This is a genomic window from Pseudomonas sp. GD03858, from assembly GCF_029840925.1.
GTDB lineage: Bacteria > Pseudomonadota > Gammaproteobacteria > Pseudomonadales > Pseudomonadaceae > Aquipseudomonas.
In genome coordinates this window covers 1-56,623 of sequence record NZ_JAOCDM010000013.1, presented here as the reverse complement: position 1 = coordinate 56,623, position 56,623 = coordinate 1, and the positions used below count along the sequence as shown (strand labels likewise).

General features: G+C 66.9%; 53 protein-coding genes (1 of these 53 cut by a window edge). 20 read left to right on the top strand and 33 right to left on the bottom strand.

From position 1 onward, the window contains the following. On the bottom strand, positions 1-439 hold the beginning of the coding sequence (locus N5D48_RS06135; RefSeq protein WP_279882274.1) for a sulfatase-like hydrolase/transferase. Its footprint begins 1,271 nt before the window's first position; 439 of the gene's 1,710 nt are visible here — the first part of the coding sequence; its start codon is at positions 437-439; the stop codon falls past the left edge of the window. A gap of 385 nt (positions 440-824) precedes the next feature. On the opposite strand from N5D48_RS06135, the gene N5D48_RS06130 reads away from it, so the two are divergent. From N5D48_RS06130 to N5D48_RS06055, 16 genes are all read left to right on the top strand, one after another. Continuing rightward, a complete protein-coding gene (locus N5D48_RS06130; RefSeq protein WP_279882237.1) occupies positions 825-2,174 on the top strand; it encodes a UDP-glucose/GDP-mannose dehydrogenase family protein in 1,350 nt (449 codons plus the stop codon). Further along, entirely contained in the window at positions 2,171-3,235 is a 1,065-nt protein-coding gene (locus N5D48_RS06125; protein WP_279882235.1) for an NAD-dependent epimerase, read from the top strand. Before N5D48_RS06130 ends, N5D48_RS06125 begins: the two co-directional genes overlap by 4 nt. Next, entirely contained in the window at positions 3,232-3,978 is a 747-nt protein-coding gene (locus N5D48_RS06120) for a sugar transferase (RefSeq protein WP_279882234.1), read from the top strand. Before N5D48_RS06125 ends, N5D48_RS06120 begins: the two co-directional genes overlap by 4 nt. Before the next feature lies 1 nt (position 3,979). Next, the gene (locus tag N5D48_RS06115) at positions 3,980-4,627 is read left to right on the top strand and encodes a CpsD/CapB family tyrosine-protein kinase (RefSeq protein ID WP_279882233.1); all 648 of its coding nucleotides are present in this window, start codon (positions 3,980-3,982) and stop codon (positions 4,625-4,627) included. Between the two features lie 22 nt (positions 4,628-4,649). Then, positions 4,650-5,669 carry a polysaccharide biosynthesis/export family protein gene (locus N5D48_RS06110; protein ID WP_279882232.1) on the top strand — a complete coding sequence of 340 codons (1,020 nt, stop codon included), beginning with the start codon at positions 4,650-4,652 and terminating at the stop codon, positions 5,667-5,669. A 14-nt stretch (positions 5,670-5,683) separates the two neighbouring features. Continuing rightward, positions 5,684-7,258 carry a lipopolysaccharide biosynthesis protein gene (locus N5D48_RS06105; RefSeq protein ID WP_279882231.1) on the top strand — a complete coding sequence of 525 codons (1,575 nt, stop codon included), beginning with the start codon at positions 5,684-5,686 and terminating at the stop codon, positions 7,256-7,258. 74 nt (positions 7,259-7,332) lie between these two features. Then, entirely contained in the window at positions 7,333-8,490 is a 1,158-nt protein-coding gene (locus N5D48_RS06100) for a glycosyltransferase family 4 protein (protein WP_279882272.1), read from the top strand. Next, complete coding sequence (locus N5D48_RS06095) at positions 8,487-9,857, top strand: O-antigen ligase family protein (protein ID WP_279882230.1); 1,371 nt, start codon at positions 8,487-8,489, stop codon at positions 9,855-9,857. The genes N5D48_RS06100 and N5D48_RS06095 overlap by 4 nt, the downstream gene beginning before the upstream one ends. After that, a complete protein-coding gene (locus N5D48_RS06090; protein ID WP_279882229.1) occupies positions 9,854-10,819 on the top strand; it encodes a glycosyltransferase in 966 nt (321 codons plus the stop codon). The genes N5D48_RS06095 and N5D48_RS06090 overlap by 4 nt, the downstream gene beginning before the upstream one ends. Continuing rightward, entirely contained in the window at positions 10,812-11,948 is a 1,137-nt protein-coding gene (locus N5D48_RS06085) for a glycosyltransferase (RefSeq protein WP_279882228.1), read from the top strand. Before N5D48_RS06090 ends, N5D48_RS06085 begins: the two co-directional genes overlap by 8 nt. Before the next feature lie 9 nt (positions 11,949-11,957). After that, positions 11,958-12,968, top strand: a complete 1,011-nt coding sequence (locus tag N5D48_RS06080) for a polysaccharide deacetylase family protein (RefSeq protein ID WP_279882227.1) — start codon at positions 11,958-11,960, stop codon at positions 12,966-12,968. Then, positions 12,965-14,269, top strand: coding sequence for an oligosaccharide flippase family protein (locus N5D48_RS06075; RefSeq protein ID WP_279882226.1), 1,305 nt, complete (start codon positions 12,965-12,967; stop codon positions 14,267-14,269). Before N5D48_RS06080 ends, N5D48_RS06075 begins: the two co-directional genes overlap by 4 nt. After that, positions 14,266-16,176, top strand: a complete 1,911-nt coding sequence (locus N5D48_RS06070) for a hypothetical protein (protein ID WP_279882225.1) — start codon at positions 14,266-14,268, stop codon at positions 16,174-16,176. The genes N5D48_RS06075 and N5D48_RS06070 overlap by 4 nt, the downstream gene beginning before the upstream one ends. A gap of 34 nt (positions 16,177-16,210) precedes the next feature. Next, on the top strand, positions 16,211-16,900 hold the full coding sequence (locus tag N5D48_RS06065; RefSeq protein ID WP_279882224.1) for an N-acetyltransferase: 690 nt from the start codon (positions 16,211-16,213) through the stop codon (positions 16,898-16,900). A 4-nt stretch (positions 16,901-16,904) separates the two neighbouring features. Beyond that, positions 16,905-18,071: a GNAT family N-acetyltransferase gene (locus N5D48_RS06060; RefSeq protein ID WP_279882223.1), complete on the top strand. Its 1,167-nt coding sequence runs from the start codon at positions 16,905-16,907 to the stop codon at positions 18,069-18,071. Next, positions 18,043-18,837 (top strand): ChbG/HpnK family deacetylase, encoded by a 795-nt coding sequence (locus tag N5D48_RS06055; RefSeq protein ID WP_279882222.1) that lies wholly within the window; start codon positions 18,043-18,045, stop codon positions 18,835-18,837. The genes N5D48_RS06060 and N5D48_RS06055 overlap by 29 nt, the downstream gene beginning before the upstream one ends. Positions 18,838-18,954: 117 nt before the next feature. Here N5D48_RS06055 and N5D48_RS06050 read toward each other — a convergent pair whose 3' ends face one another. After that, positions 18,955-21,180, bottom strand: a complete 2,226-nt coding sequence (locus tag N5D48_RS06050) for an EAL domain-containing protein (RefSeq protein ID WP_279882221.1) — start codon at positions 21,178-21,180, stop codon at positions 18,955-18,957. A 199-nt stretch (positions 21,181-21,379) separates the two neighbouring features. Here N5D48_RS06050 and N5D48_RS06045 point away from each other — a divergent pair, with 199 nt between their 5' ends. The 3 genes from N5D48_RS06045 (at position 21,380) to N5D48_RS06035 (ending at position 25,089) form a co-directional block, all read left to right on the top strand. Beyond that, positions 21,380-22,999, top strand: a complete 1,620-nt coding sequence (locus tag N5D48_RS06045) for an NADP-dependent glyceraldehyde-3-phosphate dehydrogenase (RefSeq protein ID WP_279882220.1) — start codon at positions 21,380-21,382, stop codon at positions 22,997-22,999. Between the two features lie 271 nt (positions 23,000-23,270). Next, positions 23,271-23,738, top strand: coding sequence for a VOC family protein (locus N5D48_RS06040; protein ID WP_279882219.1), 468 nt, complete (start codon positions 23,271-23,273; stop codon positions 23,736-23,738). 157 nt (positions 23,739-23,895) lie between these two features. After that, positions 23,896-25,089: a hypothetical protein gene (locus N5D48_RS06035; protein WP_279882218.1), complete on the top strand. Its 1,194-nt coding sequence runs from the start codon at positions 23,896-23,898 to the stop codon at positions 25,087-25,089. Between the two features lie 130 nt (positions 25,090-25,219). On the opposite strand, the gene yiaY is transcribed toward N5D48_RS06035, so the two are convergent. Together yiaY and ilvA are read right to left on the bottom strand one after the other, a co-directional pair. Beyond that, positions 25,220-26,368 carry an L-threonine dehydrogenase gene (gene yiaY, locus N5D48_RS06030; protein ID WP_279882216.1) on the bottom strand — a complete coding sequence of 383 codons (1,149 nt, stop codon included), beginning with the start codon at positions 26,366-26,368 and terminating at the stop codon, positions 25,220-25,222. A gap of 77 nt (positions 26,369-26,445) precedes the next feature. Further along, entirely contained in the window at positions 26,446-27,996 is a 1,551-nt protein-coding gene (ilvA, locus tag N5D48_RS06025; protein WP_279882214.1) for a threonine ammonia-lyase, biosynthetic, read from the bottom strand. 254 nt (positions 27,997-28,250) lie between these two features. On the opposite strand from ilvA, the gene alkB reads away from it, so the two are divergent. Beyond that, positions 28,251-28,895: a DNA oxidative demethylase AlkB gene (gene alkB / locus N5D48_RS06020; RefSeq protein ID WP_279882212.1), complete on the top strand. Its 645-nt coding sequence runs from the start codon at positions 28,251-28,253 to the stop codon at positions 28,893-28,895. Positions 28,896-29,051: 156 nt separating this feature from the next. Here the strand turns inward: alkB and N5D48_RS06015 are convergent, their stop codons facing one another. The 29 genes from N5D48_RS06015 to N5D48_RS05875 all read right to left on the bottom strand — a co-directional run bounded on the left by N5D48_RS06015 (position 29,052) and on the right by N5D48_RS05875 (position 56,129). Next, positions 29,052-30,011, bottom strand: coding sequence for a LysR family transcriptional regulator (locus tag N5D48_RS06015; protein WP_279882210.1), 960 nt, complete (start codon positions 30,009-30,011; stop codon positions 29,052-29,054). A gap of 57 nt (positions 30,012-30,068) precedes the next feature. Further along, on the bottom strand, positions 30,069-31,022 hold the full coding sequence (locus tag N5D48_RS06010; protein WP_279882208.1) for a peptidylprolyl isomerase: 954 nt from the start codon (positions 31,020-31,022) through the stop codon (positions 30,069-30,071). Then, positions 31,019-31,492 carry a YbjN domain-containing protein gene (locus tag N5D48_RS06005; RefSeq protein WP_279882206.1) on the bottom strand — a complete coding sequence of 158 codons (474 nt, stop codon included), beginning with the start codon at positions 31,490-31,492 and terminating at the stop codon, positions 31,019-31,021. The genes N5D48_RS06010 and N5D48_RS06005 overlap by 4 nt, the downstream gene beginning before the upstream one ends. A gap of 28 nt (positions 31,493-31,520) precedes the next feature. Beyond that, on the bottom strand, positions 31,521-32,168 hold the full coding sequence (locus N5D48_RS06000; protein ID WP_279882204.1) for a DNA repair protein: 648 nt from the start codon (positions 32,166-32,168) through the stop codon (positions 31,521-31,523). A 15-nt stretch (positions 32,169-32,183) separates the two neighbouring features. Continuing rightward, positions 32,184-33,884, bottom strand: a complete 1,701-nt coding sequence (locus N5D48_RS05995) for a putative porin (RefSeq protein WP_279882202.1) — start codon at positions 33,882-33,884, stop codon at positions 32,184-32,186. A 38-nt stretch (positions 33,885-33,922) separates the two neighbouring features. Further along, positions 33,923-34,594 carry an energy transducer TonB gene (locus tag N5D48_RS05990; RefSeq protein WP_279882201.1) on the bottom strand — a complete coding sequence of 224 codons (672 nt, stop codon included), beginning with the start codon at positions 34,592-34,594 and terminating at the stop codon, positions 33,923-33,925. 8 nt (positions 34,595-34,602) lie between these two features. Further along, the gene (locus tag N5D48_RS05985; RefSeq protein WP_279882198.1) at positions 34,603-35,028 is read right to left on the bottom strand and encodes a biopolymer transporter ExbD; all 426 of its coding nucleotides are present in this window, start codon (positions 35,026-35,028) and stop codon (positions 34,603-34,605) included. Between the two features lie 10 nt (positions 35,029-35,038). Then, positions 35,039-36,844, bottom strand: a complete 1,806-nt coding sequence (locus tag N5D48_RS05980; protein WP_279882197.1) for a MotA/TolQ/ExbB proton channel family protein — start codon at positions 36,842-36,844, stop codon at positions 35,039-35,041. A gap of 32 nt (positions 36,845-36,876) precedes the next feature. After that, entirely contained in the window at positions 36,877-38,412 is a 1,536-nt protein-coding gene (locus tag N5D48_RS05975) for a ShlB/FhaC/HecB family hemolysin secretion/activation protein (protein ID WP_279882270.1), read from the bottom strand. Between the two features lie 81 nt (positions 38,413-38,493). After that, a complete protein-coding gene (locus tag N5D48_RS05970; protein WP_279882195.1) occupies positions 38,494-39,102 on the bottom strand; it encodes a transposase in 609 nt (202 codons plus the stop codon). Between the two features lie 241 nt (positions 39,103-39,343). After that, positions 39,344-40,699 carry a hypothetical protein gene (locus N5D48_RS05965; RefSeq protein WP_279882193.1) on the bottom strand — a complete coding sequence of 452 codons (1,356 nt, stop codon included), beginning with the start codon at positions 40,697-40,699 and terminating at the stop codon, positions 39,344-39,346. Between the two features lie 112 nt (positions 40,700-40,811). Further along, positions 40,812-41,654 carry a CsgG/HfaB family protein gene (locus N5D48_RS05960; protein WP_279882191.1) on the bottom strand — a complete coding sequence of 281 codons (843 nt, stop codon included), beginning with the start codon at positions 41,652-41,654 and terminating at the stop codon, positions 40,812-40,814. A gap of 32 nt (positions 41,655-41,686) precedes the next feature. Continuing rightward, positions 41,687-42,106: a curli assembly protein CsgF gene (locus N5D48_RS05955; protein ID WP_279882189.1), complete on the bottom strand. Its 420-nt coding sequence runs from the start codon at positions 42,104-42,106 to the stop codon at positions 41,687-41,689. Continuing rightward, complete coding sequence (gene csgE / locus N5D48_RS05950; RefSeq protein ID WP_279882187.1) at positions 42,103-42,498, bottom strand: curli production assembly/transport protein CsgE; 396 nt, start codon at positions 42,496-42,498, stop codon at positions 42,103-42,105. The genes N5D48_RS05955 and csgE overlap by 4 nt, the downstream gene beginning before the upstream one ends. After that, positions 42,495-43,016: a type II secretion system protein gene (locus tag N5D48_RS05945; RefSeq protein ID WP_279882185.1), complete on the bottom strand. Its 522-nt coding sequence runs from the start codon at positions 43,014-43,016 to the stop codon at positions 42,495-42,497. The genes csgE and N5D48_RS05945 overlap by 4 nt, the downstream gene beginning before the upstream one ends. Then, positions 42,991-43,365: a type II secretion system protein gene (locus tag N5D48_RS05940; protein WP_279882183.1), complete on the bottom strand. Its 375-nt coding sequence runs from the start codon at positions 43,363-43,365 to the stop codon at positions 42,991-42,993. Before N5D48_RS05940 ends, N5D48_RS05945 begins: the two co-directional genes overlap by 26 nt. Positions 43,366-43,370: 5 nt before the next feature. Beyond that, the gene (locus tag N5D48_RS05935) at positions 43,371-43,844 is read right to left on the bottom strand and encodes a type II secretion system protein (protein ID WP_279882181.1); all 474 of its coding nucleotides are present in this window, start codon (positions 43,842-43,844) and stop codon (positions 43,371-43,373) included. Next, entirely contained in the window at positions 43,841-45,706 is a 1,866-nt protein-coding gene (locus tag N5D48_RS05930; RefSeq protein WP_279882179.1) for a secretin N-terminal domain-containing protein, read from the bottom strand. Before N5D48_RS05930 ends, N5D48_RS05935 begins: the two co-directional genes overlap by 4 nt. Further along, positions 45,703-46,209, bottom strand: a complete 507-nt coding sequence (locus N5D48_RS05925) for a hypothetical protein (protein WP_279882177.1) — start codon at positions 46,207-46,209, stop codon at positions 45,703-45,705. Before N5D48_RS05925 ends, N5D48_RS05930 begins: the two co-directional genes overlap by 4 nt. Beyond that, positions 46,209-46,760: a type 4a pilus biogenesis protein PilO gene (pilO, locus tag N5D48_RS05920; RefSeq protein WP_279882175.1), complete on the bottom strand. Its 552-nt coding sequence runs from the start codon at positions 46,758-46,760 to the stop codon at positions 46,209-46,211. The genes N5D48_RS05925 and pilO overlap by 1 nt, the downstream gene beginning before the upstream one ends. Then, positions 46,747-47,289: a pilus assembly protein gene (locus N5D48_RS05915; RefSeq protein WP_279882173.1), complete on the bottom strand. Its 543-nt coding sequence runs from the start codon at positions 47,287-47,289 to the stop codon at positions 46,747-46,749. Before N5D48_RS05915 ends, pilO begins: the two co-directional genes overlap by 14 nt. 1 nt (position 47,290) lies before the next feature. Then, the gene (locus N5D48_RS05910) at positions 47,291-48,073 is read right to left on the bottom strand and encodes a hypothetical protein (protein WP_279882171.1); all 783 of its coding nucleotides are present in this window, start codon (positions 48,071-48,073) and stop codon (positions 47,291-47,293) included. Next, positions 48,054-49,793, bottom strand: a complete 1,740-nt coding sequence (locus N5D48_RS05905) for a GspE/PulE family protein (RefSeq protein WP_279882169.1) — start codon at positions 49,791-49,793, stop codon at positions 48,054-48,056. The genes N5D48_RS05910 and N5D48_RS05905 overlap by 20 nt, the downstream gene beginning before the upstream one ends. A 53-nt stretch (positions 49,794-49,846) precedes the next feature. After that, positions 49,847-50,380, bottom strand: coding sequence for a response regulator (locus N5D48_RS05900; RefSeq protein ID WP_279882167.1), 534 nt, complete (start codon positions 50,378-50,380; stop codon positions 49,847-49,849). A gap of 235 nt (positions 50,381-50,615) precedes the next feature. Continuing rightward, on the bottom strand, positions 50,616-51,257 hold the full coding sequence (locus N5D48_RS05895; RefSeq protein WP_279882165.1) for a SurA N-terminal domain-containing protein: 642 nt from the start codon (positions 51,255-51,257) through the stop codon (positions 50,616-50,618). 45 nt (positions 51,258-51,302) lie between these two features. Next, positions 51,303-52,823, bottom strand: coding sequence for an ABC transporter substrate-binding protein (locus tag N5D48_RS05890; RefSeq protein WP_279882163.1), 1,521 nt, complete (start codon positions 52,821-52,823; stop codon positions 51,303-51,305). A gap of 23 nt (positions 52,824-52,846) precedes the next feature. After that, positions 52,847-53,503, bottom strand: coding sequence for an SCO family protein (locus N5D48_RS05885; protein WP_279882160.1), 657 nt, complete (start codon positions 53,501-53,503; stop codon positions 52,847-52,849). Continuing rightward, a complete protein-coding gene (locus N5D48_RS05880; RefSeq protein ID WP_279882158.1) occupies positions 53,500-54,153 on the bottom strand; it encodes an SCO family protein in 654 nt (217 codons plus the stop codon). The genes N5D48_RS05885 and N5D48_RS05880 overlap by 4 nt, the downstream gene beginning before the upstream one ends. Beyond that, on the bottom strand, positions 54,150-56,129 hold the full coding sequence (locus tag N5D48_RS05875) for a cytochrome D1 domain-containing protein (protein WP_279882156.1): 1,980 nt from the start codon (positions 56,127-56,129) through the stop codon (positions 54,150-54,152). The genes N5D48_RS05880 and N5D48_RS05875 overlap by 4 nt, the downstream gene beginning before the upstream one ends. Positions 56,130-56,623 lie beyond the last annotated feature (494 nt).

The window sequence follows — 56,623 nt, the reverse complement described above, 5'->3', positions numbered from 1 at the left end:
CCAACACCGGCGCCAACGGCGGCAACACGCTCGGCAGACGGGGCCTGGCGCCGGGGCGCAGGCCGAGGCCCAGCAGCAGCAACAGCGCCCGCGCCGCGGCCAGGGTGATAGCGTAGTGGTACTGCTGCAGCGCCTCCTGCACGAAGCCGCCGGCATAGACCATGGAAACGAACGCGCTATAGGTCAGGTAGGAATCGGTGATGCGGGCATAAGCATCGAGAAACACCGCACTGACCGCGAAGACCACGGCCAAGGACCAGCGCAGCCAGCCAGGGCGCGTGAAGGCCGCCAGCAGCAGGGCCCCGGCCAATACCGCGAAGACGCCCAGGTACAGCACCAGTGCCAGGCCAATACCCAAGGCTTCTATGCGCTCCAGGTAATAGGCATGAAAGCTGCCCAGATAGGCGAGCAACAGCAGAATCTTGATCCATCCGCGCATGTTTTCGGCCACTCCGGTCATGGAATTCTCCTCAAACCGTAGCAGCTGTGAAACAAACCACAACGTGAAAAAGTCAATTTTCCGACGATATCCCAGCTCTGGAATCTGGCACCTGTCGCAAGCTGCTGTTGATTATCCCTATCGTCTGCAACCCGCTTATTTAGCCGCATTGAACCGTTCATCGGTTCGTCGAACGGCCAATTGCCACTAGCTATGTTCGCTAAGACCCGGATTGGAAACGGGTTGGTGGCAGATGGCCCGTTTTGCTGGGGTCTGTAAATTCGACGAAACATGCCATTGCTTTGACGCAAATCCTCCCAGCTGAGCTATACCGAATTCACACCACTGTTTCATCTCCCTTACTCATCCATTCGAGGCACTGCGCATGGACGTGAGCGTTTTTGGCACCGGTTATGTAGGACTGGTACAGGCAGCAGCCCTGGCGGACGTTGGCCACAGGGTGCTGTGCGTGGATGTCGATACCCACAAGATCAATCAGTTGCGCCAAGGCGTCCCGCCCATCAGCGAGCCCGGCCTGTCGGACCTGCTCGAGGACAACATCAAGGAAGGCCGCCTGCTGTTCAGCACCCAGGCCAGCGATGCGGTCAGCCATGCCGAGCTGATCTTCATCGCCGTCGGCACGCCACCCGACGAAGACGGCTCGGCGGACCTGACCCATGTGCTCAACGTCACCCGGCAGATCGCCGCGCTGATGGAGACCGACCATACCCTGATCATCAAGTCCACCGTGCCGGTAGGCACCGCCGATCAGGTCATGGCCCTGGCCCGCGACGAGCTGCAGCGCCTGGGCAAGAGCCAGTTGCAGGTGCGCGTGGTGTCCAACCCCGAGTTTCTCAAGGAAGGCAGCGCCCTGGCCGACTGCATGCGCCCGGACCGGATCATCGTCGGCACCCTCGACGAAGTCGCCCATGACCAGCTGGCCGAACTGTACGCGCCGTTCTGCCGCAATCACGAAAAGCTGATGTTCATGGACAACCGCAGCGCCGAGCTGACCAAGTACGCCGCCAATGCCATGCTCGCCACCCGCATCAGCTTCATGAACGAGCTGGCCAACCTCAGCGAGCACCTGGGCGCCGATATCGAGGCGGTCCGTCGCGGCATCGGCTCCGACCCGCGCATCGGCTACCACTTCATCTATCCCGGCTGCGGTTTCGGCGGTTCGTGCTTCCCCAAGGACATCAAGGCCCTGCTGCACACCGCCGCCCACAGCGGCATGCCACTGCGCCTGCTGCAGAGCGTCAGCGAAGTCAACGACCAGCAGCGGCGCATTCTGTTCGCCAAGCTCAAGCAGCGCCTGGGCGGCCTGGCAGGCAAGGCCATCGCCCTCTGGGGGCTGGCCTTCAAGCCCAACACCGACGACATGCGCGAGGCACCCAGCCGCTACCTGATGGAAGCACTGTGGGCCGAAGGCGCCACCGTGCGCGCCTACGACCCCGAGGCCATGGACGAGTGTCGGCGCCTGTACGGCTACCGTGACGATCTGCATCTGTGCGCCACCCGCGACGACACCGTGCAGGACGCCGATGCCCTGGTGATCTGCACCGAATGGAAGAACTTTCGCGTGGTCGACTTCTCGATGCTCGCCGACAAGCTGCGCGCGCGGGTGATCGTCGATGGCCGCAACCTGTACAACCCCGAGCAGGTCGCCGCCCACGGCCTGCACTACAGCGGCATCGGCCTGCGCCAGGTCAGCCCCACGGCGGATGCGCCATGAAGGTGCTGGTCACCGGCGCGGCCGGTTTCATCGGTGCCCACACCAGCCGTCAGCTGCTGCTCGACGGCCACCAGGTGGTGGGGCTGGACAGCTTCAACGATTACTACGATCCGTCGCTCAAGCACGCCCGCGTGCACTGGGTACGACAGACGGCCGGCGACTTCACGCTGCATCGCCTGGACCTGAGCGACCGCGATGGCATGGCCAGGCTGTTCGCCAACGAGCGCCCCGAGGTGGTGGTGCACCTGGCGGCCCAGGCCGGCGTGCGCTACTCGCTGCAGAACCCGCAGGCCTACCTGGACAGCAACCTGGCGGGCTTTCTCAACATCCTCGAGGGCTGCCGCCGTCACCCGGTGCGCCATCTGCTGTACGCCTCGTCCAGTTCGGTCTATGGCGCCAACCAGCGCACGCCCTATCGGGTGGAGGACGCGGTGGACCATCCACTGTCGCTGTACGCCGCCACCAAGAAAGCCAACGAGGCCATGGCCCATAGCTACAGCCATCTGTTCGGCATCCCTTGCAGCGGCCTGCGGTTCTTCACCGTGTATGGCCCCTGGGGCCGTCCTGACATGTCGCCCATGCAGTTCGCCCGGGCCATCAGCGAAGGCCGGCCGATCCAGCTGTTCAACCATGGTCGCCACCAGCGCGACTTCACCTACATCGACGATATCGTCGAAAGCCTGGTGCGGCTGATCCCCCTGCCGCCGGTCGCCGACCCGCAGTGGGACGCCTTCGCCGCAGATGCCGCGAGCAGCCACGCGCCCTGGCGGCTGTACAACATCGGTGGGCAGCGCCCGGTAGAGCTGCTCGACTACCTGGCCCTGCTGGAAAAGCACCTGCGCCGCAAAGCGGTGATCGAGCTGATGCCGCTGCAGCCGGGCGATGTGCTGGCCACCTGCGCCGATGCCAGCGCCCTGGCCAGGGTCACCGGTTTCACCCCACAGATAGGCCTTGATGAAGGGCTCGGGCGCTTCGTCGCCTGGTTCAAGAGTTACTACTCGCCCGCCGCCAGCGAAGCGGCGCCCACGGGCGAGCAGCCAGATCAGCGGAGGGCGGTATGACAGGACAACCCAAGAGCGCGCAACTGCAGGCGCTGTACCAGGACAAACGCATGGACCCGGCGCATCGGCAGCGCATCGATGCGGCCATTCACATGCAGGGCCGCGGCTGGATCACCGGGCGCGCGGGTGGTCGACCGTGGACCCTGTCGCGGACCAACCGCGTGCTGTCGTGCCTGGCCGCGCTGACCCTGCTGCTGTTGCTGTCGCCGCTGTTCCTGGCGCTGGCGGTGCTGATCAAACGTTCGAGCCCAGGCCCGGTGTTCTTCGTGCAGAAACGCACCGGTTACCGTGGCCGCGCCTTCGGCATGTTCAAGTTCCGCACCATGGTCGCCAACGCCGAAGCGCTGAAAGACTCGCTGCGCCATCTGAACAAGCACGGCGCCGACTCGATCGACTTCAAGATCGACAAGGACCCGCGCATCACCTCGATCGGCGGCTGGCTGCGGCGCAGCAGCCTGGACGAGCTGCCCAACCTGATCAACGTGGTCACCGGCGACATGCGCCTGGTCGGTCCGCGCCCCACTTCGTTCAACGCCTACCGCTACCACGACAGCCACCTCGCGCGGCTGTCGATCTACCCGGGCATGACCGGCCTGTGGCAGATCTCCGGGCGCAGCAACATCGACTTCGACCAACGCGTAGAGCTGGACCTTAGCTACATCAACGAACAGAGCCTGATGCTGGACCTGAAGATCCTGCTCAAGACCCCGTTCAAAGTCTTCACTGGCCACGGAGCAAGCTGAGATGGACGGTTCAACTTCAAGAAGCCTGACGATCGCTACCCCAAGCGAAACCAACCTGACCGCCACCGTGCTCGACCTCGACCAGCGCACCCTGCTGCTGACCGCGGCCAACACCGGCAGTGGCACCAGCACCAGCGCCCTGGCCTTCGCCAGCCAGCTGGCACTGATGAGCGCGGGCAACGTGCTGCTGATCGATGCCAGCCTGACCCCCGGCGGCCTCAGCCAGCAGCTGGGCCTGACCAAGCTGCGCGGCTACAGCGACCTGCTGTTCGACCAGGACACCCCGCCCCTGGCCCAGGACTGCATCGTGCGCCTGTCCGACCAGCCGTTCGACGTGCTGCCGGTGGGCACCTGGAAACGCGGCCGCGACCGCCTCGACCACGAACAGTTGCGCGTACTGCTGCAACAGCTGAGCAACCAGTACCGCTTCGTGGTGATCGACGGTGAAGCCATCTACGCCAGCGCCGACAGCCTGGTAATCGGCACCCTGGTCGACGGCGTGATCCTGGTGGTCACCGCCGAGGAAACCCGCTGGGAAGTTGCCCAGGCCGCCGCCCAACGCCTGACCCAGGCCGGCGCGCGCCTGATCGGCAGCGTGTTCAACAAGCGCAAGTACTACATGCCCAAGTGGCTGTACGACAACCTCTGAGAGGCCGCACAGGATGAACGCCATGAGATACCCATCGATTGCCCTGTGCGTGCTGGCCCTGACCGGCTGCGCCAGCCAGGAAAGCCGCGAGATGCCGGTGCAGATCCTCACCGCGCCGGCGGCGGAGAGCCAGGCCACGGAGGTTGCCCGGCGCGAGCAGGTGCTGCGCCCGCAAGACGTGCTGGAAGTGATCTTCCATGTCAGCAACCGCTCCGCGGGGGTCTACCGCATCCAGTCCGGCGACACCCTGGACCTGAACTTCATGGCCGCCAGCGGCCTGAACGGCAACCAGCTGGTGCAGCCCGACGGCACCATCACCCTGCCCAGCACCAACTCGGCGGTACGCGTCGAGGGCATGACCCCGGGCCAGGCTGAAAGCGCGATCCGCCAGGCCTATCAGGACAAGCGGGTGTTCAAGCCCAACCGCGACCAGGTCACCGTGCGGGTGCTGAGCCCGATGACCGACGAAATCAACCTGAAGAACGCCCTGACCCACCCCGGCACCGGCATGAGCCGCGACATCACCGTGGGCAACGACGGTCGCGCCACCTTCCCGGAAATCGGTTCGGTGCCGCTGCAGGGCATGACCGTCAACCAGCTGCGCGACTACCTCAACGAGCGCTATGCCAGCCTGCCCGGACGCATGAGCGTGGACGTGCTGCTCAAGTCCACCGCCGCCAACGAGATCTATGTGCTCGGCGAAGTCGGCCAGCCCGGCGCCTTCCAGATCCGCCGCCCGGTCTCGGTGCTCGAGGCACTGACCCTGGCCCGAGGCCCGACCCTCAAGGCCAAGCTCGGCTCGGTGGTGATCATGCGCCGCGAAGGCAACACCGTTCACGCCGTCAACTATGACGTCGACCAGGCGCTCTCCGGCGGCAGCCAGAAACTCGCCTACCTGCAGCCCGAAGACATGCTCTATGTGCCCAAGACCAAGCTGGCCAGCGCCGCCGAGCTGTCCCGGCAACTGGCCGACGTGGTGCTGTTCCAGGGCTTCGGCTTCAGCTTCAGCTACCGCGTAGACAACAAAGAAAGCGACGACTGACCGGGGGACGGACCATGACCACGCAACCGAAAGAAAACTATGTGCATGAGTTCTTCCGCATCTTCTTCGCCAACCGCCAGTTGGTGAAGCGGGTGTTCCTGGTGTTCGCGGTGATCGCCGTGCTGTTGCCGCTGGTGCTCAAGCAAAGCTACGACATCACCGCCGAAGTCATCGTGCAGTCGAAGAAGCTCTCGCAGAGCGACACCACCTCGGCGCTGGGCCAGCAGGCCGACCAGTTCATCCCACCGTCGCTGGCCGACATGGAGACCGAGAGCAACATCCTGCGCTCGCCCACCCTGATCCGCCAGACCCTCGGCGAGCTGCGCAAGGAGGGGCACTACCCCGACGAACCCGGCCTGCTGCGCCGCGCCCTGATCGATCCGCTGCGCCATGGCGTGATCGAGCCGCTGCACCGGGTGTTCGGCAACAACGTGGCCGATGACCGCGATACCCAGCTCGACGCCCTCACCGACCAGGCGGTCAAGGATCTCAAGGTGGAAACCCTGCCTGGCTCCAACGTGATCTCGATCACCTACAGCGCCGACGATGCGAAACTGGGCACGCTGTTCGTCAGCCGCCTGCTCGATAACTTCCTGACCAACCGCCAGGACCTGCAATCCAACGAGTTGCCCGAAGCCTTCTATGAACAGAAGAAGCTGCACTACCAGGCTCGCCTGGGTGACCTGGAAAGCCAGCGCCTGGGCCTGCTGACCGCCATCGGCTCGTCGGACCCCAAGGAAGAGATCACCTTCCGCCTCAATGCCATCAACACCGAGGAACAGGCGCTCAACCTGCAACGTGATCGCCAGCTGCAGAACCAGAAGTGGCTCGATTACCTGCAGACCAGCCTGGCCGCGGCCAGCAAGGCGAAGATGGCCGACTACGCGTTCCCCTACACCTTCACCACCACGGTCGACAACGTGGCCTTCGAGGACCGCGAGATCAAGCAGCTCGGCGAGCAGCTGACCACCCTGCTGGCCCGCTACAACGGCGATGCCACGGTATTCCAGCCAGGTTCCGACCAGATGGTGCTGGCCCGCCAGCAGATCGCCCAGTTGCGCGCGCAGTTCCTCAAGATCGTCGAGAACCGCATCCGTGAGCGGCAACAGGATCTGGCCGTGACCCAGCAGGTGATCAACCAGAAGACCCAACGCATCGCCGACTACACCGATCGCATCCACCAACTGCGCGAAACCCAGAGCAAGACCCGCCAGCTGGACACCGAGATCGACGCGCTGCACAAGGCCTTCTCCACCTATGCCCAGCGCTATGAGGAAAGCCGTGGCCAGGGCCTGCTCGATGGCAGCCAATCCAACGCGCGGATCCTCAGCGCACCTTACGAACCGGCCTCGGCGAGCTTCCCGAAACCTGGCCTGATCATTCCGTTCGGCCTGGTCACCGGCCTGTTGCTGGCCATCGCCGTGGTCTACGTCAAGGAGTTCTTCGACCACCGCTTCAAGCATCCGGCGCAGATCAGCCACGAACTGGGCCTGCCGGTGCTGCTGGTGATCAACGACCAGACCCCGGCCCTGCCCAACCCGCACAAGAGCTGGTCGCTGCCACGCCTGTGGCACTGGGTGCGCAATTGAACGCCGCGCTGCATGCCGGCAGCCGGCCGATCCTGCACCTGCTCGGCAGTGGCGGGTTCTACGGCGCCGAGCGCATGCTCCTGGACCATTGCCAGGCCACGCCCGGCCGGCATCGGGTGCTGTTCCTCGATGCCCCGGCCGATCTGGTGGCGCGTTTTCGCGAGGCCGGGGTCGAGTGCGACACCTGCCACGGATTGGGGGCGGTGCTCAAGGTACTCGGCGCGCAGCGCGGCCAACGTCCGTTGATCAACAGCCACAACTTCAAGGGCCAGCTGTTCGGTTGGATCGGCGCCACACTGTGGCGCCTGCCAATGGTCAGCACCCAGCATGGCTTCACCCCGCGCAGCCGCAAGCAGCGTTTCTATACCTGGCTGAGCCTGCAACTGTGCCGCACGCCGACGGTGGACACCGTGGTGTGCGTGGCCGAGAGCATCGCCCGCATCCACCGCGATGCTGGCGTGCCCGAGGCCAAGTTGCAGGTGATTCCCAACGGTCTGCCTGAAGCCCGCACGGCTGATGAAGATCATGTAGGAGCGGCCTTGCGTCGCGATGGGCCGCAAAGCGGCCCCAAGGCCACCCACGCCGATAAGTCAGGCACATCGGATTACCTAGCGGCGGCGGCCGCTTCGCGCCCGATCGCTACACAAGGCCGCTCCTACAGGGATTGCGATCACGACCCAAAACCCTGGCTCGCCGCCTACGTCGGCCGCCTGTCCAGCGAAAAAGGCCCCGACCTGTTCCTCGATACCCTGATCCCGGTGTGCCAGCGTCACCCGCAGGTCCACGCCGTGATGCTCGGCGAAGGCCCCGAACGCGAAACCCTGCAGGCCCGCATCGACGCCGCCGGTCTTGCCGGGCGCATCACCCTGCCGGGCTTCCAGCGCGACATGCGCGCCTGGATGAAACGCCTGGACGCCCTGGTCATCAGCTCGCGCACCGAAGGCACGCCGATGATCCTGCTCGAGGCCATGCAGGACGGCGTGCCAGTGGTGGCCTTCGGAGTCGGCGGCATCCCCGATGTCATCGAACATGGCCGCAACGGCCTGCTGGCCGCGCCCCTGGCCAGCGACGAGTTGGGCACGCACCTCGAGGCCCTGCTGCAGGACCCCGAGCAAGCCGCCGAACTGGTCGCCGGCGCACGCCAGACGCAACGCGAACGCTACCACCTGCCGACCCTGGCACAACGCTGGGCCCTGGTCTATCGGGGCACGGCCGAGGAGGTTGTCGCATGATCATTCCCCTGTCACTGGTGGCCTTGGTGGCCCTGCTGAGCCTGGGACTGCTGGCCAGCCCCTACCCGTTCCTGGCCCCCGGCGGCGTGATCGGCCTGGCCGGCGTGCTGGTGCTGTACCGCAAGCCGGCCTGGGGCCTGTTGGCCATCGCCACCCTGGTGCCACTGGAAGGGCTGCTCAAGGATGGCCTGGTGTCCGGCGCCAAGCTGGTGGGCATCGGCCTGGTGCTGATCCTCAGCCTGCAACTGGCGGTACGCCAGTTGCCCGGCGAGCGCCTGCGCAGCAACCAGTGGCGACTGCTGCTACCGTTCATGGCCCTGTACCTGCTGAGCCTGTGGGCCAGTGACGACCTGGCCCTGTCGGGCGGGCACCTGCGCGAACTGCTGGTGGGCCTGGTGGTGTTCGTCATCACCCTGCTGGTCGGTCGCGACCTCAACCTGCCGATGCTGGCCCGACTGATCACCGTCAGCGTCTGCGTCACCTGCCTGTTCGCGATCTTCTCCACCAAGTACCAGGAGCAAGGCCGTGCCTCGGCCATGCTCGACCCCAACGCCTTCGCCCTGCTGATCACCATCGCCATGCCGCTGGGGCTGTGGCTGGCGATCAAGGCCCGGCAGATCCCGGTCAAGCTGTTCTGGGCCGGCTGCTGCCTGCTGCTGCTGGTGGGCATGACCAAGACCGAATCGCGCTCTGGGCTGGTGGTGCTGCTGATCAGCCTGGGCATCGTGCTGTACAACTACCGCGAACAGCTGACACGCATTCGCCCGCGCCACCTGGGCTTCGCCATGCTCGGCCTGGCCATCGTCCTGCCCCTGGGCGTGGCCCTGATGCCGGCAGGCTATGCCGAGCGCATCCAGTCGCTGATGCTGCTCAAGTCCGGGGTCAACGCCCACCAGGACGAGTCCCTGGGCCGGCGCGCCTCCTACCTGGTGGTGGGCAAGGAGATGATCAGCCACAGCCCGCTGCTCGGCACCGGACCCGGCACGTTCCCGCTGCACTACGCCGACACGGGGTTCTCCAAGGCCTTCGCCCCGGTCAACAGCAAGACCACCGACCTCTACCGCCGCGCCCACAACACCTACCTGGAGCTGTTCAGCGAGGTCGGCCTGCCGGCGGGCTTGCTGTTCGTCGGCATGATCGCCCTGGCCCTGCGCAATTTCTGGCGCGCGCGCGCCGCCTTCCGCGCCGCCGGCGATCCTGACCAGGCCGACCTGATGACCCACCTGACCATGAGCATGCTGGCCATCGGCCTGTTCCTGATGTTCCTCAGCGCACCGAGCCACAAGTACCTGTGGCTGATGCTCGCGCTCTCCAGCGTGCTGCTCGGCCAGGCACGCGATCGGCAGTCCACGGAGGTGATCCGATGAGTCGGGTGAGCATCGTCATCCCGATGTTCAACGAGGCCCGCCATATCGGCCGCACGCTGGACGCCGCGCGCCGCTCGGCCAGCGCGGCGGGGCTGGCCTGCGAGCTGATCGTGGTGGACAACGGCTCCAGCGACGACGGCCCGCGGATCGCCCGCGAGCATGGCGCCCAGGTGCTGAGCCTGCCCGGCGTGGCCATCGGCGCCCTGCGCAATGCCGGCGTGCGCGCCAGCCAGGGGGAGTGGCTGGCGTTCCTCGATGCGGATATCGAAGTGCCCGAGCACTGGCTGGACCTGCTGCTGGACCTGCAACGCCGGGGCGATGGCGATGTCTTCGCCCTGGATTGCGACACCCCGCGCCATGCCCCGTGGTTCGCCCAGGCCTGGCAGCGCCGAACCCTGCGCACCGGCCAGACCGTGCAGGACAGCACCTGGCTGCCCACCCCCAACCTGCTGATGCGCCGTAGCTGGTTCGAGCAGGTCGGCGGTTTCGACGAACACCTGCGCACCGGCGAGGACAAGGACTTCACCCTGCGCCTGCACGAGTCCGGCGCGCGCCTGCGCGTGCTGCGCCAACCGGCGGTGCTGCACTGGGGCTTCGAGGCCAACTGGCGCGAATGGCTGGGCAAGGAGATGTGGCGACAGGGTAGCCACCTGCAATTGCTCCGCAGCCATGGCGTGAGCCTGCGCCTGCTGCGCTTCCCGATGCTTTCGGTGGGAGCCTGGATACTGGATGCCATGGCCCTGTCGGCGCTGCTCGATGGTTTCCCCCATGTGGCGCTGTTCCTGCTGTTGATCAGCGCCCTGCCCGCCCTGCTCCTGAGCCTGCGCCAGAGCCGCAGGCATCGCGACCTGCTACTGACGCTGCAGCTCTGGGGCCTGCACTGGCTGCGCCTGCACCTGGCGGGCGCGGCGTTCATCCTCAGCCTGTTCAACCGCACCGCAAGGAGGCCCGCCCGTGGCTGAGTTCATCTTCTGGCTTTGCCTGCTGCTGCCACTGTACGCCTGGGTTGGCTACCCGCTGCTGCTGACCCTGGCCGCGCCATTGTGCCCTCGGCGCACGCCAGGGCCGCTTGCCGCGCAACGGGTCAGCGTGGTGATCGCCGCGCACAACGAAGAGCGCCATATCGAGGCCAAGCTTGCCAGCGTGCTCGGCCAGGACTACCAGGCCGCCGAGCTGCAGGTGGTGGTCGCCAGCGACGGCTCCAGCGACCGCACCGTGGCCCTGGCCCGCGCGCTGTGCGATCCGCGGGTACTGGTGCTCGACTTGCCGCGCCTGGGCAAGGCCGACGCGCTGAACAGCGCCGTGCAGCACTGCACGGGCGAGTTGCTGGTGTTCACCGATGCCGACAACCAATGGTCGGCCAATACCCTTGGCCTGCTGCTGGCGCCTTTCGCCGACGAGCAGGTCGGTGGCACCGCCGGGCACATGATCATTCCCGACCCAGGCAAGGGCCTGAGCATCGGCGACAGCCTGTACCGTCACTACGAGGCCTGGGTACGCAAGGTGGAGAACCGCACCGGCTGCATGGTCTCGGCCGACGGCGCGCTGCTGGCCCTGCGCCGGGCGCTGTACCAGCCGATTCCCAGGCAGGTCAACGACGATTTCTTCATCAGCACCTGCGCCCCGGCCGCCGGCATGCGCATCGTCTATGTACCCGAGGCCGTGGTGCTTGACCAGGGCGTGGACCAAGCCGACAAGCAGTTCCGCCGCCGCCAGCGTGTCACCGTCGGCGGCCTGCTGAGCCTGGCCGCGCGCCGCGAGCTGCTCAACCCGGCGCGTCACGGCCTGTATGCCATCGCCCTGATCAGCCACAAGCTGATCCGCCGCCTGGCCCCGGTGCTGCTCCTGCCGCTGCTGCTGGCCAACCTGTGGCTGGCCGCCGAACCAGGCTTCTATCGCCTGACCCTGGCCCTGCAACTGCTCGGCTACGCCGCCGCCATCGCCGGCCTGCTCGACGCCCAGCGGCGTCTGCCGCGCCCGTTTCGCCTGGCCGCCTTCGTGCTGGTCACCTTCGCCGGCATGAGCGTGGGCCTGTGGCAGTTCCTGCGCGGGCACAGCTACAGCCAATGGAACCCCGACCAGAATCGATGAGCGACGGACATGCCGATCAAGACCCACATCAAGCAGGCCAGTGGCTGGTTCTATTTCAAATCCCCGCGCGGACGTGCCGCACTGCGGGGCTCCGGGGTGATTCTCATGCTGCACCGGGTGCTGGCCGATGACGCCAGCGCCGCCCTGCCCCATCGCAACGAGCTGTGCGTCGGCCCTCGGGCCTTCGAAGGGCTGCTGCGCTGGCTGCCCCGGCATTTCGACTGCGTCAGTCTCATGGACCTGCTCAAGAGCCACGAGGAACCACGTGGCGACCACCGCCCCAAGGTCGCCCTGACCTTCGACGACGGCTGGCGCGACAACGCCGTCAACGCCTTCCCGCTGCTGCAGCGTCACCAGGTGCCGGCGAGCATCTTCCTGTCCACCGACTACATCGGCAGCCGCCAGCGCTTCTGGTGGGAAAGCGTCGGCGAGACCCTGTGGGGCTCCCATGGCGAAGATGCCCGCCGCCAACTGATCGAACGCCTGCGCAAGCTCGGCCGGCCATTGCCCGCGGCCTACTTCATGCACGACCACAGCAAGGCCCGCAGCCTGGTCCTGGCGCGCTACCTGCAGACCTTGAAGAGCCTCAGCCCCCAGGCCCTGCATGTGCTGACCGACGCCTGCCCACCGGAGTCGCTGCCCCAGGCCATGGACTGGCAGCAGGTGCGCGCCCTCGAGGACTCCGGCCTGGTGCGCTTCGGTCCGCACGGCGCCAGCCATGCCCTGCTGCCCTACCTGGACGACCACCGCCTGGACGAGGAGCTGCAACGCAGCCACGCGGCCCTCAACCAAGGTTGCCGCGAACCGTTGCCGGTCTACTGCTACCCCAACGGCGATCACGACGAGCGCGTGCGCGCCCGGGTCGCCGCGCACCGCTACCCCTACGCCCTGAGCACCCGCCCGGGGATCTGCCAGGGCCACGACGACCCGCTGGCCCTGCCGCGCATCGGCGTCAGCCAGCGCAACGCCAGCCGGCCTTCGCTGCTGGCCTGGCGCATCAGCCGTGGAGAGCGTGGATGAACCCCAACAGCTACCTGCGCCACCTGGCGCTGAGCATGGGCACGAAGCTGGCGATGATTGCCCTGCGCCTGCTGCGCAACGTGCTGCTGGCGCGCATCCTCGGGCCCAGCGAGCGCGGCCTGTTCGCCCTGCTCAGCACCCTGCCCGACCTGATCAGCGCCGCCACCAGCGGTGGCCTGAACAGCGCGGTCGGCTACCAGGCGGCCAAGCAGCGCGACATGGGCCTGCTGCTGACCCAGGTGCTGGTCTACGGCTGCCTGCTGGCCGGGATGCTGACCCTGGCTTGCGTATTGCTGGTACGCGAGTTCGGCGCCGATCTGCAAGTCACCGTGCAGCTGGGCTTGCTGGCCTGGCTGTTGCTGCTGGCGGTGCCGATGACCGTGCTCAAGAGCGGCCTGCTGACCCTGCACAATGCCAGCGGCGGCGTCGGCGCCTTCAACGCCCTGCGCCTGTGCGAATCATTGGCGCCGCTGCTGCTGTTCCTCGGGTTGTTCTGGATGTGGCGCGACGATGCGCTGGAGGCCGCGCTGATCAGCTGGCTGTGCGGCATCGCCCTGGTCCTGGTGCTCGGCCTGTGGTGGCTGCGTCGCCAGCATCCATTGGCCTTGCGCTGGGACCGCGGCGGCCAGCGCGAGCTGCTGAGCTACAGTGCCAAGAGCCATCCCGACCTGCTGTTCCAGCAATTGATCCTGCGCTCGGACTACCTGTTCATCGGCGCCATGCTTGGCAGCACCGCCCTGGGCCACTACGCCATGGCCAGCGCCGCCGCCGAGCTGCTGCTGATCGTGCCCGAGGCGGTGACCACGCCGTTGATGAAACGCCTGCTGCAACAGGATGCCGGCATGGAGAAAATCACCCCACTGGCGCTGCGCCTGACCGCCACGGTGATGCTCGGCGCCTGCCTGGGCATGGCGCTGATCGGCCACTGGCTGATCGTCACCCTGTTCGGCGCCGAGTACGCGCCGGCCTACCCGGCGCTGCTGGCCTTGCTGCCGGGCCTGCTGGGACTGTGCTACGCGAGCATCCTGCGCCTGGACCTGCTGGGCAAGAACCGGCCCGGCACGGTCTCGCTGATGATGGGGATCGGCGCTGCCCTGAACCTGTTGCTGAACATCCTGCTTATCCCCACCTGGGGCATCGTCGGCGCGGCGGCGGCCTCGTCCATCGCCTACCTGGCAGTGACCGTGGCCATGCTGGTGCTGTACTGCCGCCTCAGCGGCGTGCCGCTGGGGCAGACCCTGATCATCCTGCCCTCGGACCTGGCCCCGCTGCGGCAGATCCTGCTACGGAGGGCGGCATGAGGATCCTGTTGCTGGCCGGCGCGCTGCTGGCGCAACCCGCGCTGGCCACCCCCGTGCAATGGGGCGACATTCGCGATGGCAGCCTGTACATGCTGCCGACCCAGAGCGATGAGCTGCGCATCCAGTGGCGGCCCGCCTGGCAGGCCGATGCCAACCAGGAGCGCCTGTTCCTGCTGGACGGCCACGGGCGCCTGGCCGGCGAGCGCCTGATCCAGGCCGCGCAGGTACGCGGCGAACAACGCTGGCCCTTGCCGAGCGGCAACGGGGTCTATCGCCTGGAAGTGCCCGGCTACAGTTTCCGTGACTACCGTATCGAGCATCAGGAGAGCACCCGCGCGCTGTTCGCCCCGGCCAAGGTGCACTTCGCCGCCGAAGTGGGGCCGGGGGTCGCCCTGTACTTCCGGGTCAAGGCCGGCGAACAGGCCGTGCTGGCCGGCAAGTACCACGGCGGCGTCCACGGCCTGTTCGCCGAACGCCTCGGCGACGGGCGCCGGGTGCAGCTGGCGCTCAAGCCCTACCGCGCCTACTGGCGCTTCGACCAGCAGGCACTGCCCGCCAGCAAGCACGACGAAACCTGGCGCCTGGGCCTGCTGGGCAGCGGCAAGGCGGCGTTCTGGCTCGATGGCAGTGCCAACCTGTTCGCCCAGCGCGCCGAGGACCTTGGCGACCTGCCCCAGGCAGACGGCCAGGTACGCCTGACCCTGGGCGGCAAGGTCCTGGGGCCCACGCCACGGCTCGGCGTGGCCCTGCCCTATGTGCTGCCGCCCGCCAGCAGCTTCGCGGCGCTGGACGCCCTGCGCCCCCAGGCGGCCGGGTTCTACAGCTTCGTCGACGTGCTGCAACGCCAGCCCGATTTCGAGAACGCCTGGCGCAAGCTCTACCAGGAACGTTTCGGCATTCGCCAGGACATCACCCTGCTGGCCGGCAGCGCCCGGATCGCCGACTTGAGGAGCGACCGCACCAGCAACGACGCGCTGGGCGCCTGGCTGGAGGCGACCAAGGCCCTGGGCGGCAAGGGCACGCACTACCTGGCCTTCGCCGACGAACCCAACCTCAACTACCGCGATTACCCGAGCTATCGCGACTTCTTCCAGGCCATGGCCAAGCGCGTGCGTGACTACCCCGGTGCCCGCGAGGCCGGCGTGCGCATCGCCATGCCGGCGTCGTCGCGCTTGGTCGATGGCCCGTTCGCCGAGAACGCCAAACAGCGTCGCGGCATCGACTGGGCCCGGCGCCTGCTCGCCGAACACGGCGAGCAGATCGACGCCCTGGCCTGGCACGAGTGGATGGTGCGCGACCTGCTGGCTACCCGCAGCTACCGCGACAGCGTGCGCCAAGCCGCGAGCCTGGTGGGGCTCGACGCCGCTGGCCGACCGCGCAAGGCGCTGTTGCTGGACCAGACCAACCTCTCCAGCGGCTCGAGCCTCAGCCCCTACGACCAGAACACCCACTACGCGGGCCTGTGGTGGACCTCGGTGGTGATCAATGCGGCCAGCGACGGCCTGCTCGACATGCTCAACTGGTTCCACGTCGCCGACGAGCCCGAGTGGCCCAAGGGCATGCTGCGCGACGCCGGCAACCAGCGCTACGAGCTCAAGCCCGTGGGCCTGGCGCAGCAGTTCATCCAGCGCCACTGGCTCGACCAGGTGCTGGCCCTGGACAACGATGCCTTCGAGGTCGATGCCTTGGCCATGGCCCGGCAGCGCCAGCGCAGCCTGCTGGGGGTGAACAAGGCCGAACGCCTGCAACACGTGGCGTTGACCCTGAACGACTGTCCCGCCGGCCAGCTGGAGCTGTTCGGCCCCGACAACCAGAGCCGCCGCGCCAGCTTCAGCTGCCGCGACGGCCAGATCCGCTTTCAACTGCCGGGGCAGACCGTGTTCGCCCTGACCTGGAGCGCGTCATGAGACGCACCTCGACCTGCCATTCCCAGGAGGCACCATGACTGCATTGACCAAGATCCAGGATCGCATCAAGCGCAAGGGACTGCGCGAAACCCTCGGTAGCGCCTTCAGGCACTATGTCTTCTACCACTGGGAGCTGCTGTGGATGGAGCGCGACCTGGTGAGCCCGGTCCCACCCCACCGCTTGAAGCCCTACGGTCCGTTGCGCATCGAGACCATCACCGCGCATAACGTAAAGGCCTTCGCCCGCCACTTCGGCGACCGGGTGGAAACCATGCGCGAGCTGGCCGCCGAGGGCCACACCGGGCTGATGTTCCTCGACGACGACAACGATGCCGTGGCGTTCATCTGGGGCAGCAACCGCCACTATCACGACCGTCACTACTATGGCTGCTGGTTCCCGGTGGGGCCTGGCGAATTCTTCGAGTTCGGCGGCGAGCTGATCCGCCGCTACTGGGGCACGGAACTGTCGGTGGACCTGCAACTGGCGCTGTGGAAAGCCATGGCCGCCAAGGGCTGCACCAAGGTGGTGGACGTGTGCGAGCAGCACAACATCCCCGCGCTCAAGCTGCACCTGCGCATGGGCTACCAGGAGCAACGCCGGATCATGAACGTGTATTGCCTGTTCGGTCGCTGGAAGTTCTTCCGCGAAAGCCGCTACACCGAATCGCGCCTGGAGCCGCTGCGCAAGCCCGAGGCCGCCACCTCCACGACCACGGCGACCTGAGCCCATGGCCTTGCAGCTGAAATGGTGCGCCTCGCTGCGCACCCACGACTTCCCCGCCGCCGAGTACGAGGCGCTGCGCAAGCGCCTGCCCGGCAGCACGCCATTCAACCACCTCGGCTGGCTGCGCGCCGCCGAGGCCGTCCTGCAGCCGGGGCAGCAACTGCAGGTGCTGCTGGGCTACCAGGACGAGCGCCTGTGCCTGTGCCTGCCTCTGGTACGCGCCCGCGAACCGTTCGGGCCGCTGTTCGCCCCGGTGGTGCGTCACCTGGGCTACCCGCTGAGCGACCGTATCGCCCTGCTCATCGACCTGCCGGCGCTGTACGCCGAGCAGGTACTGCAGGCCATCCGCAAGCGGCTGCCCCACGCGCTGCTGCAGCTGAGCGAAGTGCCGGACAGCGTCGAGACCCAAGGCTGGCTGCGCCAGTGGGCCAGCGCCAGTTCCACCTGGCAGCAGCGCCTGACCTGCCGCGTGCCGGTGCATCGCGTCAACGAGGGCGATCGCCAGGAAGTCAGCGGCGATCCACGCTACAAGCTACGCCGCGCACGCAAGCGCATCGACGCCTGCGGCGCTCGGGTACGCCGGGTGATGGCCGACGCCAGCAACATGCCGGCACTGCTCGACGCCATCAGTGCCGTGGAAGCCGTCAGCTGGAAAGGCGATGACGAGGTCGGCATCTTTTCCGGCACGCAACGGCGCCAGTGGATGTACCAGGCCTTCACCGCGCTGGCCGCCGAAGGCCTGGTGTGCCTGGTGCTGCTCGAACTGGACGGACGCTGCATCAGCTACCGCCTGGGCCTGCTCGAACGGGGCCGGGTATACGACTACAACCTCGCCTTCGTGCCCGAGCATCGTGACCTGGGTAGCGGCCGCGTGCTGCTCGAAGAATGGATTCACTGGGGTCTGGACGAGGACTGGAAGTGGATCGACGCGTCACGGGTCAGCCTGGAAAACTCCAGCCATCAGCTTCTCGAACGCATGACCGGCCAGATCGAGCAGTGGCGCCTGAGCAGCTACAGCTGGCGCCTCGACGGCGTCCTGCTGGGTCTGGCGTTGCGTGCCTGGCAATGGCTCAAGCCGCGCCTGCGCAGGACCGCCCACACGCCTGGCACTGTCGCCCCCACCCCGCCACAGGAGCATCCCGATGCCGTCCCAGGTCATAGTCAACGCTGACGATTTCGGCCTCAGCGCCCATACCAACGCGGTCATCCTGCATGCCTTCCAGGCCGGCCTGATCAGTTCGGCCACTGCCATGGCCAACATGCCGGCCTTCCCCGCCGCTTGCGTGCTGGCCCGGCAACCGACGCTCAAGGGGCGGATCGGGCTGCACTTCAACCTGACCTACGGACGCCCGCTGAGCCGGGCGATCCTTGCCGAGCCACGCTTCTGTGCGCCCCATGGCGAATTCGACCTACGCCTGAAGCAGCGCACCCTGCGCCTGTCCCGTCGCGAGCAGGCGGCCGTGGAAGAAGAACTCGAAGCACAGTGGAAGCACTGCCTGGACCATGGCCTGATGCCCAGCCATCTGGATTCGCACCAGCACGTGCACAACATCTGGCCAGTCGGCACGATCGTCGCCCGCTTCGCCCGCAGCCAGGGCGTGCCGGTGCGCCTGGCGCGCAATGTGGGGCACAACATCGGGCCACTCAAGCGGGCGTTCAAGACCCTGCTCAACCGCCGTCTGCGCCAGCTCGCCGGGAGCACCGCCGACTTCGTCTGCACGCCGGCCGACCTCAAGGCCGGCCTGGCGCCCGCGCATGGCGTGCTGGAGGTGGTCGCCCATCCCAGCGCGCTGGGCGGGCACGATTTCGGCGATGCCTACCTGGCCACCGGGGAGTCGTTGCTGGCCTTGGTCGAGCAGCGCCTGGGCCAGGTGCCGCGGGTCGGCTATGCGAGCCTTGGGCAGAGCGAGAGGCCAATGGCCGCGCTGCGTCCCTGACCCACGCGGCCCTTGTGAGAGCAGCGGTGCCTGGCACCGGCCACGCAGGTGTTCGCGGGTGAACCCGCTCCCACAGGTACCGCGCATGGCTTGCCGGCGAAGCGAGCAATGCGCTGCCTAGCGCCGTGCGTGGTTTTCGACCAGCCAGCGGTGCAGCGCCTCGGCCGGCATCGGTCGTCCGAGCAGGAAACCCTGGCCCTGGTCGCAACCGGCGTGACGCAGGAAATCGTACTGTTCCTGGGTCTCGATGCCTTCGGCGGTGATGCGAAAGCCCAGGGCGTGCCCCAGGTCGATGATCGCCCGGGCGATGGCCACCGCGTCATCGTCACCCGGCAGGTCCTTGATGAAGGCGCGGTCGATCTTCAGGTGGTCGATCGGCAACGCACGCAGATAGGCCAGCGACGAATAGCCGGTGCCGAAGTCGTCGACCGCCGTGGCCACGCCCATGCCCTGCAGCTGCGCCAGCACCGCGCAGGCCTGCTGCTGGCTTTCCATCAGCAGGCTCTCGGTGATCTCCACCTCCAGCAGGTTGGCCGGCAGGTCATGGCGTTCCAGGGCGCAGGCAAGGCTGGTCACGTAGTCGCTGCGTTCGATCTGCAAGGCGGCGACGTTGATCGCCAAGGGACCGCACCCATCCCCGCTGGCGCGCCATTCGGCCAGCTGCGCGCAGGCCAGCTCCAGCACCCGCTCACCCAGCGGAATGATCAACCCGGTGCGTTCGGCCAGGGGGATGAACTCGCCAGGCGATACCAGGCCATGCTGGGGATCACGCCAGCGCAACAGGGCTTCCACCCCCTGCAACTGACCACTGAACAGATCGACCTTGGGCTGGTACCACAGCTCGAACTCATTGTGCTCCAGCGCCCGGCGCAGGTTGCGCTCCAGCTCCAGGCGCTGCTGCAGGCGCTCGGTCATGTCCGGATGATAGGCTCGCCAGGCATCGCGCCCGGCTTCCTTCGCCGCGTACATGGCCGTGTCGGCGTGGCGCAGCAGACTATCGGCATCCTCGCCATGGCGCGGGCACCACGCCACGCCGATGCTGCCGGTGACCAGGGCGGCGTTGCCGTTGAGGTCGAAGGGCCGCTGCAGGCAGCGCAGCAGGGTGCGGACCTGCTGGTTCACCTGCCCTTGCGTGCCCTGCAGCATGAACACGAACTCGTCGCCGCCCAGGCGGCAGACACGATCCTGGCTGTCCAGCGCCTGCAGGAAGCGCGCGGTGGCCTGTTGCAGCAGCAGGTCGCCCAGCGGATGGCCGAGGCTGTCGTTGACTTGCTTGAAACCATCGATATCCAGCAACAGCACCGCCAGGCCGTGGCCCTGGGCGATGGCCTGGCCCAGTTGCTGCTGGAACAGCACCCGATTGGGCAGCCCGGTGATGGTGTCGTAGTGCGCCAGGCGCTCGAGCTGTGCCTGGTAGCGGCGCAGCTCACGGTTGCGCAGCTCGAGCAGGTGCTGCTTGCGGTTGAGCTGGGCGACGAACAGGCTGAACAACCCCGTGCAGCTCAGGGCGAACAGGAACAGCGGCGAGGCGAACAGGTCCAGGCCCGACCAGCCACCCCGAGGCGCGGCCACCAGTTGCCACAGGCCACCGGGCACTTCCACGGTCATGCTGACCTGCGGGTCGTCGAACAGCTGCGGGTCGCCCCAGATCATGCTGCCCTCGGCGCCCTTGCCATCACCGCCACGCACCGCCAGTTCAAAGGCGGTGTCCGGGCGCAGGCCTGCGCTGAGCAGCAGCCGGTCGATGTCGGTCACGATCGACACGTTGCCCCAGTAGAACTGCACACCGCGCTTGCCGGCGACGAACACCGGTCGCCTATAGACGAGGGCCCGGCCGCCCTGCAGGATCGGCAAGGGTCCGGCCAGGACCGCCTGGAACTGATCGCGGGCCGACTGCAGCATGGGAAACTGATCGGGCAGCTGCCGATAGTCCAGCCCGATCAGCTGTTCGTTACCGGCAAGTGGATAGATGTCACTGATCACATCCGCCGGTGCCAGCGCGATGTGGCGCATGTACGGCACCGACTGCAAGGCGTCCCGGGCCATACTGTGAAAGTGTGCCGGGCTGATGGCGCCATCGCTGGCAATCAGCTGGGCGATGCCCTCGGCCTCACCGAACGCCGCCCCCAGTTGCGCCTCGAGCGCGCCGCGTATCCCAGCCAGGCGGGCAGCCAGGTTGCCCAGTTGCTCGCTGCGCTCGCGCTGGGCGTCAAGGTGCCCGAGCGCGACCGAAAGGCCGATGCCGATCAGGGCGAAGCCGACTGGCAGCAGGCGACTCAGGGTTTGGTGCAACGCTCCCCGGCTGGGCGGCTGCTCATCATCAGGGAATCGGAAGGAGGTCATAGGTCGGCGTTGGCGATCGATGCTGAGGTTATCGGCGCTCGACGCACAATGTTGAGGGTATTTCGTACCGTCCATCGCTCGATGGGTCCGAGGCAGGTGCCGTGTCGCCGCCCCTGCGCCAGACTGGCGTTTTTCAGCCGACGGGCGCATGCTCGCAAGCTGAAACGCTTCATCATCGGATTAGAGAGGTGCGGTACCCATGGATCGTCTGCTCGACTCACTGTTTCCCAAGCCCGAAGATATTCCCCAGGCCTGGCGTCTGGGGCCACCGCTGGAACAGCGCGACTACCTGGTCGGCGGCGAGCTGCGGCAATGGCACGGGCCGCTGGCCACCGTCCGCAGCCCGATCTGGCTGAAGGACGGCAGCGACGAACAGCAGGTGATCCTCGGCAGTGCCCCGTTGCTCGATGCCGACACCGCGCTGACCGCCCTCGACGCCGCCGTCGCCGCCTACGACAAGGGTCGCGGCGCCTGGCCGACCATGCGCGTGGCCGAACGCATCCAGCATGTCGAGGCCTTCCTGGCGCGCATGCGCGAGCAACGCAGCGCCGTGGTCAAGCTGCTGATGTGGGAAATCGGCAAGAACCTCAAGGACTCGGAAAAGGAGTTCGACCGCACCTGCGACTATATCGTCGATACCATCAACGCCCTCAAGGACCTCGACCGCCGCTCCAGCCGCTTCGAGCTCGAACAGGGCACCCTCGGCCAGATTCGTCGCGCGCCGCTGGGCGTGGCCTTGTGCATGGGGCCTTACAACTACCCGCTGAACGAAACCTTCACCACGCTGATCCCGGCGCTGATCATGGGCAATACCGTGGTGTTCAAGCCGGCCAAGTTCGGCGTGCTGCTGATCCGTCCTCTGCTCGAGGCGTTCCGCGACAGCTTCCCGGCCGGGGTCATCAATGTCATCTACGGCCGCGGCCGCGAGACCGTCAGCGCGCTGATGGCCAGTGGCAAGGTCGATGTGTTCGCCTTCATCGGCACGCACAAGGCCGCCAGCGACCTGAAGAAACTCCACCCGCGCCCCCACCGCCTGCGCGCCGCGCTGGGTCTGGACGCCAAGAATCCCGGCATCGTGCTGCCCCAGGTCGACCTCGACAACGCCGTCGAGGAAGCCGTCACCGGCTCGCTGTCGTTCAATGGCCAGCGCTGCACCGCGCTGAAGATCCTGTTCGTGCACGAGGACGTGGTCGAGGCCTTCCTCGACAAGTTCCAGCGCAAGCTGGCCGCGCTCAAGCCCGGCATGCCCTGGGAGCCAGGCGTGGCGCTGACGCCACTGCCGGAGCCGGGCAAGATCGACTACCTCGACGGCCTGGTGGCGGATGCCACGGCCAAGGGCGCGCGGGTGCTCAACGAAGGTGGCGGAGAAAGCCGCGGATCGTTCTTCTACCCTGCCCTGCTGTATCCGGTGAGCCAGGACATGCGGGTCTATCATGAGGAGCAGTTCGGCCCGGTGGTACCCGTGGTGCCGTACCGCGACCTGCAGACGGTGGTCGACTACGTGCTCGACTCCGACTACGGCCAGCAACTGAGCCTGTTCGGCAACGATCCCGCGACCATCGGCGCGCTGGTCGACACCTTCGCCAACCAGGTCGGGCGCATCAACCTCAACGCCCAGTGCCAGCGCGGGCCGGACACCTATCCGTTCAATGGCCGCAAGAACAGCGCCGAAGGCACCCTGTCGGTGCATGACGCGTTGCGGGTGTTCTCCATCCGTACCCTGGTGGCGACCAAGTTCCAGGAAGCGAACAAGGAGCTGATCAGTGAAATCATCCGCAACCGGCAATCGAGCTTCCTGACCACCGACTACATCTTCTGATCTCTCCATGCACGCCCCCTGTAGGAGCGGCCTTGTGTCGCGAAAGGGGCGCGGAGCGGCCCCAGGATTTCAGCGTTAAAGCAAAGATCGCCGGGGCCGCGTTGCGGCCCTTTCGCGACACAAGGCCGCTCCTACCCTGAACGCATCAGCGCCTGAACGCGGTTTTCTATAGACAATCGATATAACGCGACTGTCGATTTTCCACCCGCGTGAACGACTCTAATCATCTGGATGTTGCAAACAACAACCCACGTGAAAGGAGTTTACGAAAATGGCAGTCAAACCCATTCCCGAAGGCCAGCACAGCCTCACGCCCTACCTGGGCATCAAGGACGCCGCCAAGGCCATCGAGTTCTACAAGAAGGCGTTCGGCGCGGTGGAGATGTTCCGCCTCGAAGGCCCCGACGGGCGCGTCGGTCATGCCGAACTGAAAATTGGCGACTCATCGCTGATGCTCGGCGACCCGTGCGACATGGAAGGCGGCCTCAAGCCGAGCCAGACCATCGAACATCCCGCCGTCGGCCTGCACCTGTATGTCGAGGATTGCGACAAGGTCTACGCCCAGGCCATCGCCGCCGGTGCCAGCCAGGTCAGCGAGGTGAAGGACCAGTTCTACGGCGATCGCAGCGGTACGCTGAAAGATCCGTTCAACAACCTGTGGTTCGTCTCCACCCACAAGGAAGACCTGACCCCCGAGGAAATCCGCGCCCGCGCCGCCAAGCTGTTCGGCGGCGATTGAGCGGCAGGCTTCAAGCTTCAAGCTTCAAGCTTCAAGCTTCAAGCTTCAAGCTTCAAGCTTCAAGCTTCAAGCTTCAAGCTTCAAGCTTCAAGCTACAAGTTGAAAGCCGGGCGGCTTTGCTTGAAGCTTGAGGCTTGTAGCTTGGAGCTGCCCCTCAATGCGAATCATCGAAAAAACCGGCGCCCTGGTGCGCAGCCTGACCCCGGCGGAAGAACAACTGCTGGAGGGTTTCGCCAGCGCTACCCTGACTGGCCCGCGCCTGCTGCAGGCCAACCAGTGGCTGATGAAGGTGCGCAGCGCCAACCAGTGGCTGGCCTGCGATTGCCGCAAGGATGCGCTGCCGGTGCTCAACGTGTCGTTGAACGGCAGCACCGGCACGTTGTTCCTGCGCAACAACCCCGATACGCCCGAACACACCCAGGGCTGTCCGTTCAGCAAGGATGAGCGAGAGCCCGGCGAACGGGCCGAGGAAACGGCCCCGCCCGCGTCCTGGCTCGCGCCGGACACGCCGTTGCGCCTGCTTGGCGACTACCCCCGCGCCAGCGACGGCGAAACGGCGGGCGCCCCCCGCAATCCCGCCGAGCGGCGCGAACAACAGCGCCTGCTCTCGCTACTGCTGACATGGATCGAGGTCAGCGGCCTGAACGTCTACGCCACCCACCTGAAGAAAGACCTTACCGCCCAGTTCGCCGAGCTGCGCGGAGTCGCCAGCCGCTATCCGTTGCTCGAGCGGGTACCGGCCAGCAACTACCTGGAAACCCGCCTGGACATGAAGCACATGATGATGCTCAAGGCCCGCCTGCGCGAGGCCACGGTGTTCGGCAACCACCGCCGGCATGGCCTGCTGCTCGACTGCGTCGACCAGATCAAGGGGCGCAAACTGTTCAACAACCGCAGCGAGGACGGCTTCGACTTCCAGGGCCACCACCAGTACTGGGGCGGCAGCCGCGCTTGCGGCCCCCTGTTGGCCCTGGCGTTGTACTCGCCGGCTACCGCCGGCAGCCATTTCTATGAGTTGATCCATGTGGCCAGCGTGCCGGTGCTGTCACGTGGGCATCTGTTCCCGGTGTACCGCGACGAGGAGCGCGAGCCACTGAAGGCACTGGTGTCGCTGATCGACTGGATGGCGAGCAAGGGCGTGAAGGTCTTGATGCGCCGCCCGGTGATCGGTGGCCAGGTGATGGACGAACTGGTGCTGACCTCGGACCAGGACCGGGTGCTCTCGGTGTCCTTGCTGGCGCAGCCGATCGGCCCGGAACCGGATGCCGAGAACTTCAAGCGCTATGCCGACTTCAAGAGTCTGGAGACCTTCCGCAAGTACGTGGCCGGGTTCTTCATGCGTGAGCGCTGAAAGCATTTTGCCGATATCGCATCGCCTGCTTCGCGGGTAAACCCGCTCCCACAGGATTGCGCATCCCCCGAAGTTTGCTGTGGGAGCGGGTTTACCCGCGAAGCAGGCGACACGGTACCGGCTCAAGCCGCTAGAACGCCGCCTTGAAGATCGCCTCGATCTCCACCTGGCTGGCTACCCGAGGGTTGGTCAACCCACAGGCATCCTTCAGCGCATTGGCCGCCAGCACCGGCACGTCCTCGACCTTGACCCCCAGCTCCGCCAGCCCCGCGGGAATGCCGATGGCCGCGGCCAGATGCTCGATGGCCGAGATCGCCGCGCCAGCACCCTGCTCCGCGTCCAGAGCACAGACCTTCACGCCCATGGCCTTGGCCACATCGCGCAGTCGCGCGGCGCTGACCTTGGCATTGAAGCGCTGCACATGGGGCAGCAGCACCGCGTTGCACACGCCATGGGGCAGGTCATAGAAGCCGCCGAGCTGGTGCGCCATGGCATGCACATACCCCAGCGAGGCATTGTTGAACGCCATGCCTGCCAGGAACTGCGCGTAGGCCATGTTTTCCCGGGCGACCAGGTCGCTGCCATCGGCCACCGCCTGGCGCAGGTTGTCGCTGATCAGGCTGATGGCCTTGAGCGCGCAGGCGTCGGTGATCGGCGTGGCGGCGGTCGACACATAGGCTTCGATGGCGTGGGTCAGCGCATCCATGCCGGTGGCGGCGGTCAGGCCCTTGGGCATGCCGACCATCAGCGCCGGGTCGTTGACCGAGAGGATCGGCGTGACGTTGCGATCGACGATGGCCATTTTCACATGGCGCTGCTCGTCAGTGATGATGCAGAAGCGGGTCATCTCGCTGGCCGTGCCCGCCGTGGTATTGATCGCGATCAACGGCAATTGCGGCTTGGCCGAGCGATCCACGCCTTCGTAGTCGCGGATATGCCCACCGTTGGTGGCGCACAGGGCGATGCCCTTGGCGCAGTCATGGGGCGAACCACCGCCGAGGGAGACCACACAGTCGCAGCCTTCGCGTCGCAGCATCGCCAGGCCGGCCTCGACATTGGCGATGCTCGGGTTGGGCTTGGCGCCATCGAACACACGCGAATCGATGTCGCGCATGGCCAGCAGGCCGGCGATGCGCTCGGCGACACCCGCTTTGGCCAACCCTGCGTCGGTGACGATCAACGCCTTGCGCAGGCCGTAGCCGGCGATCGCGGCCATCGCCTCGTCCAGGCAGTCGATGCCCATGATGTTCACGGCGGGAATGAAGAATGTGCTGCTCATGGCCGGGTCCTCTCAAGCTGACGGTAGAGTTCGAGCATCCGCCCGAATCGACCGTCCCGCGTTGACCCAGCGCAACCCTAGCCCATGAACAGGCGATACGCCGGGTTCTGCGTCTCGTCCCAGTACAGGTACCCCATCTCGTCCAGCGCCTGGGGCAACCCGGCCAGCTCGTCGTCGGGCACTTCCAGCCCGGCGAACACCCGCGCTTGCGCGGCGCCATGGTTGCGGTAATGGAACAGGCTGATGTTCCAGCGTTTGCCCAGTCGCTCGAGAAAGCCCAGCAAGGCCCCCGGACGTTCGGGAAACTCGAAGCGCAGCACCCGCTCGTCCGCTCCTGACGCCGCATGGCCACCCACGGTATGGCGCACATGCAGCTTGGCCAGTTCGTTGTCGGTCAGGTCGAGCACCTGATAGCCCTGCTCGCGCAGGCTGGCCAGCAGCTGCTCGCGAGGATCGTGCAGGGGATGGGTCTGCACGCCGACGAACAGCCGTGCCTCCTTGCCGGGGTAGTAGCGGTAGTTGAATTCGGTGATCTGACGCTTGCCCAGCGCCAGGCAGAAGGCACGGAAGCTGCCGGGGCGCTCGGGGATGGTCACGGCGATGATCGCCTCACGCTGCTCGCCGAGCTCGGCCCGCTCGGCGACATGGCGCAGACGGTCGAAATTGACGTTGGCGCCGGAGTCGATCGCCACCAGGGCCTGGCCCTGCACGCACTCGCGGGCCACGTACTTCTTGATCCCCGCTACCGCCAGGGCGCCGGAGGGCTCGGTGATCGAACGGGTGTCGTCATAGATGTCCTTGATCGCCGCGCACAGCTCGTCACTGCTCACGGTAATCACCTCGTCGACGAAATGGCGACACAGCTCGAAGCAATGGGCGCCGATCTGCGCCACGGCCACGCCATCGGCGAACGTGCCGACCTGCGGCAGGATCACCCGCTCGCCAGCGGCCATGGCCGCCTGCAGGCAGTTGGAGTCCTCGGGCTCGACCCCGATCACCTTCACCTCGGGGCGCAGGTACTTGACGTAGGCGGCGATCCCCGCGATCAACCCGCCGCCGCCCACCGGCACGAAGATGGCGTGCAGGGCGCCGGGGTGCTGACGCAGGATCTCCATGGCAACGGTGCCCTGCCCGGCGATCACGTCAGGGTCGTCGAATGGTGGCACGAACGTGGCGCCCTCGCGCTCGGCCAAGGCCAGGGCGTGGGCCAGCGCATGGGGGAAGCTTTCACCGTGCAGCACCACCTGGCCGCCGCGTGAGCGCACGCCCTCGACCTTGAGCGAGGGCGTGGTGGTCGGCATGACGATGGTGGCTTTAAGGCCCAGGTGCGAGGCCGCCAGGGCCACGCCCTGGGCATGGTTGCCCGCCGAGGCGGTGATCACACCGCGCTCGCGCTGGGCCGGCGTCAGGCGCGACAGGCGGGTGTAGGCGCCGCGGATCTTGAAGGAGAACGTCGGCTGCAGGTCCTCGCGCTTGAGCAGCACCTGATTGTCGAGGGCGGCGGACAAGGCCGGCGCGCGCTGCAAGGGTGTTTCAATGGCCAGGTCGTACACGGGCGCCGAAAGAATCCGGCGCACCTGCTCGGACAGCAGTTGCTGGGGCGTTGCGGGGGTACGAAGGCTGGTCATCGATGACTCCTGGTTGTTTTGCCTTGCCCAGGAGTCAGAGAGAAGAAACCCGCCTCCAGGGCGGGTTCAGTGCATGTGTGCGCTAGCCCGCCAAACTGATAATGGCGGTAATAATGCTGAGGGCGCGACACTGCGGGAATGTGTTCATGGGCTGGGAAGCTAGCGCGGCTCATGGGTGCAAGTCAACACCCTGGTTTGTCGGTACCTGGGCATCACGCGCTACAATCGCCCATCGCCCCCTGGTAGCACGCAGCATGATCCAGTCCGACCTCGACCTGTTCGACCAGCAGCCGCAGCGCCTGGCCAGCCACACAGTGCTGCTGCCAGGCTTTGTCCTGGCCGATATCGAACCATTGCTCGATGCCCTGCGCCCCGTGCTGCGCGCAGCGCCGTGGCGGCACATGCACACGCCCGGCGGGCTGCGCATGGCCGTGGCGCTGACCAATTGCGGCGCGCTGGGCTGGGTCAGCGATGCCCACGGCTACCGCTATAGCCCTGTCGATCCGCTCAGTGGGGCGCCCTGGCCAGCCCTGCCACCGATTCTTCTCGAGCTGGCCTGCCGGGCAGCAGCCCAGGCTGGCTTCGAAGGCTTCGTGCCAGATGCCTGCCTGATCAACCACTATGCGCCAGGGACGCGGCTGAGCCTGCACCAGGACCGCGACGAAGCGGATTTCGGGCAACCGATCGTGTCGATCTCGCTGGGCTTGCCGGCCGTGTTTCTGTTCGGGGGCATGCAGCGCTCGGACCGTGCCGAGCGCATACCCTTGAGCCATGGCGACGTTCTGGTATGGGGCGGCGAGGACCGCCTGCGTTTTCACGGGGTGCTGCCGATCAAGCCAGGCGTGCACCCACGCATGGGCGAGCGACGGATCAACCTGACCCTGCGCAAGGCAGGCTGAGCGCCCGGGCGATGATCCAATCCACGGAGCCTGGCACCGGCTTCGCCGGTGTTCGCGGCTAAAGCCGCTCCCACAGCGACCGCATCTACTCCAAGTCATGTGCTGTGCCCGCGAAGCAAGCGGCGCGATACCAGGAACCGGCAGAGCCAGCACCGCTCAATCCCCGGCGAGCCACTCGCGTCGCTCGTCGAACGCGGCCCGGATCGCACCCACCATCACCTGCACCAGTGGATCACCTTCGGTCTCGGCATTCACCGCAAGCCATACCCGCCGACGCATCGGCTCTCGGAACAAGCCAGGCAATGCCAGCAGGCCACGGTCCAGATGGCTCGCATAGTGCGCCAGCAAGCCCACGCTGGCACTGCACTTGATCAGTTGGCAGTACATCTCGTAGTCCTGGATCTGCGTCACCCCGGCGCTGCGCGTGCGCAACAGCGCCTGCCAGGGCGTCAGTGCCTGTACGCCCGACTCGCCCTGCCACTGCACCAGCATGTAGTCCTGCAGGTCCGCCAGCCGCGTCGGGCGGTTGGCTTCGCGGGCGTAGCGCTTGGCGATATGCGGCAGATACTCGAGCGTGGCCAGCGCCTCGGGCACGGTTCCGGCAAAATCGGCGGGACGCTGCAGGTCGCCCAGCCACAGCGCCACATCGGCCATGCGCTCCGGGGCCTGGCGTGCGTCCAGGGTGGCGACGTCCAGGCGCATGCCGGCGTGCTGGCGAACGAAATTGATCAGGTTGCGGCCCAGCAGGTCCTGCAACAGGGGTTCGGCCACCGCCAGGCGCACGGTCGCCGTGTCCACCCGGGGCACAGGTGCCGGCATGGCCGGTTCACGCGCCTGCAGAATCTGCAGCAGACGCTCCCCTTGCTGGCTGAGCACCGGGTTGTTGTTGCGGTTGACGAACAGGCTGTAGCCCAGGCGCGCCTCCAGCGCCGCCAGGCGTTTGCGCAGCGCCACCGGCTTCAGGTTGAGTCGCCGCGCCGCCTGCATGAAACAGCCACAACGGGCGGTGATGATGAAACAGTCCTGGGTCTGTTCATCCAGGGCCAGCGGTACCTGTGGGCGAACGACAGCTACGGCGGTTTCCGGGGGCTGCCCCCGGGATAGATCGATCGGCATCCCTCGCCTCCCCCGGACCCGCCTGGACGGGTCCGGTTCTTCCATGGTTGTTGAGGATCAGCGACTGCTTTCCAGTACCTGATTGAGCGCCGCGCCATCGATGCTCAAGGTCGCGGTGTCGAACATGCCCTCGACATACGCCTTGGCCACCTGCTCCTGGCGCTGGGCACGCAGCAGCTCGCGCAGGCGCGGCGCGACCTCTTCGAGCGTCGCGGCGCGGGCCGGCTGCTGCTCGACCAGCTTGATGATGTGGTAGCCCGCCGCGCTCTGCACCGGCTCGCTGACCGCTCCGACCTTGAGCTTGGGCACCACTCCACGCACCTCCGGCAACAGCTGCACCAGCGCTTGCAGACCGGTATCGCCGCCCTTGGCCGCCGTACCGGCATCCTGCGAGTGCTCGCGGGCCAGGGTGGCGAAGTCCGCATCCGCGGCCTGCGCCTGCTTGGCCAGCGCCTGGGCCTGCTTGCGCACGGCCTCGTCGTCCCTGGGGTTTTCAACCCGCAGGAAGATCTGGCTCAGGCGGTAGCGTGCCGGCAGTTGCAAGCCGGCCTTGCCTGCCTCGTATGCCTGCTTGAGTTCTGCGTCGCTGGGGTAGTCGTCGGGGACCTTGCTCACGGAATTGAGATAATCGCGCAGGACGATCTGCTCGGTGGCCGCCCGGGTCTGGGCCTGGACGTCCGGGCGCTGCAACCAGCCCTGGGCCTCGGCCTGCTGGTACAGGGCCTTCTCCGCCAGGCGCGCGCGAATCCAGGCTTCCAGTGCCGGGCGGTCGCCGCGCAGGTTGGCGCGGGCGTCCTCCGGCAACTGCGCGAACAGGGCCTTGAGTTCGCCACTGCCAACCTGCTGCTCGCCCAGGCGAGCCAGGGTCTGGCCGCTGTCGCCCGGCGCCTGCGCGGTGGCTGCCGAACGCGCCGCCGCCACCGGCTCGGCGCCCGGGCGCAAGGCCAGGGCGACCGCCACCGCGACGATGGCCAGCGCGCCAGCGCTGGCCCAGAAGGTGCGCGCCGTCACGAAGCGCTGGCCTGTTCAGCATCGTGGGTCGACGCCTGCTCGGCTACATTACGGCTGTAGTCACGCAGATAGACGATGAACTCCTGCAGCAGGCGATCCCACAGCAGCAGGCTGCCCAGCAGATGCTTCTCGCTGACACCATCGGCGACCACCACGTCCTTCTCCATCACCAGGAACTCGCCCTGCACCGACAGGCGAGCGAAACGGCGACTGGCGTTCCAGCGTTCGGCCAGGCCGGCCGGCAGCTCGCCCTGGATGCGCAGGGCGCAGCTGAAGGTGAAATCGAGGAACTCGCCCTCCTGGTTGGCGGCACGGTTGCCGAAACGCACGGCATAGCCCACGCCCTGGCTGGCACTGAGCAACTGCACCACGGCGTTCTGCTCGGTGCGGTTGACCCGGCAGCCGGCATCCTGCAGCAGCTTGGTCAGGGAATCGGCGCTAACGGTTTCGATCAGGGTGACTTCGGTCATGTGCTTACTTCCTTGCGTTGAGAAAACGTCACTGGGCCACGCCCTGCGGGGCGTCGAACTGGCTCTCGTAGAGTTTGTCGCCATAGGCCTGGGCCAGCTCCTCGAACTTGACCCGGGCCCCGCCGGCAAAGGGCTGGCGCATGTTCACGACATCGGCGATATCGACCTTTTCGTAGGCGGCCAGCAGCTCCTTGGCCACCCCGTACATCTGCTGGTTGCGCGCCTGGCACTGCTGCACCTGGCCATCGCGCTCGCCGAGCCGCGCCTGCAGGCTGGCCCGCTCGCTTTCCTTGGCGCGCGCCATGCCCAGCAGGTCTTCATAGGCTTGCTTGTACTTGTGCAGTTGCTCGTTGCTGCTGGCTACCTGGGCCTGGGCCTGGTGCTGCACGGCCTGCTGCTGGCCGCTCAGCTGCTCATTCTGACCACGGGCCCTGGCCAGTTGCGCGGTGAGTTCACGCACCTGGCCCAGCGCGGCGTCACGCTGCTGTTCGGCGCTCTGGCGCGCGGCGCTGGCCTGGGCCTGCTCGCTCTGCAGCGCCTGCAACTGTTGGGTGGTGCTGCGCAACTGGGCGCGCAGGCGTTCCTCGAGGGTTTCGGCCGATGCCGAGGCTGCCAGGCTCGCGCCCAGGGCCAGCATCAGCCAGGTGCAACGACGGCGATAAGCTCCCTTGTTCATGCAGGTGCTCCTTCCCTAGAACCGCGTGTTGACTTCAAGTTGTAGCACATCGATATCAAACGGCGCGCCGTAGACCGTCTCGCTGCTCAACCAACGCGCTGTAGCGTAGACGTTGTTGGCCAGGCCGTAGTTGCCGCCGAGGAAATATCCCTTGGCGTTGGTGCCGCCGAGATGGAAGCTGGAGTCGTTGAAACCGTCCGGCAAGGCGTCGGGCTCGATGCGCTTGTAGCCGGCGAACAGGTTCCAGTCGCCGACCTTGCGCATTTCCAGGGCGTTGCCCAGGGTGAACTGGAGCATCCAGGCGTCGCCGCCGCTCTTGATGTTGCCGTTCTCGTCGACATTGTTGGCCAGTTGGCCGGCCGAGCGCTTGCGCATGTCGCCTTCGTCGTAGGCCAGGTTGTGCACGTAGTCGACCTGGCTGCGCAGCTTGAAGTCATGGGGCAGGTCGGCGTCCCAGACCAGGTTCAGGTCCAGCAGTTCGAACTCCGAGGCAATGCCGACGAACTGCGGTTGCGCGGTGGCGGTCGGGTTGGCCGGATTGGGCCTGATGTCTCGCAACAGGAACACCGTGTTGCCCTTCTGCATGAACGTCGGCCGGGTCTCGTCGGTGTCGCAGGCGGGCTGGCCGTCCCAGGGCGCGCAGGGGCTGGAGCGCGAACCGGCAATATCGTCGAAGCGGTAGTAGGCCGCCGCGCCCTTGAGCCGGTGTTGGTCGTTGAGTGCCCACTTGGCGCCAAGCTGGGCGCCATACAGCCACTTGTTCTCGCTGTCTTCCTTGTCGAAGCCGTTGCTGCTGGCACTGTCGTCGCTGTACTGCACCGGGAACGCGCCCACCGTGCCGAACAGGCTGAGGTCGCGGTTGACCGGCTGGTCGAACAACGCCGCCACGCCGTCGAAGTTGAGGTCGTGGGAATACAGGATGTCGGTGGACATGAACGGGTTGGCGATACGGCCACCGGTCAGGGTCAGGCGCTCGCTCGGGGTCCAGCTGATGTAGCCCTGGTCGAGCCACAGGTCCTTCTTGCCGAAGCCGCCGCCCAGGTTCTGGGTGGTCGACACCGGATTGTTGTTGGAGCCGGTGGCGACACGGATGCCGGCCACCCAGTCCTCGGCCAGTTGCGCCTTGAGGCCGAAACGCGCGCGCAGGCGCAGGATACTGTCGCGGTCCTCGCGGGTGTTGAGCAGCGGTGGCAGGCTCGAACTGCTGTTGGGGTTGACGTCGTACGGGCCCTTGTCGTTGAGCTTGGCGAAGTCGACGATCTCATTGCTGTTGCCGTCGGCGTAATAGCGCGACTCGCCGCGCAGGCGCACGTCGCCGTCGAAACTGATGCGCGAGGCCCAGTCGGGGAAGGCATTGGGCGCGGCCCAATTCTCCTGCTTGGCAGTGTTCATCACCTCGGCCTTGATCTCGTCGCGAATCTGCTGGCGGACGATGGCCGGCACATACTGCACGCGCACCTCGCCATTGGCCGCCGGGGCCTGGGCGACGATCGGCGCGGCGCTGCCGGCGGCCCGGGCTTCGCGGGCCTCGCGCTCGGCCTGGGCGATCAGCGCGTCGGCCTTGTCCTGCTTGAGCACGCCCTGCTCCACCAGCAGGCGGATCAGGTTGACGGTCGCGTTCTCTGACGGCGAAGCCTGGGCGACGGCCGGACCGACCGCGGTGGCGGCGGCCAGCAGGCCGAGCGCCAGGGTCAATCGGTTCACTGGGCACTTCATGGGTTTGCAACTCCTGTAGGTCGGTCGTGCTTCGTTGTTCATGGCCGGCGCCCTTGCAAGGCGATCTTCACCGGCAGGGTGAGGCTGGCGGGCGGACGCTGATCGAGGGCGGGTGCCGCGCGCAGGGCGGCGACCACCTGGGCGTCGACCTCGGGCTCGCCACTGCCGCGCAGCAGCTCGACCCGGGTGATCTCCCCCGCCGCGCTGAGCCAGATCTCGGCTTGCAGGTTGAACACCAGGTTGCGCAGCTCGGGGTTGTCGCGCAGCAGGCGCTGGAAGGCGTAGGCCAGGTACCGGCTGTAGGTGCCACTGCCCAAGCCGCCACCACCGCCACCGGCCATGCCACCGCCCTTGCCGGCACCGACGTTGAAGCTGTCGCTGCCGGACTGCGCATCGCCGTCCATCTGCATCGGTTCGGCCAGGTCCTGGGCGGGGTCCGGGGCATCCTCGGCGGGCTTGACCTCTTCGGCCTCGGGCACCGGTTCAGGCTCGGCGATTTTTTCCTGCACCGGCGGCTCCGGCTCCTTGGGCGGCTCCGGTGGCGGCGGTGGAGGTGGCGGCAGCGGAATGATCGCCGGCACCTTGGGCGCCTCGCGGCGCACCCCGGCCATGTCGTTGGCCCACTGCCACAGCAGCCAGGCCAGGCCAGCGCCGGCCACGGCGAGCACGGCCCAGGTCAGCCACTGGCGGGGGTTGGCTTTACGTTCCATGCCTGCCCTCACCCCTGGTTCGGTTTGCCGGTGACCAGCCCGACCTGGGCCAGTTCGAGACGGCGCAGCAGGTCGAGCACCTCGACCACCTTCTGGTACTGCACACCGGCATCGCCGCGCACGATCAGCGGGAAGTCGGGGTTGCGCGCTTTCTCGCTGCGCAGGCGATCCTCCAGCTCTGGCAACGTCACCGGGTAGGCATCGAGAAACACCTGGCCTGCGTCGTTGATCGAGATTGCCTTGGTCTTGGGCTGGGCCAGCGACACCGAGGCGCTGGCCTTGGGCAACTGCACCTGGATCCCGGAAACCTGCGCGGTGGCGGTGAGGATGAACATCACCAGCACCACCATCAGCACATCCACCAAAGGGGTGATGTTGATGCTGTCCACCGCGGCGTCGGTGTCGTCGTCATGGGCGTTGTTCACGGATGCCATGGTCGCGCCCTCACGCCGGAACCGAGGGATTGACGCTGCGCCCGGCCAGGCGCTGCGCCACTTCGCCGGCCTGGCCCTCGCCATGCAGCTCGGCCAGACGGGTGATGAACTCGTCGACGAATACCCGCATGTCGGCGCCGACCTCGCGGTTGCGGGTGGTCAGGCGGTTGTAGCCGAACAGCGCGGGAATGGCGACGAACAGGCCCATGGCGGTGGCCAGCAGCGCGGCGGCCATGCCCGGGGCGATGGCGTTGATGTTCACGTCGCCGGCCATGGCGGTACCGAGGAACACCACCATGATTCCCAGCACGGTGCCCAGCAGGCCGATATACGGCCCGCCGGCGATGGCATTGGACAGGGTCGAGAGCTTCGACGACAGCGCCTGGTTCTCGCGGGTGCGCACGCCATCCATGGAGCAACGGATCGCCTCGATGGTGGCGGCCGATACCGCGCTGGTATCGGCGCCCTGCGCCCGGCGGGTGCGGATCTCCTGCACCGCCACCAGGTACAAACGCCACAGTGGCGAATCGTTCAGGCGCTCGTGCAGTGCCGGGTCGTCGGCAAACTGCTCCAGGCGCGTGCCCACCGTGGCGAACTGTTCACGAAAACGGGTGTTGGCGGCAGTCACCCGGTTCAGGGTGCGCTGCTTGCGCAACATGATCACCCACGACTGCAGCATCATCAGCACCAGGACGGCGATGATCACCCAGGCGTCCACCGGCACGGCCTTGAGCAGGAAGCCCAGCCCGCCGAAGCCAAAGCCCGACTGTTCTTCATCGACGCCATACACCACCAGGCGCGACTCGGCGCCCTGGGCCAGCACATCGACCTGCAGGCTGGCCTGGCTACGGGCGACACGGGAGATGCGCAACTCGTCCAGGGCCCCGACGAACGGGGCGAAGCCACTGGCCGGCTCGCCCTCGGCCGGTGGCAGATCACCACCGATACCGAGCGCACCGTCGAAGGCCGCCAGGTTGGCCGCCAGACGGGCCACCGGCTGACCTTCGAGCAGCAGGCTCAGGTTGCCGCCCTCGCCCACCAGCGCCAGGTGCTGCCACTGGCCGGGAGCCAGGGTCTGATTGGCACTGGCGCGCTGGCCATCGACCTCGACGAACGGCACGCCCTGGGTCAACCCCAGCAGCAGGCTGTGGCCGGACTCGCGCCGGGCCAGCAACAGCTGATCGCCAACGGCCTGGTCCTGGCGCAACCAGACACCGAAGGTGAAGGCCGCGCCCGCCGGCAACTGCAGCGAGGCGCTGGCCGGCAGTTGCAGAGGCTGGCCGCCGAGCTGGATGGCCCGGCCGATCACGCCATCGACGCTGGCCGTCGGCCCCTGCAACTGATTGCCGTAGGGGCTGTCGTCGCGCACGGTGGCACCATCGAAGTGGTACAGCGCGGTGTAGTCGGCGTCGAAAGCAGGTTGCCCGCCAGGCGCCTGGGCCTTCGGGTTGCCGTAGTACATCCACAGGTCCTGGCGCTGGCCGGCCTCGATGCGTGGCACGTCGACCCAGATCAGCGCCATGCCCATCAGCGGATCGAACTGCTCGACATGGTGATTGAGCACGGTCTTGTCGTCGGCGCTGACGAAACGGATGTCCGCGCCGCTCTCGCTGACGCCATCAAAGCTGAAGTTGCCGGTGTGCAGGCGCACCAACAGCGCGGTGCGGCCCAGCGGCTGGGTCAGGCCGGCGCCCTGGGGCGTGGTGTCCACGGCGATCTGCTTGCGGTACATCCAGTCGTCCTGCCACCAGGCACTGGCGCTGCCTGGCAGGGCGAAGCCCAGGCACAGCAGCAGGGTCATTATCAGGCGTTGCATGAGAGGTCTCCAGGTCGATGCCGGTCAGTGAGTCAGAAGGTCGCCTGCACGCTGAAGTGCACACGGGAATCGTTCTTGTCGGTGTTGGGGCCGTCCTTGAGCGGCACGGCCCAGTCGAGGCTGCCGGACAGCCAGTCGCTGAGGGTGGCGCGCGTGCCGATGCCGACACTGGCCAGGCTGTAGCTGTCATCCTGCTCCGGCAGGGCGTCCTGCAGGCGCAGTTGCGCGCCTTCGGCGAACAGGTAGAAGCGCCAGTCGCTGATGTAGCTGCCGACATAGCGGCCAATGGAGGGCGTGCGCAGCTCCTGGGAGAACAGCACGCCATCGTCGCCGGTACGTTCTGCGGCGAGATAGCCGCGCACCGAGGTGGCACCGCCGGCGGCAAACTGCTCGTTCGAGACCAGCGGGCCGGACGCCAGCTGGAACGCCAGCTTCGAGGCGCTTTGCCAGGTGCCGGCGAAATCGAAGGTGTAGCCGCCGTCCCCTTTGAGCGCGGCGAAGCTCGAATCGGCGCGATAGCGCTTGTAGTCGAAGGCCTGGTCGTCGCTGCCGTGACCGAACAGGCCGCGGGTGCCGGCCACCAGGTTCAGGCCCAAGGTCAGCTGGTCCTGTTCGGTGAAGCGGTAACCGTTGTAGCCCAGGCTGATCGGCGCGTACTTGAGCGGCACCTTGTCGCGGCTGCCGCCCAGGCCGACCTGCTCGTCGAAGTCCTTGAAGTCCACGCCCATCGACAAGGCATGGGCCCAGGCGCCGACGCCCGGCAGGTTGTAGATGGCCGACACGCCGTACGAATGGCCCTTGCCCAACACGTTGGTGCCGCCGACCGTGGCCACGTCGCTGTCGGACTGGTAGCCGGAGAACTGCACGGTCCAGCGTTCGCTCAACGGCATGGCGTACGAGCCGGACCAGACCTCGGCGTTGTCACGATCCTCAGGCGCGGTGAACCAGGTCAGCGATACGCTGTGGCCAGCCTGCCAGAGGTTGTTGTAGCCGAGGCTGACGACGCTGCGCAGCTTCTCGGTATCGGCGCTGTGGTCGTTGTTCAGGCCCAGGCTCAGGGTCCAGGGGCGCTTGTCCTCGACCTGCAGGTCGACATCCATGGTGCCCGCACGCTGGCCCTCGCGCACCAGGGGCATGACCTGGCGGCCCGGGCTGCGGTTGAGCGCGGCCAGCTCGTCCTGCACCTGGGCGAAGTCGGGCACCTTGCCCTCCTCCAGCGCTGGCACCTGCTCGCGGATCTCCACCGGCGAGTAGTGCTTGGCGCCGACCACCCGCACCCGGCCGACCTTGGTCTCGGTCACCTGCAGATAGACGATCCCGCCTTCGACCTTCTGTTCCGGCAGCTCGACGAACACCGACTGGTAGCCACGGGCCTGGTAGCTTTTCTGCAAGGCCTCACGGGCACCTTCGAGGTCGGCCAGGGTCTTGTCCGGCCCTAGGTACGGGTACACCGCCTGCTCGATGGCCTGGGCGTCGAGCACGGTATTGCCGCGCACCACATACTCGTTGATTTCGACCCGACGCTCGGGCTCGTCGGCGGCCACCGTGGCCGACAACAGGCACAGCAGTACCCCTGCGCCCACGCCGCATCGTTTGAAGAACAATTGCTCCACACCGCCCCCTTACAGAGCCCGTTATGCGATTGGTTTCTAGTGGTTGTGATCAGGCGAGCCCTGACCCTGATGGCGTGCCAGCCAGCTGTGCAGCAGCGCCAGGTTGAGGCTGAATTCGGGCATCGCCTGCAAGCTGGCGCCCAGCACCTCGTCGACCATGCGCTGCAGCAGCGACACCGCCATGGCGCTGCCGAGCAGCACCCCGAGGTCGTGGCTGAACAGGCTGAAGTTCCACACCCGCGACTTCAGTTCCAGGCCGGCGAACCAGCGAAACAGCAGGTTGTAGGTGAGCTGCTCGTAGAGCTGTTTCTCGCTGCGCACCGAGTAGAGAAGCTGCAACAGCAGCACGTGCATCAGCGTGTGCGGGGCGATGCTCATGCCTTGCTGCTCGGCCAGGCGCGCCAGGGCGCCGTGGTGCTCGTCCAGCAGCGCCTCGATACGCGGCTTGAGCTGCGCCAGCGAATGACCGGGCGGCACGCAACTGGCCACCTCGCGCAGGGCGCCCTGCCAGTCTTCCTGGGACACGATCCAGACCCAGGGCGCGCCGTAGCGGTACACCGAGACCGGCTGCTTGCGCGCCGCCTCGACGATCTTCGCCAGGCGCTGGTCGAGCTCCTGCATTCCCACTTTGGTGTAGCGTTCCATAGTCCCCATCGCCCCGCTCCCCGCGTGCTCCGACGCTGCGCCTGGCCTGGTGGCCGGGTGCCTTGTCCGTGTTCATGGCTTTGACAGGGATGGCGCTTTGCTACCGAACTTTTGTCATGAAAGGTTCATCGCGGGCGCCGGGCGTTGAATGCCGGACGCCCTGGGAGGGTGGGTGGAGCTGTGATGATCGCGACGGGCTCGACGGTGCCGTCGCGAGTGAGCCCGTCACGCGGGGTCGAGGTTACTTTTCCGGCAACGCCTGCACGCTCAGGTTGTCCAGCACCAGTCGGCCAGCGTCATCGGTACTATCGACAGTCAGGCCAAAGGCTTCAGGCCCGTCGATGATGAACTCCTGCCTGCCATAGCGCATCTCTCCCAGCTCGTCATCGTCCAGAGAGACATGCACCTGGCCGATGGCGGTCTGCATGGCGCAGGAGGTGTTGCAGCCCCAGGAGAAACTCACCAATCGACGTCCAGCCCCTTCCAGCACGAAATGGATCGTGGAATCCACCGCCAGGTGCTTGCCAGTGATCCGGCCTGCGCTGTTTTCATGGAGTTCGTCGCTGACGGCGCTGTGGTCAAGCCTGTGCAGCGCGAACTCGACACCTTGGCTGGTCACCGGGCTGCGCGCGCCTACGGGCTGATCCTCGAACGTGATGGACGGCGTGGGGGTCGGACGGCCCGCCGCCTGGTCTTCAGGGAGATAGCCGAAGGTCATGCCGTCGGTCTGCTGCACAGGAAACGTCACCCGCACCACCGGCAGCCACTGCTGGTAGTGCTGCGCATAGCGGATCTGGTCGTACTGCGCCTTGGCCAACGCTACGCGGTCACCCTCGATGTAGAAGAACGAATGCACAGGCAGCTCGCCCCCCTTGCCTCTAGGCCAGACCGGCAACAACACTTCGTTGTTGTACGCCCAGTTCGCCGCAGACATGCCCGCGCGTGCCTGGATCGCGGTCTGGAACCACCTGGCCGCATCGTTACGCTGCTGGCGCAGATCCCAGCCGCACACCCGGAAGTTTCTCGCCTGCGGATAGGCGCCCAGCCATTGCTGCGCCGAGCCGATGCCCAGGGTCATGCAGGTGTCGGTGGTCGTTTCGAAACCGCTGATCGCACCGCACCCCTGCAACGTCCGGCGCTGGTTGGTATTGGCATTGATCGGGAACGTGCACAACACGTTCAGGTCGGCGATCTTGCCGGCCGGTACCGCCTGGGGCGGATACAGCAGCAGGCCGTTGCGGTTGTTGGCGGGGCTGGCGAAGTTGTTGTCCCGGCGCACCCAGGAAAAGGCGACGCTGCCCTTTTCAAGCTGGTTGTCGGTGGGGTCCCAAGGCAGGAAGTCCGGACTGCTGGCGGTGGTGCGCAAGGCCAGCCCGCTGCACAGGTAGGCAGGCTTGTCCGGCCCGCCGCAGTCGTCGGTGGTGCTGTTGTACCAGCGCCTGAGTTCGCCGACGGCCTGCCGGCCGCGCTCGTCGAGCTGCGTCGCCGAAGAGCTGGCCGTCAGGCCAGGCGGTGCTGTCGAGCTGCAGGCGGCCAGCGTCAGAAGCAGCGCAAGACCAGTGAGGTACCTGATGGACGGACTGAGAGTTTCTTTCATGAAGCACCAGGGTCGCTTGTTGTGGGAGAGCGTTCTGGCGGCCATTTACCCATGCGAAAGAAACCGGTTCTACTGACAGAATTACCAGGTTACCCAGGCCATCAGGCCGTGTTCACTGCTGCTGGTATTGGCCCAGGTACCTGTCCAGCACGGCCTTGTCCCCTGCCCCGTCCCCCGCCACCTGCCACAGCCGCCGCTCGATGCCCTGGGCCAGCAGGTGCCCCACCGCCGCCTCGATGGCCGACAGCACACACAGCTGCGCCGGCTCGTTGGTGGTGTAACCCACCTCCGCCTCCAGCAGCTTCTTGAACTCGATGAACTTGAACACCCCGGCATTCTGCCCTACCGAATAGATGGTCTTGCTGGTCATCACGTTGGCCAGCACCTGCCCGGTGCGTACATCCACCGCGCGCAGGTTGACCGTGACCTGGTCGACCCGGTACTCGCGGGACAGCCCGATGCCCAGGTAACGGGCACCCTCGCCACCACTGCGCACGTTGGTGTCGTAGGCGATGATGCCGCCCTCGAGCATCAGGTTGGCAGCCTGCAGCGGCGGCAGCTCGGCCTGGATGTTCTCCGGCACCTCGGCCTTTTTCTGCGAGGCGCGGATGATCTTGCGCTCGGTCAGCAGGTTCTGCAGGCCCTCGCGCTCCAGCACCACGAACCAGCCGCTGGCGTTGAGCGCGTCCATCAGCATGCTCGCCGCCCCCTGGGTGACACTGGTGGAGAACGAGCTGGCCGGGGTCGGCTTGTATTGACCGGTCTGGTCGCGGAAGCCATAGACCACCGCCATCAGCCGGCCACGGGGCCGGGGCATGTTGATCAGGTCGTAGTAGGTGGATGCGCGCGGCGTCAGCGTGGGCGTCTCGACATCCTGTTCGGCGGGCATCGGCTCGCGCAGGCCGCAGCCTTGCAGGGCGGCGAGGATCAGCAGTGTGCTCAGCAGGCGTTTCATGGTGTTCTCTCCCCGGTAAAGACCCGTCCCTCTCAGGGGTTCAGGCCGCTGACCTCGATGATCGACACTTCCCCCGTGGCCCGGTCGGTGACCTTGATGCTCAGCGCTCCTGAGTCGTCGATGACATCGATCAGGAAGGCGTCGGTGGCCATGCTGCCGGTCTTGCCGTTGCCGATGTTGTCCAGCAGCTGGCCCAGCAGGCGCGATTCGAGCTGGTTGCTGAAGCGCTCCAGGGCCGAGGTGCCGGTGAACGCCGAGGCCCGATCCTTGAGGTCGGGGTCGTCGTAGTCGTTCTGCGCCTGGGCGTTGTTGAGCAGGTAGGCACCATTGAGCGGGTTGCCGCCGAAGGCCGGGTTGACCGGGGTGTGTACCAGTTCCGTGGCCAGGGCCTGGCCACCGAGGCTCGCGGCCAGCAGGCAGGCGGCGAAACGTTGCAGCATGGGGTTGCTCATAGCTCATCCCTCTCCAGATCGGTTGTGTCCTGCAGCAGCCGTTGCAACTTGCGCTGGATGATCTGCTGACGGACCAGGTCGGCGGCCGCGATGGCCTCGTCCTTGAGTTGCGTGGTACTGGGCGGCAGGAAGCGCCGGTACAGCACCTCGCGTTCGTACTCCACGGTCACCAGGCTGCCCCAGCGGGCATCCGGGCGTTCGCGCACCACCAGGTTGAAATCCAGCCGGCTGGTGGCGTGCAGCCGGTCGCTGAAGGCGGAGTAGAAGTCGTGGCCAATGTGCGAGATGGTGTTGTCGACGATGAAGCCCATCATCTCGTCCTCCTGTCCGGCGCGCGCCTGCCCTTGCAGCAGGGTCAGGCACAGGCAGATCAGCATGGCCAGGCGTTTCATGGCGCGTCTCCTGGGCCTGCGTGGCGACGGGCGCCGCTGGCGCTCTCGGCGAAGGCCTGCTCGGCGACGAACTGCCAGTCGCTGTAGCGCTCCAACCCCTCGAAGCCGCTCCACTGGGCATCGAAACCGCTGCGTTTGAGCGGCGCGCCGCTCGAGCGGCTGTACACCCCGGTGATGCGCCCGTCGACCGAACGCAGCAGGCCCCAGCCGTCGGCACCCGCCAGCGGGTCCGGATACAGGCGGCGCAGATGGCGTTGTGGCGACGGGAAGCGGTTGTCCTCCACCAGCTCGCCCAGGTCACGCGGGTACTGGGCAAGGCCGGGCGATGCGCGGTAGTAGCTGCGCAGGGCCTGGGCGTACTGGCCACCGACCCAGAGCAGCTGGCGCTCGCGCTCGCGCTGCGCACTGGTGGCCCACAAGGTGCCGGTGGCGGCCAGGGCCACACTGCTGACGGCGATCAGCAGCAACACGCCCAGGTAGGTGAAACCCGCTTCACCATTGGGCATAGAGGCTGCCATCGCGTGCCCTCCCGGTGGCTCCGCTCTTGATGTCGGCGACCCCGCCCGCCACGCCCTCGGGGGGTGGCAGCAGTTGCCAGGCATCGCGGCGTTCGGTGATCGGGTCGAGCGGTGTGTTGCGCAGGTAGCGCTGTTCCACCAGTTGCTCCAGGGATTCGGGGTAGCGCCCGGTGTCGCCGTAGTAGTGGTCCAGCGCCTCGCGCAGCACCGCCAGGCTCTGGCGCAGAGTGGCCTCGCGGGATGCCTCCAGGCTGTTGAAGTACTTCGGCATGGCGATGGTCATCAGGGTGGCGATGATCGCCATGACCACCAGCAGCTCGATGAGGGTGAAGCCTTTGCTCGCTTTCATCGCCGTCACCATTGCCCGTAAGGCACATTGTTCAGGCCCTTGCCGCTGGCCTTGGAGTACACGTCGAACACGTCCTGGCCTTCCCGTGGGTTGTCCGCGCTGCTGTCGTAGGCGCGCAGGCCCCAGCCACCCTCGTCGTCGGGCTTGGCACTGCGCAGCGGGTCGTGGGGAATGCGCCGCAGGAAATAGAACTTGGCGCCCTTGGCGCTGCGCACATCGCGCACGCCGTCCACCAGCACCTGCAGGTTCGGCGGGTAGCCGCTGGCGTTCAGGCGCTTCTCGATGTAGCCGGCATCGAAGGCGCGCTTGTAGGCATCGATGGCATCGCGGATCTGGTACAGCGCCTCGCGCAGTTGCTGTTCCTTGCCGCGGCGCACCACGGTTTCGGTCAGCGGCGCGGCCATGCTGGCGAGCAAGCCGAGCAGCGCCAGGGTCAGCACCACCTCGATCAGGCTGAAGCCCCGTTGCCGGCGTTTCATGGCCGTGCCCCCGCGCCTGCAGGCACCGCGGCCACCTGGCCTTGCACCAGCGGCGCCTCGCCCGGAGCCTCGGTGGGCGCGGCGCTGGCGGGCACCGGCTGGGCCAGTTGGCGCACCTGCAGGCTCGACTCGGTGCCGGTGGCGAACTCCATGTCCGACGGGCTCTGGTAGGGCAGGTTGCGCACAATGCGCGGGGTGATGGCCAGGACCAGTTCGGACTTGCTGGTCTCGTCATGGTTGCTGCCGAACAGCCGGCCCAGGCCCGGAATGTCGCCCAACCCCGGGATCTTGTTGCCATTGCCGGTCTTGTCGTTGCGCACCAGGCCCGCCAGCACCTGGGTCTCGCCATCGTGCAAGCGCAGGCTGGTCTGGGCGTTGCGGGTATCGACCTGGACCGGGATGGTGCCCTGGCGGGTCGCCTCCAGCGGCGTGGCGTTGCTCACCTCCAGCGCCACCTTGATCGCCACTTCGTTGTTCAGGTGCACCGTGGGCTGGACTTCGAGCTTGAGGCCGACATCCAGGTAGGTGACGCTTTCGGTGATCACCGGCCCCTGGGTCGAGGGCACCGAGGTCGCGCTGATGATCGGCACGCGCTGGCCGATGTGGATGCGCGCCTGCTCACGGTTGCTGACGCGAATCACCGGGCTGGCCAGGGTGTTGATGTCCTTGTCCGCGGCATTGATCTTGGCCTGCGGGGCCGGTGCGATGCTGATGCGGCTGGAGTTGATGCCGCGCAGCTGGTCGAGCACGCTGACGGGCTTGCCGTCGTTGCTCAGCAGGCCGAAGGTATTGGGCCATTGCAGGCCGAGGTCGAGGATGCGCGAGCGGGCCACCTCCATCACCTCCACTTCCAGCACCACCTCGGGGTTGGACTGGTCCTGGGACTGCAGCAGCTTCTCGGCCATGCGCACGGCGTCGGGGGTGTCGCGCATGGTCAGTGTGTTGAGGCGCTCGTCGACGAACACGTCGCGGGTCTTGAGCATGGTCTTGACCATGTTCAGCGCAGTGTTGGCGTCGATGCTGGTCAGGTAGAAGGTGCGCATGACCAGCTCCTGGTAATCCTTGGTCTTCTGCGGCGAGTCCGGATAGATCAGCAGGGTGTTGTCATTGACGATCTTCTGGTGCAGCTGGTTCTGCTCCAGCAGCAGGGCCACCGCGTCCTCGATGCGCACTTCGCGCACGAAGATGGTCGCCTTCATGTCCGGGCGCAGATCCTTGTCGAAGATGAAGTTGATGCCGGCGACCTGGGCCAGCACCTCGAAGATGGTCTTGAGGTTGGCATCGCGAAACTCCAGGGTGACCGGACGTTCCAGCTTGCTGCGCAGTTGCGGGTACGGCGTGGCGGTGCGCGCCTGGACATTCTCGATGTCGCTGCGCAGCATCTGGCCCTTCTGGTTCTGCGGGTCCAGGCGCAGCACTTCGCGCATGTAGCGTTCGGCGCCGAACAGGTCGCCCTGGCGCAGCGCCGCCTGGCCGAGGGCGACGCGCTCATCCAGGGTGCGCATCAGCTCCAGCTGGCGGATGCCCTCCTGGGCGCGGCGGTTGTTCGCCTCGAGGGTCAGCACCCGGCCATAGCCCATGCGCGCGCCGGCGAAGTCGTGACGGATGCGGTCGCTGTCGGCCTGGGCAAGCAGGGCTTCGACGGCCGCCTGGCGGCCATGGGCCAGGGCCAGGTTCAGCTCGGTGTCACGCGGATCCTCGCGCAGGGCTTCTTCGAGGCGAGCGATGCCGGCTTCGTACTGGCCTTCCTTGATCAGGTCCTGGCTGTCCTTGCGCGCGGCGCTGGAGCCACATCCGGCAATGGCCACGCACAGGGCCAGAAGCACGAACGGCGCAGGCTTGCACAACTTCGACGGTTTCATGGCGCGCTCCCGACAGACAGGGTCTGTGGCTGATGCAGTGGCAGGTAGACCAGGTTCAACTCGGTGGCCGAAACGCGGTCCAGACGGTAGGTGTCGTCGATCACGTCGCCTTGACGCACGACGTAGAGCTTGTCGCCGCTTTGCAGGAAGACCTGCAGATCGTCGCGATCGCCCAGGCGGCCGATGAACTGGAAAGGCAAGGCCGGGGCCGTGGGCGCGGCCACCACCGGGGCGGCGGCCACGGGTTGTTCGGTGACGGTGGCCAAGGTTTGCGTGGGGGTCCATTGCTGGCTGGGGAACAGGTCGCGTGAAGGGCTGGCGGCCTCATCGCGGGGCAAGCCCGCTCCCACCTGGGCAATGGATGCATTGTGGGAGCGGGCTTGCCCCGCGATCGGGCCAGCCACCTCGTCCTCCACCAGGCCGAACCAATGCCCCGGTGCCCAGGCGAGCGCTGCGCTCACCCCCAGGAACCCGGCCCATGTCACCGCGCGCTTTGCGTTCATCACGACCTCGACAGGTAAAGGGTCATGCGCACACGACCGGTCAGCTCCCGATCACCGATCCGCTTGCGCTGCAGCTCAAGGTCCTCCAGCACCAGCGCCGGCAGCTGACCGGGCAGTGCCCTGAGAAAGCCCCGGATCTGCGGGTAGCTGCCTCGCACCGGCAGGACGATCTGGTAACGCGCCAGCTGGGTCTTCGGGTCCACGCCCAGGGCATACTCGCCACGCGCCAGGCTGATGCGCTCGGCGCTGGCCAGCTGGTACAGGCGCTCGATCAGTTCGCTGGCCTGAGGCTGGCCCGGCAACTGCTGGCGCAGGTCATCCAGGGCTTGTTGTTCGGGCTTGGCCTGGACCTTCAACTCGCCGCGCTCAAGGCGCCGCACCTGGGCGCTGGCGTCGGCCTCGCTGGCGCGCAGCTCGCGCACGGTCTGCCACTGCGGCAGCACGAGCGCCACCGCCACGCTCAGCGCCAGGCTGGCGACCAGCACGGCGGCCAGCCCTGCCCGGCCCAGGCGCCGGGCCGCTTCATGAACAATCAGGCTAGGGACGCGCATGGTCGGTCTCCCAGGTGGCGGTGAGGTTGAAGCGCACCGGATGCTCGGGTTGCCCGGTCATCACCTCATGGTTGAGCAGCGACACGTCGGACAGCTCGGCGCTGCGTTCCAGGCGCTGGTGGTACTGCAGCATGGCTTCGAGGTTGCGCGCTTCGGCGCTGATGCGGACCTGGCCCTTGCGCGCATCGGGGGTGAGGCTGAGCAGTGCGACATGCTCTTGCGGCATCGCCTCGAGCATGGCGAACAGTTGCTGCCAGGGCCGCTGCAGCTGCAACGAGACACTGCGCATCTGCGCCAGGCGCTCGGCCTGCTCGCGAACCATCGCGCTGCTTGGCGCGACGGCGCTCGCCGGGCGGCGGCCGAGCTTGAGCTCCAGCTGCTGGACCCGCCCTTGCAGGTCCGCCTGCTCGCCGAGCAGGCGCTGTTGGGCAAGCAGCAGCAGTGCCAGCACGGCCAACGACAATGCCAACAGTACCCAGGCCAGCGGGCCGCTCTGGCGAGGCTGGAATTCCAGGTCGAGGCGGCGCATGTCAGGCCACCGCCCGCCACATGGCGCACAGCGGGTCGGCCTCGGCGACCGGCGCGCACAGTTGCACGGCGGCAAGGCTCGATGGCGCGGCGCGCCCTGGCGCGTGCAGGTAAACCCGTGGCACCTGCTCGCCGTAAAGCTCGCAGGTGCGTTCGATCAGCGCCTGCAGGGCCTGGTCGTTATCCGCGCAGCCCTGGGCCAGCACCTGCTGCCACAGGCCTCCGGCAGCCAGCAGCAAGACGCTGCGGCGCGGCTCGGCCAGCACGAAGAGAAAGTCGCCCTGGGTCAGTTGCGCCGAGCAGCGATTGTACGCAGCCATCAGGTAAGGCTGTACCGAGCGCAGGCTCAGCCGACTGGCCTGGCCCAGGCTGTGCAGCCCCTGCAGCAGCGCCTCGGGCAACGCGGTGGCGATGCGCGCGGCACCGGCCGGTTCCGGCGACAGGACGATGCGCCAGTCGTGCAGTGTCTGGCCGTAGAGGGTCTCGAAGCAGGCTCGGGCATAGGCGTCCAGCTCGCGAGGATGAGCGATGGCGTCGCTCCAGGGCACCAGGCAGAAGCGGCTGTAGCGGGCCGATAACAGCACGCGCAGTTGCGCGCCGCGCAGCGCATGCTCATCGAGCAACCCGGCCAGGGTTTCCAGGGCCGCGGCCCAGGCCGGCTGCGCCGCCTCGCAGCTGAACCCGCGACTACCCAGCCATTGATGACGCTGGCCCTGCCAGCGACCCAGGCCGACACCTTCGGCGCCGAGCACCGCGCAATACCGATCAGGCGATAAATGTGACACGGTTGATCTCCTCGAGCGTGGTGCGACCCGCGCGGACCAGGTCCAGGGCCGAGGCGCGCAACAGGCGCAGGCCACGTTGGCAGGCCAGCTGCTTGATCTGTGAAAGGGGGCGGCGTTCGACGATCATCTGCCGCAGGTCGTCGTCCAGGTGCAGCAGCTCGGCAATCGCGCTGCGCCCGCGATAACCGCTGCCCCGGCACTGCCCGCAGCCCTGGGCGCGCACGAAGTGCCAGCCGACGATCGCCTCGCGGGTCAGGCCCGAGGCGGCCAGCAGTTCGTCGTCGGGCTCGCAGGCCACCGCGCAGTGCGGGCAAGCCAGACGCACCAGGCGCTGGGCCAGCACGGCGTTGAGCGCCGAGACGAAGCTGTAGGGGTCGACCTGCATCTGGCTGAAGCGGCCGATCACGTCGAACACGTTGTTGGCGTGGATGGTGGTGAACACCAGGTGACCGGTGAGCGCGGACTGCACGGCGATCTGCGCGGTATCCGGGTCACGGATCTCGCCGACCAGGATCTTGTCCGGGTCATGGCGCAGGATCGAACGCAGGCCACGGGCGAAGGTCAGGCCCTTCTTCTCATTGACCGGGATCTGCAGCACGCCGGGCAGCTGGTACTCGACCGGGTCCTCGATGGTGATGATCTTGTCGGTGCCATGGTTGATCTCGCTGAGCATGGCGTACAAGGTGGTGGTCTTGCCGCTGCCGGTGGGGCCGGTGACCAGGATCATGCCGTAGGGTTCGCCGGCCAACCGGCGCAGGGCGCGCAAGGTGTGCGCCTCGAAGCCCAGGGCCTGCAGCTGCACGCCGCTGACCTGGTCGGCCAGGTCCTGCTTGTCCAGCACCCGCAGCACCGCGTCCTCGCCGAAGATGCTCGGCATGATCGACACACGAAAGTCTATCTGCCGCTCGCCGACGGCCACCTTGAAGCGGCCGTCCTGGGGTACGCGCTTCTCGCCGATGTCCAGCTCGGCCATCACCTTGATGCGCGAGATCACCTGCTCGGCGAACCCGCTGCCAGCGGCCTTGACGGCGCCGTTGAGCACGCCGTCGATGCGGTACTTGATGCTCAGGCCCTGGCCGGTCATGCCCAGGTGGATATCGCTGGCATGCAGCTTGAGGGCGTCGTAGAGCGTGGAGTTGACCAGCTTGACCACACGGCTCTGGTCTTCGCTGATGCTGGTCAGGGACAGGCGTTGCAGCGGATCGACCTCACTGCTGGCCTCGCCGTCCTGGCCCAGCGCGTCGACCGCGTGGAAGCTCTCTTCGTGGCGAGCGAGAAACGCGGCCAGGTCGGCGGCGTGGGCCAGGTACAGCGGCGCGCCTTGCAGGCAGTCGTCGATCCAGGCCAGGCGGGCGCTGTCGAAGGGGTCGGCGAACACGCCGATCAGCTCGCCGCCCTGCTCGATCAGGGCGAATTCGCGCTTCAGGCATTGGGCCAGGCTGATTCGTTCGAAGTGTGGCTGGCTGGCGAACAGCGCCTGACTGTCGAAGGCGGGGTAATGCAGGGTGGTGGCCAGGCGCTGGAGGAAGGTCGCGGGGGTGTCGCCACTCAGGCGTTCGAGGCGGGCGAGCAAGCGCTCGTCGCTGGCGTCGGCGCGGGCCTGGGTGAGCAGTTCGCGGGGGTAGGCCTGGGGCCCATTCGCGGGTAAACCCGCTCCCACAGGCTCCGTGGGCAACGCATTGCCCGCGAATGGGCCAGCATTGGCTGTATCAAGGTTCATCGCCTGCGACTCCGCTCAGGGGCGGCGCCGCAGGCTGGGGGCCTTCGGCGCCGCTATTCCCCGGTGAGCAGTTGATCGTCGTCAGGTCCGGGAGGCTTGGCGCCATTGCGTCGGCGGTCGGCCAGGACCCAGCTGCCATCGTACAACTGCAAGGGGAACGACTCGTTCCTGTTCTGGCGTCGTTCGACGAACCCTTCGGCTGGCGTGTCCGTGGCCCTGCGCTGGCGCTCGATGCCCATCAGGTCGAAGACGGCGCGGGCCAGTTCCATCAGCGGGAACGGCTTGAACAGGACATGGGTCACGCCCAGCTCGGCGGCCCGCTCACGGACCTCGGCGGTCGGGTGGGCGGTGATCAGCACGAAATGGCACGGCCTGTTCCTGCGCACGGTCTCCAGGACCTGAAACCCCTCCATGTCGGGCAAGCGGTAATCCAGCACGATCACGTCCGGTGCCAGGTTCTCGGCCTGTTCGATACCGCTGGTACCGTCATGGGCGAGATGGACCTCCAGGCCTTGCGCCTGCAAGTACGCCTGCAGGTTCTGCGCAAGGGTCTGTTCGTCATCGACTACCAATACTCTGTTCACCAAGGTCCACTCCCATGAACTGCCCGGTTTCCCGGTCTGCGAAGTGCGGCCTTGTAGAGGCTTGAGCAGGCTTCGTGCCAGGCATGAAAAGTCATTGCGCACCGCTTTCAAGTCATTGATAAATTTGAATCTTTCAAACAGTCCCAGACAGCTTCGGCGTCGAGTTCCCCACAAGCGGGGAAGATGATGGCATTGTGCCCTGCCGCGATTCCCCAACAGTGGGGGAACGCCCCTGCCTTCAGTCGGCGCGCTCCACTGTAGCGGATTCGCGCAAACGTTGGCGCACCGACTGACGCGCCTGGGCCTGCAATTGCGCGACGAGCGCAGCCCGGGCCAGTTGCAGGTCAGTCTCAGGTAAGACAGAAGTGTTATCACTTTGGTTCTGCATTGCCCGCAGTCTTTCTCGGTTGGCCTGATGAAAGGCCAGCACTTCGGCCTCGCTGGGCGCCTGGACCTCGGTCAGCCGGGCATAGACCTGTTGCGCCGCCATCTCATGTCGAGTGTAGTCAGCGAAGCTCGCCCGATCGAAACCCGCCTCGCCCAGCCGGCGCTCGAATACGGCAGGGCTGCCGAACGCCGCTTCCAGTTCGCCGACCCGCGCCACCACCTGCGCGTCGCTGATATCGATGCCCTGGCGTCGGGCTTCCTGCCAGAGCAGTTCCTTGTCGATAAGCTCATCGAGGGCTTGCTCGCGCAGGCTGCGGTACAGGTTGGGATTGCGGATGCTGGCCACGGCCCGGCCCTGGGCCTGGAGGTATTCGGTGAAGTAGCGCTCCAGGCGCAGCACGCCGATCTCCACGCCATTGACCCGGACTACCGGGGTGTCGGCGTGGCTTGCCTGGGCAAGCAGTGACAACAGGCAAACAATCAGGATTCGCATCACAGGCTTCTCCCTTCATCGAAGCATCGCTGGCACTCACACTACTCATGGGCTTTGCGGCACCGGGCGGTACGGCGCCACCTCGGTATAACCCGGCCCCGGCAGGCTCACCGCCACCACATGGGCGCCCGCCATGCCTTGGCGGCGCCCGGGGCCGAAGCCCAGCAACGGCGTCAGCCCAGTGTCGACATCGTGCAGCCGCTCGAGGGCACCGATCAGCTGCTCCCTGCTGGCGTCGCGGCCGACCTGCTTCAAGGCCTCGACCAGCAAACGCCAGGCGCTCAAGGTGCTGACCTGCAACGTTGCCTGTCGCGCCTGGAGCCCTTGCCGCTGCTGCACGCCGGCCAGGGTCGCCCGCCCTTGCACCGTCCAGTCGCCGGGCACGAAGGGATAGGCCAGCAACACCCGATTCGACCACGCCGGCGCCAACCCCGGCACGGCGCTGGCCACCTGCCCCGACACGGCAAGCAGGTAAGGATGACGCCCGGTCGCCTGCAGGCTGGAGGCCAGCTCGGCGAATGCCTGGGCGCGCCCGACGTAGACGATGCCCTCACCTTCCGGGGCCTGCCCGGTGAAGGCTTGAGCGGGTGCGACGACAAAGCCCAGTTGGCGCAAGCGCCGAGTCACCCCCTGCGCCACCTCGGCCTGGTCTTCGCCGGCATGCACCACCCGCAGGGCACCAGGCGCCAGGCCGAGGGCGTCACGGGCATGCAGCGCCACGCTGAGCAATTGCTCGGGCACACCCGGCAAGGGATCGAACACCTGCGCATTGCCACCATCGCGCGGCGTGGCGCCGATCAGTGGCAGCCCTGCCTGTTCCAGCAACCGGCTGTCGAGCAGCGGAGCCAGCGGTGCGATCAGCGCAAAGATCCGCTCCCGTCGTATCAGGTTGTCCAGCGCCTTTGCGGTGCTTGTCGGATCGACGCCCGGATCCTGCGTGATCAATTGCAGGCGTCGCCCATGGAGCCCGCCCTGCCGATTCAGTTGCTCGATGCCATCTTCCAGCACCGCCCGCACCGTACGCCCGGCCTCGGCCAGCGGGCCTTGTTCCGGCAACAGGGTGCCCAGGCGCAGCGTGCCCTCCTCCACACCCGGATCGCGGTCCTCGCCCAGGCGCTTGAGATAGGCGACCAGGTTGCGCTGGTCGGCCAGGCTAAGGTCGAAGCGTGGCATGGCCGGGTCCAGGCGATTGCCGGCAGGGTCGATGCCACTGCGGATGACCCGCGCCAGGCTGGCATCGGTGTAGGCCGGGTAGCGTCGGCTGTTGCTCTCACGCTCAGCCGCTCCCAGGGCCAGGCGCTGCCAGTCCAGGTTCGGTGGGCGCACCCCGCCTTCGCTGCGACCACGGCCATCGTTGCCGTGGCAGCTGGCGCACGGCAGCACGCTGGCCGGGACGCTCATGTCGCCGGGCCCCACCCGTGCCAGCAACTGGGCGTCGCTGCTGGAATGGCCTTCGCGGTAGAGGCGTTTGCCGGCCAGTTCCTGTTCGTTCAGTTCAAGGGCCGACGTCGAGGTGCTGATCAGCAGTGCCAGGCATCCAGCCAGCCAGCACCCGCTCCCACGCATGCCAGGGCAACGCTCCATGGCGCTCACCGCCCGGCCAGCGGCTGGGTTAGCAACTGCATGCGCTGGGCGATCGCCGCAGGCGGCGCGTCCGGGCGGATCTTGCTCCAGCGCTTGCCCGCCACGTCACCGGCAATCAGCTGCGTGGAATGTTGCTCGGGGCTGGGCAGGAACTGCCCCAGACGCCCGAGCACCAGGTCGACGCTGGCCTTGTCGCCGGTCAGGAACAGCCAGTTCGGGCCATCCACGCCCTGCTTGCGCGCAAACGCCTTGAGCACTTCGGGCGTGTCGTTCAACGGATCGCTGCTCACCGAGACGAACGTCACCTGCGCCGCCAGCTCCGGCCCCATGGCCTCGCGCACTTCGCGCAGTTTGCGGGTGATCAGCGGGCAGGCGTCGTTGCAGTGGGTGAAGATGACGTTGAGCATCACCACCCGGTCCTTGAGCACATCGCTGTAGAAACGCAGCTCGCGACCGTCCTGGTCCTTGAGCACGGTGTCGGTGAACCAGGTCTGCGCATCGCGGGTACCGCCACCGCTGAGCATCGGTTGCGGCGCCGGCTGCGGCGCTGGCGCGTGCCCTTCGTGGGCAAGCGCCACCGACGCCAGGATCCACAGGCAACCGCCCAGCACCAGCCAGTCAAGGCTGCGCATGCCGCCGTGGCGTGAGGTGCGCGCGCTCATGGCCGCACCTCCTGGCCAGCGATGGCCGTGCTCCTGGCATGTACCCGACGTGCGCTCAGGCGGTTGATCTCGCTGACCAGCACGCTGGGGTCGGTGAAGCCGTAGTAGCGGGTCCAGTGTCCACTGCGCCCGTCACCGACCAGGATCAGCGGCGGGTGTTCGGCGAGATTGGCACTGAAACTGCCCAGCCCCTTGAGCGTCTCGCTGATGGCGTACGGGGAACCGGTCAGCCAGCTCCAGCCCGGCCCATGCTGGAACGCACGGGCGTAGCCGGCCAGACGCCTGGAGTCGTCGCGCTGCGGGTCGACGCTGATCGACACCAGGCGCACCTCCTCGCCAACCCTCCCGCCCAGCTGCTGCTGGACCTTGCTCATGATCGACGAGACCACCGGGCACACCGTGGTGCAACTGGTGTAGATGAAGCCCATCACCACCAGATGGTCACCCACCAGGTCTTGTTCCAGGCGCACCGGCATGCCGTCCTGGTCGAGCAGCGACACATCGACGAAACGCACGCTGGCCTTTTCCTGTCGCACCGCGGGCGGCTGCTCGGGCTTGCCGCCATGATCGTGGCCGGCGTGGGCGAGGACGAGCTGGCTGGCCAGCAGCAGGCTCAGGCCAAGCAGTGTCGGGTAATGAAGAGGGTTCATCGCACACTCCTGGGTTCCCCTTGGGAAGCGGTGGGCGTCGCGGCGGCCGGCAGGACGCGCAGACTGGTGTAGTTTTCCTCGCTGAAACCGCGCCCAAGGCTGGGCGACTGCAGGTGCAGGTACCAGGCGCCGGCCTCTGCCAGCTCCAGCGGTGCCTGGTACAGCCCTTCTGCCACTTCCACCAACGGCACGCTGCGCGGCAGCGAAGAAGGTGCCAGGAAGTAGCGCAGACTCAGGTCGCCCAGCCCTGCTCGCGGCCTGCCGTCCTCGCCGAGAATGCGCACGCGAACCCTGTAGGGGCCGAGCTGCGGCAACGGCTGGTCGGTGCCGAGGAACTCGGCATGCACGCGCTTGCGCAGGTTCGCTTGGGGCAACGCCGCCACCTGGGTGCTGAAACAGTGGATGATCTGTGGCTGATTGAGCAGGAACGCCACATCGAAGGTGCCGGCCGCCGGCAGTTTCACCGTCGAGCCGTACACCCCTGGCGCCACTTCGCGCAGGCTGCGGTCGATGACCCGGGCCGCCCGGGCCTGGTGGCCGCGGTTGTTGTAGCCGGACATCGGCGCGTTCATGCCCTCGGCGTAGAAGTACGTGGTGTTGTCCACCGGGTTGACCACGAACACCGAGTTGTCGTCGCGCGCCACGCTCAAACCCTGGGCCAGTGGCAGGTCGCCCGCCTGGCGCGGCGCCGCAGGGCCGGCCTCGAAGCCCTGGACGATGGGACCCTGGCCCTGCCCCAGGCTTGCCAGGTTGATCATGCTGACCTTCGGCGAGGCCAGGCCACGTACATAGGCATAGGCCTTGGTAAAGGTCAGCTGATAAGGCTCGGCGGCCACCGGGATGCGATGGATCAGCTGGTCGTTGCTGGCATCGATCACCAGCGCCTGGTTCTCCAGGGTGTTGAGCACCACGCCATAGCGGCCGTCGCCGCTGAAACCCATCGGCCCCAGGCCGGGCTCGGCCTGGACCGTGTGCCGTGGCAGGTGGCTACGGGCATCGATCACCCGCACCGTGCCCTCCTGGCCATCGACCACGTACACCGCCTGGGACAGCGCCGAGTAGGCCACCGACAATGGGTGCGGGCCGACCTCGAGGGTCTTCACCAGGCGCATCTGGGCGATGTCGATCACGCTCAGGGTGCCGGCATCGCGGTTGCTGACGAAGGCGTGGCGCGAATCGGCGCTGAAGGCGATCTCATGATGGCCTGAGCCAGTGACGAACGACTTGAGCAGGGTGCGGCTGGGCACGTCGATCACGCTCACCCCGCCCTTGGCCGGGTCGCTGCTGTTGTTGCCCACCCACAGCTGACGCTGGTCGGGCTGCAGGGCGACCCGCAACGGTTGCTCGCCGGCATCCAGCGTGGCCACGCGGGTGAAGGTCTCGGTGTCGATGAGTGCCACCTGGTTGCGTTCGGGCATGGACACGAACACCTGCTTGTCATCGCCCGTGGCCACCCAGTCCATGGGCCGCCCCGGCAGCTCGATGCGCGCCAGGGTGCTGGTGATGCCGCCCACCGACACCGTCGGGTCGATCACCGTCAGGCTGGCGTCCTTGTTCAGCACCAGCAGGAAGTAGCTGTTGAGGTCCAGCAGTGGCCGGGCGCCGATGCTGCTCTTGAGAAACAGCGCCACCCGTGCCTTGCAGCTGCTGTCGCGATCGCCATCCGGCGCCGCTTGCGCCGGGTCCAGCCAGGCGCCGGGGGCCATGCCCGACAGCGGCTGGCCGCTGGCCTGGTCGCGAACCTTGAAGCGGATCGTGGCGAAGTCGCCCTCGCGCAGTTCGCCGCCGTTCATGGGGCGGGCCTCGAACTCGATGGTGACGCCGTCGCGGCTGAGGGTGTGCAGGGCTTGCGGATCGGTCGGCTGTTCGAGCAGCTCGCGCGGGTCGCACCAGAGCTGTTCGTAGGCGACGCCCAGGCCGATCAACGCCGCGCCGAGCAGCAGCCCGAGGTAGGCCGGGCGCAGTGCGCGGTTCATGCCCGCGCTCCGCTGGCCAGGGTCTGTGCGCACGGGGCGGCGCCTTCGGGGGGGATGATCATGCTGCACCTCCACTGGGTTCAAGGGTCTTTGGAGGGTGAAAGCAAGCGCTATGCCATGAAAAGTATCGTTTTAAATCATAGGGTTGGATGAACAACCCGAGAAAACTGGGGAGGCTTCCCCAAAGCCGGGGGCGCTTTGCGCCCCACAATCCTGATGCGCCGCCGAGACCAGCGTGGTATGGGTGACCGCGTCAGGGCGGCCAGGCGCTGGGTGATGGTTGTGCTGCGCCTGTGAGATCGAGCGCCGCCCGCGCGGCGCATCGCGACGCAAGGCCGCTCCTACATCTGTTTCGGGCCAATTATTCCTGTGAAAGTACCGCTGCCCGCCTTGGTGCATGCCTCAAGTCAGGCGAGGCACCAGCAGTGCCCACCTTGATACCGTGTCGTACCAACAAGGCGGACCAGGTAATGGCACAGGAGAGACTGGCCCGA

Coding starts and splice junctions, on each gene's coding strand:
- N5D48_RS05955 (WP_279882189.1), bottom strand. CDS start 42,106: ATGAGCAACCCCATGCTGCAACGTTTCGCCGCCTGCCTGCTGGCCGCG.
- N5D48_RS06070 (WP_279882225.1), top strand. CDS start 14,266: ATGAGGATCCTGTTGCTGGCCGGCGCGCTGCTGGCGCAACCCGCGCTG.
- N5D48_RS06090 (WP_279882229.1), top strand. CDS start 9,854: ATGAGTCGGGTGAGCATCGTCATCCCGATGTTCAACGAGGCCCGCCAT.
- N5D48_RS05885 (WP_279882160.1), bottom strand. CDS start 53,503: ATGAGCGCGCGCACCTCACGCCACGGCGGCATGCGCAGCCTTGACTGG.
- N5D48_RS06080 (WP_279882227.1), top strand. CDS start 11,958: ATGCCGATCAAGACCCACATCAAGCAGGCCAGTGGCTGGTTCTATTTC.
- N5D48_RS06060 (WP_279882223.1), top strand. CDS start 16,905: ATGGCCTTGCAGCTGAAATGGTGCGCCTCGCTGCGCACCCACGACTTC.
- N5D48_RS05960 (WP_279882191.1), bottom strand. CDS start 41,654: ATGAAACGCCTGCTGAGCACACTGCTGATCCTCGCCGCCCTGCAAGGC.
- N5D48_RS06105 (WP_279882231.1), top strand. CDS start 5,684: ATGACCACGCAACCGAAAGAAAACTATGTGCATGAGTTCTTCCGCATC.
- N5D48_RS06130 (WP_279882237.1), top strand. CDS start 825: ATGGACGTGAGCGTTTTTGGCACCGGTTATGTAGGACTGGTACAGGCA.
- pilO (WP_279882175.1), bottom strand. CDS start 46,760: ATGCGCGTCCCTAGCCTGATTGTTCATGAAGCGGCCCGGCGCCTGGGC.
- N5D48_RS06120 (WP_279882234.1), top strand. CDS start 3,232: ATGACAGGACAACCCAAGAGCGCGCAACTGCAGGCGCTGTACCAGGAC.
- N5D48_RS06050 (WP_279882221.1), bottom strand. CDS start 21,180: ATGACCTCCTTCCGATTCCCTGATGATGAGCAGCCGCCCAGCCGGGGA.
- N5D48_RS06005 (WP_279882206.1), bottom strand. CDS start 31,492: ATGACCGAAGTCACCCTGATCGAAACCGTTAGCGCCGATTCCCTGACC.
- N5D48_RS06065 (WP_279882224.1), top strand. CDS start 16,211: ATGACTGCATTGACCAAGATCCAGGATCGCATCAAGCGCAAGGGACTG.
- N5D48_RS05925 (WP_279882177.1), bottom strand. CDS start 46,209: ATGAACGCAAAGCGCGCGGTGACATGGGCCGGGTTCCTGGGGGTGAGC.
- N5D48_RS06110 (WP_279882232.1), top strand. CDS start 4,650: ATGAGATACCCATCGATTGCCCTGTGCGTGCTGGCCCTGACCGGCTGC.
- yiaY (WP_279882216.1), bottom strand. CDS start 26,368: ATGAGCAGCACATTCTTCATTCCCGCCGTGAACATCATGGGCATCGAC.
- N5D48_RS05915 (WP_279882173.1), bottom strand. CDS start 47,289: ATGCGCCGCCTCGACCTGGAATTCCAGCCTCGCCAGAGCGGCCCGCTG.
- N5D48_RS06115 (WP_279882233.1), top strand. CDS start 3,980: ATGGACGGTTCAACTTCAAGAAGCCTGACGATCGCTACCCCAAGCGAA.
- N5D48_RS06000 (WP_279882204.1), bottom strand. CDS start 32,168: ATGAACAAGGGAGCTTATCGCCGTCGTTGCACCTGGCTGATGCTGGCC.
- N5D48_RS06035 (WP_279882218.1), top strand. CDS start 23,896: ATGCGAATCATCGAAAAAACCGGCGCCCTGGTGCGCAGCCTGACCCCG.
- N5D48_RS05940 (WP_279882183.1), bottom strand. CDS start 43,365: ATGAAAGCGAGCAAAGGCTTCACCCTCATCGAGCTGCTGGTGGTCATG.
- alkB (WP_279882212.1), top strand. CDS start 28,251: ATGATCCAGTCCGACCTCGACCTGTTCGACCAGCAGCCGCAGCGCCTG.
- N5D48_RS05990 (WP_279882201.1), bottom strand. CDS start 34,594: ATGGAACGTAAAGCCAACCCCCGCCAGTGGCTGACCTGGGCCGTGCTC.
- csgE (WP_279882187.1), bottom strand. CDS start 42,498: ATGAAACGCCTGGCCATGCTGATCTGCCTGTGCCTGACCCTGCTGCAA.
- N5D48_RS06125 (WP_279882235.1), top strand. CDS start 2,171: ATGAAGGTGCTGGTCACCGGCGCGGCCGGTTTCATCGGTGCCCACACC.
- N5D48_RS05985 (WP_279882198.1), bottom strand. CDS start 35,028: ATGGCATCCGTGAACAACGCCCATGACGACGACACCGACGCCGCGGTG.
- N5D48_RS05875 (WP_279882156.1), bottom strand. CDS start 56,129: ATGAACCGCGCACTGCGCCCGGCCTACCTCGGGCTGCTGCTCGGCGCG.
- N5D48_RS05935 (WP_279882181.1), bottom strand. CDS start 43,844: ATGAAACGCCGGCAACGGGGCTTCAGCCTGATCGAGGTGGTGCTGACC.
- N5D48_RS05965 (WP_279882193.1), bottom strand. CDS start 40,699: ATGAAAGAAACTCTCAGTCCGTCCATCAGGTACCTCACTGGTCTTGCG.
- N5D48_RS05995 (WP_279882202.1), bottom strand. CDS start 33,884: ATGAAGTGCCCAGTGAACCGATTGACCCTGGCGCTCGGCCTGCTGGCC.
- N5D48_RS05930 (WP_279882179.1), bottom strand. CDS start 45,706: ATGAAACCGTCGAAGTTGTGCAAGCCTGCGCCGTTCGTGCTTCTGGCC.
- N5D48_RS05905 (WP_279882169.1), bottom strand. CDS start 49,793: ATGAACCTTGATACAGCCAATGCTGGCCCATTCGCGGGCAATGCGTTG.
- N5D48_RS06045 (WP_279882220.1), top strand. CDS start 21,380: ATGGATCGTCTGCTCGACTCACTGTTTCCCAAGCCCGAAGATATTCCC.
- N5D48_RS05970 (WP_279882195.1), bottom strand. CDS start 39,102: ATGGAACGCTACACCAAAGTGGGAATGCAGGAGCTCGACCAGCGCCTG.
- N5D48_RS06075 (WP_279882226.1), top strand. CDS start 12,965: ATGAACCCCAACAGCTACCTGCGCCACCTGGCGCTGAGCATGGGCACG.
- N5D48_RS06055 (WP_279882222.1), top strand. CDS start 18,043: ATGCCGTCCCAGGTCATAGTCAACGCTGACGATTTCGGCCTCAGCGCC.
- N5D48_RS05890 (WP_279882163.1), bottom strand. CDS start 52,823: ATGCGTGGGAGCGGGTGCTGGCTGGCTGGATGCCTGGCACTGCTGATC.
- N5D48_RS06015 (WP_279882210.1), bottom strand. CDS start 30,011: ATGCCGATCGATCTATCCCGGGGGCAGCCCCCGGAAACCGCCGTAGCT.
- N5D48_RS06040 (WP_279882219.1), top strand. CDS start 23,271: ATGGCAGTCAAACCCATTCCCGAAGGCCAGCACAGCCTCACGCCCTAC.
- N5D48_RS05895 (WP_279882165.1), bottom strand. CDS start 51,257: ATGCGAATCCTGATTGTTTGCCTGTTGTCACTGCTTGCCCAGGCAAGC.
- N5D48_RS05980 (WP_279882197.1), bottom strand. CDS start 36,844: ATGCAACGCCTGATAATGACCCTGCTGCTGTGCCTGGGCTTCGCCCTG.
- N5D48_RS05945 (WP_279882185.1), bottom strand. CDS start 43,016: ATGGCAGCCTCTATGCCCAATGGTGAAGCGGGTTTCACCTACCTGGGC.
- ilvA (WP_279882214.1), bottom strand. CDS start 27,996: ATGACCAGCCTTCGTACCCCCGCAACGCCCCAGCAACTGCTGTCCGAG.
- N5D48_RS06095 (WP_279882230.1), top strand. CDS start 8,487: ATGATCATTCCCCTGTCACTGGTGGCCTTGGTGGCCCTGCTGAGCCTG.
- N5D48_RS05880 (WP_279882158.1), bottom strand. CDS start 54,153: ATGAACCCTCTTCATTACCCGACACTGCTTGGCCTGAGCCTGCTGCTG.
- N5D48_RS06100 (WP_279882272.1), top strand. CDS start 7,333: ATGCTCCTGGACCATTGCCAGGCCACGCCCGGCCGGCATCGGGTGCTG.